The sequence below is a fragment of the Acinetobacter sp. CFCC 10889 genome, from assembly GCF_003268395.1.
Taxonomy (GTDB): Bacteria; Pseudomonadota; Gammaproteobacteria; order Pseudomonadales; family Moraxellaceae; genus Acinetobacter.
The window spans coordinates 1-57,671 of sequence record NZ_LQXQ01000009.1; the positions used below are offsets into that span (position 1 = coordinate 1).

Here is a 57,671-nt window from a genome sequence, read left to right on the forward strand (position 1 = left end):
GATAAAGGGCAGGAAGTCTTAGTCGTTGCGATGGATGTGTCAGGGAATAGTAGTCCTATTCAAATTGTAAAAGCACCTGATCTCACACCTATTATAGAATCTCGCTCTAGTTTCACAATAGATGGTTTAATGATTATAGGTACAGCAGAGGCAAATAGTACAATTAAGCTACTCGGGTCAGATGGAGAAGAATTAGGAAATGGTCAAGCAGATGCAAATGGTAATTTTAAAATAGATATAAAAGAAAAATACCTAGTTGGTGATACAGCTACAGTCATTAGAGAAGAGCAAAGTGGGATAAGCAAGGAAACTATCAAATATAATCCCTCTTTAGAAGTCACATGGGAGGCAAATGCTGATGGTCGAGAGCAAAGTCTTTTATTTATAGAAGGTATGGGGAGCTATCATCAACACATAATTGTTAAAGTTGATAATAAAGTAGTTTATGATTATTTTCAGGGTTTAGATCCAAGACCAAGGGTGAATGTATTGGATAAAGAATACAATAATGGTGAAAAGATCACAATTATTAGTATGAATGGAAATGATGAAAGTACAGCAGTTGAAAATATTATATATGCACGTAAAGACATTGATCAGTTGGCACCAGAAGAATTGACCTATGGATTTTCTTTAGGTGGAGAGGAGTTAAGCGGTGAAACAGAAAATGAGATGAATGAGAGAAGTTATAGTAAGCTTAATTATATGAGTGAAAGTGGCAGCGTTTTTGAACTACTAAATGAAATTGATATGAATAGAAATTTAGATAATATTAATTTAAATGTCGAGATAAATTTTTCTGACTTACTTGATGGTTCTACCAGCCAACACTTAGATTATATTGATGATAAATTTATATATTCTGAAAATTATAATTTGACACCTGATTTTTTTAAAAATTATTATATCATTTTTAACTCAAATAATAAATTAGAGGATTATCAGTTGCAGCCATTATTATTTATGATTTAATGAGGAAATTTTATGAAAATTCAGGAAAAATTTTAAAGATATAAATATATTGTTATTTGCCCAAAACTTCATCTGCCAAAGCTGAGACATTTCTGTATAATACGTTGACTTAACGTATAAGGAATCTCTCATGCACTTGGCGGCATTGCATACACCGAGCCAGATTCAACTCAATAAAGATGGAAACTTAAAACATTTCATCACCATCGAAGGTCTTTCCAAAGACACTCTCACCAAAATATTGGACACTGCGGCGTCCTTTTTTAATGACCAAAATCAGCTGATCACCAACAATTTACTTGAAGGTCGCACAGTGATGAATTTGTTCTTTGAAAATTCAACACGAACTCGTACTACTTTTGAAGCTGCTGCAAACGTTTATCAGCAAATGTTTTGAATATTGATATTGCTCGTTCAAGTACCTCTAAAGGTGAAACATTACGTGATACTTTGTGGAATCTTGAAGCAATGGCTGCGGATATTTTCGTAGTACGGCATTCATCTTCAGGGGCAGCACACTTTATTGCTAAAGATGTTTGTCCTCATGTTGCGATTATTAATGCAGGTGATGGTCGCCATGCACATCCAACTCAAGCGATGTTGGATATGCTCACCATTCGCCGTGAAACCAAGAAAAAATTTGAAGACATTTCCATTGCAATTATTGGTGATATTAAACATTCACGTGTTGCTCGTTCGGATATTGCGGCATTGCAAACTTTAGGTTGTAAAGATATTCGAGTAGTTGCACCGAATACCTTATTGCCACATGGTTTCGATCATTATGGCGAAGGTGTACGTTTATTTAACAAAATGGATGAAGGCATTAAAGATTGTGATGTGATCATTACTTTGCGTATTCAAAATGAACGGATTGATTCACCAGCATTATCGTCACAAGCTGAATTTTATAAAATGTACGGTTTGAATAAAGAACGTTTGGCTTTGGCAAAGCTGATTGCATCGTGATGCATCCGGGACCAATGAACCGTGGGGTTGAAATTGATTCAAGTATCGCAGATGGTGCGCAGTCGGTGATTTTGCATCAGGTGACCAATGGTATTGCTGTGAGAATGGCAGTGTTGGCATTGTCAATGCAAGGTCAGTTGCAAGAGCAAGCTTTGTTAGACGCAATTGCGGATTAAGGTAGAAGTCATGAATATTGTAAAAATTGAAAATGTCCGTGTCTTAGATCCAATCAAAAAAACAGACAGCGTAGACACTGTATTTATTGAAAATGGTAAATTACTCACGACTCGCCCAGACCAAAGTCAAATTACAGAAGTGATTGATGGACAAGGGAAATGGTTAATGCCAACCATGGTTGACTTATGTGCGCGTTTGCGTGAACCGGGTCAGCAGCAACATGGCACATTAAAATCTGAAGGTAAAGCTGCTCGTGAAAATGGTATTCTTCACGTATTTACGCCACCAGATTCAAAACCAATCGTGCAAGATAATGGCGCTTTGATTCATGGTTTAGTAGAAAAAGCCATGCTTGATGGTGGTATTTATTTACAAGTCATTGGTGCGCAAACCCAAGGTTTATTGGGTAAGCAACCTGCCAACATGGCAGGCTTGAAAAAAGGTGGATGTACAGCAGTTTCAAATGCTTATGCAATTTTTGAAGATGATGATGTGGTTATTCGCACTTTAGAATATGCCGCAGGTCTGGACATGACAGTCGTGTTCTATGCAGAAGAACATGAAATTGCTAAAGATGGTTGTGTGCATGAAGGTTTTATTGCATCTCGTCAAGGTTTACCAATGATTCCTGCTTTGGCAGAAACCATTGCGATTGCAAAATATCTGTTGATGATTGAAGCAACAGGGGTAAAAGCACACTTTGGCTTACTTTCAAGTGGTGCATCTGTTGAGTTGATTAAAAATGCCAAAGCCAAAGGTTTGCCTGTAACAGCAGATGTTGCAATGCACCAACTACATTTGACTGATGAACTCATTGATGGCTTTAACTCATTGGCACATGTACGCCCACCATTACGCTCAGAGCAAGACAAACAGTTGTTACGTCAAGGCGTGAAAGATGGTGTGATTGATGCGATTTGTACCCATCATGAGCCTTTAAGTGGTTCAGCAAAACTTGCACCTTTTGCAGAAACGCAACCGGGAATTACAGCCTTTGATAGTTATGTTTCTTTAGGCGTGCAATTGGTTGAAGAAGGCTTATTTACACCATTAGAATGGGTCGAAAAAGTGACACTTGCACCTGCTCAAGTGGCAAATATGACTGAAACTTGGCAGCAACAAGCAGGTTTAGTTTTACTTGATCCAGAACTTGAGTGGTTGATGAGTAAAGATAGCATTCTTTCACAAGGTAAAAATACCCCTTTAATTGATCAAACAATTAAAGGAAAAGTAATTCAAACCTTTATTGCTTAGTATCAATTGATTTGTTTCACAAGAGTTTTTAAATAAAGCTCTTGTGAAAATATACAATCTTTTCAATGATTTTAATTTTTAAGCTTTCATTCCTGCCACAATTAAATCAATAATCGAGTCAGCATAATTTTTTAAACCCATTTCATCCTCAGGTTGAGCTAAAAATCTTAAAGCACCTTGCGTAATCATGCCTACCAAGTTATGCCCTGTATTTTCACAGTCTAAATTTGCCCGAAAAATACCTAATTCTACACCGTGTTTTAAATAATCAGCAGTAACTACACCGCCCATATGCATGACACTGTGCACAAATTGTGTCATTTCCGCATCAATGGAGGTTGCTTCTAAAAGCAGTAATTTTAAGGTCAATGGATTTTCTTGAGCGAATTGCCGAAAGCGTTTAGAAATACGTTGGCACTGTTCACGATATTCTTCGATATTTACAAATGCTTGGGGTGCATTTTCATCTGTCAATAACGCCATGATTTTTTGAATGGTATCAGATATGACATGCTGTAAAATATCGCGTTTATTTTCAAAATGACGATAAAAAGTACCATGTCCGATGCCTAAGTGTTTGGCAATATCTGCAATCGCAGTTTGATGATAACCACGCTCAGAAAATTCTAAAAAAGCTGCTTCTAAAATATCCGCTTGTAATTGAAGACGTTGCCGTTCAGCACGACTTAAATTTACTGTTTCATTCATAGGCAAAAAATACCAAAAAATAAATTAAACTGTCCAACAATGGAAATTGACAAGTCATTCCGTTTTTGACATTGTATTCCTATTGTTTATATTCTAAGCGATTTCTATCATGGATCAATACAAAAATAACAGTGAAGCACAAAATTTTTATAAAATCATCATCGTAGGTGGTGGTTTTGCAGGCTTAGGCGCTGCGATTAAATTAAAAGAAGCGGGCGTTGAAGATTTTATTCTTTTAGAAAAAGCCGCAGAAATGGGCGGTGTATGGCGTGAAAATACATATCCAGGTTGTGCATGTGATGTGCCATCTGCGCTTTATTCCTATTCTTTTGAGCAAAATCCTTCATGGTCACGTGTGTTCGCTCCGCAAGCAGAAATTAAACAATATTTATTTGATGTAGTTGATAAATATCAAATCATGCCACATGTCAAATTAAACCATGAAGCCTTGCAAGCACAATGGTCGGATGAAGAGCAATGTTGGATTATTCAAACCAATCATGGTGAGTTGAGATCACAATTTGCTATTCTTGCTTGTGGTCCAATGCATGAACCTGTTTTACCGAATGTTAAAGGTATTCAAGATTTTAAAGGCGAAATTTTTCATTCATCGCAATGGCGACATGATCTTGATTTGACAGGAAAACGAGTTGCTGTGATTGGTACAGGGGCATCGGCATTACAATTTGTGCCGCAGATTCAACCTAAAGTGAAACAGCTCACCATATTTCAGCGTACTGCACAGTGGGTTTTGCCAAAATCTGATATGCCGCTGCTTGCACCTGTACGTGCCATGTTCAAATTATTGCCACTGACCCAACAGTTGATGCGTGGCTCAGTGTACGGAATTTTTGAAACGATTAATGGTGGGATTCAAAGTCCAGCAGCCATGAAACAGTTCCAAAAAACTTGCCAAATGGCATTTAAATTTCCAGATAAAAGATCCTATTTTACGTGAAAAATTAACCCCGAATTTTATCATTGGTTGTAAACGTATTTTGCAATCTAACAATTGGTATCCTGCATTGGCACAAAAAAATGTAGAAGTGATTGCGAGTGGATTAGCTGAAGTCAAAGGCAATACGTTGATTGCTGCAAATGGTGAGCAATGTGAAGCCGATGTGATTATTCTTGGAACAGGTTTTGAAATCGCTGAACCACCAATTGCCAATCGTGTTTATAACCGCTTCGGACAAAAAATGTCAGATGTATGGCAAGGTAGCCCAGAGGGATATATGGGAACAATGGTTGAAAATTGCCCGAATGGATTCTTAATGTTCGGTCCAAATGTTGCGGTGAGTTCATCAGCATTTATTATTATTGAAGCGCAACTTGATTATATTATGGATGCACTCAAACAAGCCATCCAATTGGGTATTCAAACGATTGAGCCGAACCCAGAAATTACACGAAAATTTAATGAAAAAGTTCAAGCCGCATTGCAATCTACTGTATGGAATAAAGGCGGATGCCAAAGTTACTTTATTGACCGTAATGGGCGTAATAGCACCGTTTGGCCATGGACGACATTTAAGCTACGTGAAAAGATGAAACAGTTTAATTTGACAGAATATTTGATTGATTATACCCCAGATACAGCAAAGCAAAAATCAGTAGAAACTGTATAAACCGAATGGGCATCGTAAAGTGCCCATTTTATTTTATCTCTGGAAAATATTCACAGAGCCAAAACTAAGGAAAGAAAATGTTAAAAAAACAAAAATTACAGCATAAGGTTATCGCTATTACAGGTGCAGCTCGCGGGATTGGCTTGGCAACAGCAGAGGCATTGATTGCACAAGGTGCAAAAGTCTGTATTGGTGATGTGGATTTGGAACTTGCTGAAAAAGAAGCTCAGCGTATTGGCGCCAAAGCATTTAAGGTGGATGTCCGTGATCGTGCATCATTTGCGCAGTTTATTCAAAATACCATTCAGCATTATGGCAGTCTGTACGCCTTGGTAAATAATGCAGGCATTATGCCAATGGGGGCTTTTTTGGATGAGGACCCTGATTTGGTCGATGCACAAATTGATATTAACTTCCGTGGTGTGATTATGGGGATGCAATTGGCATTGCCTGAATTATTGAAGCATGGTGAAGGACATATTGTGAATATTGCATCGCTTGCGGGGCGTTTTGCCTTGCCTGGTTCGGCTGTTTATTCGGGTACAAAGTCAGCAGTGATAGGGTTGACTGAAGCGATTGCAGGGGAATTTCGTGATTCCAATATTCAATTCACTGCGATTTTACCAAGTAAGGTACTCACAGAACTTACAGCAGGAACGGAGAAAGCAGCGCGCACAATTCCTTCTGTCACACCACAACAGGTTGCTAATGCAGTTGTCAGTACGTTGATCAAACCACGATTATTTATTGCAGTGCCAGATTATTTACAGTCTGTACATGGTGCATATGCCATGATGCCACAATGGTTACAAAAAGGTACCCGCCGTCTGATTGGTGATGATGGTATTTTGACGAAACTTGATCATTCAGCGCATGCGAGTTATGCAAAAAGAATTCATAAGTTAGCAAAATAACGATACGTCTTGTGTCTGTGCGATCGTATGGAATGGGATGTGTAACATAGAGATGGCTCAAAGATAGTTTTACTTTGAGCCATTTTTGTTGAGACTGAATTTAGCCTTCAGGATATTCCAATTGTTCATCTTTATTGTAACTGGCAAAACGTGGTTGATCTCGATTAAAAACAGGTGCAGGTGATTCCCATGGCCATTGCCCAAAATGAGTTTGGCGATAGCGGGCAAAAGCATGGTTGAGCTCGTCATCTGAATTTAATACAAATGGGCCACGCATTGCCACAGGTGCACCAATAGGTTCACCTTCTAGCCACATAATACGTCCAATCTCTGCACCATTTTTCAAGTGAATATCCACATCAGGTTTCAACTCAACCAAATGTTTAAATGGAATGGTTTCACCTTCAATCTGTAAAGTTGGGCCATTATAAAAATAGCAAAAACGATTTGATGTTGCAGTTGTGGCAGGAATCGTAAGTTCAGCATGTGGATCGAGCTGAATCATGAAAATATTGACTTTGTTTTCTTTGGCGTGTGCCCATGAGTTTTGTGGGCGTTCTAAAGCCTCCTGGGACTTAAATGAACCTGAGATCACACGAATATCAGCAGTTAAACCGTGTGGATCTGTTTCTGTCACATGTGGAATATGTTCACGCCACATCATTTTATAGGCAGGATCTTCAGTTTTTTCTTGTGGTGATGAATTAAACCAAATTTGAAATAATTCAAATGGATTTTCTTTGTCAGTGTGTAAGAGTGGAAACATTTCACAGTGTTCAATACCATTTCCTGTACTAAGCCATTGTACATCACCCGCACCATAGCGACCGCTATTGCCTAAAGAATCAAAATGATCAACAAAGCCACTTTCAACAAAGGTAATCGTTTCAAAACCTGTATGAGGATGCTCAGGGAAACCGGGTACACCCGTTTCGCTGTAGTACATACGATAGGGCTTGTCTTCGGTTGGTGGAGTGACAGGTTGCATTTGTGCATTGCCAACAGGGAAATGGTCAATATGATGTGCAGTAAAGAGGAAAGGGTCTTTGAGATCAAGTCGAAATTCAATAGCTTGCATAGAATAAATAATATTTGAATTCATGTGATGTGCCTTTATTTCTATATTTAGTGAGGAAGACATAGACTATTTATAGCGTATTTACATCATTAAATCGTGCATAGAATCATACGGAGGACATTTTTTTTACAAATTTACAATCTTTTTAGATGACTGAGAGGTTGGCACAAAATGAATGTTTTCGCGAGTTAAGTAATGATTTTGGAAGATTTTGTACTTTGGTGATGAAAAATTATACAGTAAATTCGAGAAGTAAAATAAAAATCTATCGAGGACGAAATATGTCGTTTAAAGGAAAAACTGTCTTTATTACAGGTGCAAGTCGAGGCATTGGTCGTGAAATTGCATTGCGTGTTGCACAAGAAGGCGCGAATGTCGTGATTGCTGCTAAGTCCACAGAAGAACATCCGAAACTTGGTGGTTCAATTTATACCGTTGCCAAAGAAGTAGAAGAAGCAGGTGGGCAGGCACTCGCAATTGCGTTGGACGTGCGTGATCAAGAAGCTGTTGCAATCGCGATGAAGCAAGCTGCTGAACATTTTGGTGGTATAGATGTTGTGATTAATAATGCAGGTGCGATCAAACTTTCAGGGGTAGAATTGCTTGATCCAAACCGTTTCGATTTGATGTATCAGATCAATACGCGTGCGGTTTTGGTCTGTAGCCAAGCGGCATTGCCATATTTAAAGAAAAGTGAAAATCCACATATTTTAAATCTTTCTCCACCTTTAAACTTGGATGAAAAATGGTTTGCAAGTTATGCACCATACACGATTACCAAATATGGCATGAGTATGTTGACGATTGGGATGAGTCAAGAATTTGCCAACTATGGGATCAGTGTCAATTCATTGTGGCCAAGAACCATTATTGCAACAGCTGCTGTTGAGTTTACCATTGGTGGAAAGCAGCTCTTTAATCAAGCACGTTTGCCGAATATCATGGCAGATGCAGCCTATGAAATCTTAACCAGTGAAAATCGTGTGGTTAGTGGGCGTTTGTTGATTGATGAAGAAATATTACGTGAAAAAGGCGTGACTGATTTTAGTAAATATCGCTATGCAGATACAGAAGATGAATTAATGGTCGATTTATTTGTTGAAAAATAATCTAAACGTTATAAAAATGACAGGTATGTTTAAGCAAAGCGTGTTTAGCAATCAATGCGCTTTGCTTTGGTATTTGTGTTTTGAAATAAAAATGAACAAATACACAAAAAAAGGATTATTCATTTAAATAAGGATAAATTTTGACATTGGAAAATAGTCAAAAAAGGTAGATCATATAGATATGTTGATGACAACATTGCGCTTAAAGTCAAAATAATAGGTGAGATTTAACTTCGTGTTTGAACTGGATTGTAAACTACTCAGCATTTTTTATCATATTTACAAGTTTAAAAGTGTGTCTTTGGCGGCAGATCATTTAGAAATGAGTCAGCCAACAGTGAGTAATATCCTCAATAAAATACGTGCTCATTATAATGATCCCTTATTCTTGCGCATTGGCAATGAAATGGTACCAACAGAATTGTCTAAACAGTTATTTCCATTGGTCAGTGAAGCATTGAGCAAAGTGGAAATTATTAATAATTTTACTGTGGATTTTGATCAAGAAGCTTCACATCAACAATTTACCATTGCGATGACAGATGTATCGCATTTGGTGTTATTACCGAAAATTTCGCAATATCTTAAAATTCATGCACCACATGTCAAACTTAATGTTCGTGCAATTACCACCGAAACTAGTTATCAAATGGCAAATGGTGAAATTGATCTGGCGATTGGCTTTTTACCGCATTTGGAAAATGGTTTTTATCAACAAAAATTATTTGAACAGTTTTATGTGGTGATCGCCTCCAAAGATCATCAGCGTTTGAGCAATCAAAGTATTTCTGCTGAACAATATTTAAATGAATCCCACATTGATATTGATGCAGGCATTGGACACTATCATATTGAAAATGAGTTACATAATTTAGGTTTAAAGCGTAATATTTTGATGCGTATTCCCAGTTATTTGGGCGTGGGTTTGGTGGTGCAAGATACCGACTCGATTGCAACAGTGCCATATTATTTAAGTCAGGTGTTATTATCTCGAGGGAATTTACAGATTTTACCTGCTCCAATTGCCTTTCCAACGTATTCAATCAAGCAGTATTGGCACATGTCTTGCCATCATAAAACCAGTCATCAATGGTTAAGACATATGTGTTATGAAATTTTTAGTCAGGTCAATTCGATGCCTTTGCCAAGTCAATTGTTGAATGTTGCAAGAGATTAAACGTTTAAAGTTAATCAGATTGTAGCTCTGATTCAGTTAATTTATCAGGTGTCATCAGTGCTTGATTGACATAGAGTTTAATCAGGCGTTCACGAGAGCCGATTGATTTTTGGTAATGCGTTGAATTTAAAAGTAATGATGCGCCATAAGTGACTGTCCAAATATAAGACAAATAGTCACGAATCGACATGATGCTATTTAATGACTTCAAATGCACCGCAAATAGGTCACGGATTTCTAAAATTCGTGCTTCACGGACTTGGTATAATTCTTCAAATAAGTCTTTGAGTTTACGTTCATTATTGGTTAAACGCTCTTCAATGACATGTAGTAAAATAGTACGGTTTGAGTTCAACATGTTATACAGCATGTACTGTGAAACATAAGTTTTAATGTCGTGATTGTGGTTTTTAGAAATATCTAATAAACGTTTTTCATTCAAAATAATCAGCTCTAAATACAACTGATTTTTGCTTTTAAAATGTTTATAAATCGTACCTTTGGCAATATCTAACTCGGCAGCTAATTCAGCAAGGGTAATATCTTGATTATTATCGAGTAGTAAGGTTTCAGCCATGGCTAAAATTTTCTCTTTTCTGAGTAGAAAATTTTGTTGGCGAACTGTACTCATTTGAATAGTTCCAAATTATGGATAAAGAACGAAAATTGATTATAACAGGTATTATTCTCATTGAATAAAACTATAGTCTAGTTTTAGTGATAATTTTTAATTTTAATAATAAAAATCACGTAAATATTCAATCTCATACTGTCTTGAATTATTTGTCAATCAAACTGAACCTATGAGGTCAATATTTTTGAATAAAATTCCATTTTCAAGCAATTTGATTTATTGTTTTTGTGCTTTTTAACACTTTCAAAAATTTGAAAGTGCGACAGCATGTGTTATGCAATTCGGGATTAAAAAACATATTGGCGATTATCTTTATTGACGTTTTTTCTAATGGGAAAGATGTTAATGCTGTGATTTTAAAGTTGATATTTCAACTAAATTAAAATATGCCGAGTGAATATTGAAATCACGATGATGATTTTCATCGATTTTATTACGTAAAAAGGCTTCTGATCACACAAGAAGTCTGCAAAAAGGAATGCGACATGCCTCTCTATAATGCACCGCTTAAAGACATGGAATTTATTTTAAATGATGTGTTTAAAGCGGAACAATTTTGGCAAAATAACGAAAATTTAGCCCATTTGGATATGGCAACTGCCAATGCAATTTTAGAAGAAATGGCGAAATTTTGAAGAATGTCATTTTGGATTTAAACCGTTCAGCGGATGAAGAGGGCGGTGCACAGTTCAATCAAGGTGTGGTGACTACACCCAAAGGTTTTAAAGAGGCTTTTCAGCAGTTTGCTGATGGTGGTTGGATTGGTTTAGGGGCAAATGAAGCTTTTGGCGGTCAGGGCATGCCAAAAATGCTGACTGTATTGGCAGATGAAATGATCTGGAGTACCAATCCATCATTTATGCTGTATCCACTTTTGACCGTGGGTGCAGGCATGGCGATTGATCAGGCAGCTTCAGAGGAACAAAAGGCAACGTATTTACCAAAATTTTATACAGGTGAATGGTCAGGAACAATGTGTCTGACAGAGCCACATTCGGGTACAGATTTAGGTATTATCAAAACCAAAGCTGAACCAAATGCAGATGGTTCTTATAACATCACGGGAACGAAGATTTTCATTACCAGTGGTGAGCATGATCTGTGTGAAAACATTATTCACCTCGTTTTAGCGAAAACCCCTGATGCACCTGCGGGTTCTCGTGGTATTTCACTGTTCATCGTACCGAAATTCTTAGTCAATGAAGATGGTTCTTTAGGTGAGCGTAATACATTAGGCGCAGGTTCGATTGAACATAAAATGGGCATCAAAGGTTCAGCAACTTGCGTAATGAATTTTGATGCAGCCAAAGGTTTCCTTGTGGGTAAGGAAAATCAAGGTCTGGCTGCGATGTTTATCATGATGAACTATGAACGTTTGTCGATGGGTATTCAGGGCATTGGCGCATCTGAATATGCGTACCAGAATGCAGCACAATATGCGACGGATCGCCTGCAAGGTCGTTCGGCAACAGGTGTGAAATCTCCTGAAAAGCCTGCGGATTCAATCTTGGTACATGGTGATGTGCGCCGTATGTTGTTGAATGTACGTGCTAATAATGAAGCATCCCGTGCATTTGCCGTCTATGTCGGTCAGCAACTGGATATTACTAAGTTCTCACGTGATGCTGAAGCAGTACGTAAAGCCAATGATCGTGTTGCGTTATTGACACCAATTGCCAAAGCTTATTTAACGGATAAAGCGTTGGATTCAGCTTTAGAAGCACAAATGTGTTTCGGTGGGCACGGTTATATTCGTGAATGGGGCATGGAACAGTGTATCCGTGACTTACGTATTTCACAGATTTACGAAGGTACCAATGGCGTTCAGGCGATTGATTTGATTGGTCGTAAAACCATTAAGTCGAATGGTGCATTCATCGCTGAATATATTGCTGAGATCCGTGAGTTTGCAGCGTCTATGAATGATGCTTTAAGTATTAAGGCTGCAACTTTGGATGTGTGTCATCAGGTTGAAGCATTGACGCAGTTTATTATTGAGCAAGCGAAGTCTAATCCTGATTTTTCGAATGCTGTGGCAGTGGATTATTTACACGCTGTTGGTTTGTTGAGCTTCACTTATATGTTTGCAAGTATTGCGCAGGCAGCTCAGGCGAAACCTGAAAGTTTCTATCAGAGTAAGTTAGTTTTGGCGCAGTATTATGTGGCGAAAGTGCTTCCTGATTTGGCTGCACGTGTTCAGCGTATTCAGGCGGGTGCGGAGTTGGTGATGCAGTTGCCTGAGGATTATTTTACAGCGCAGGCTTGATGAGTTTTTAGCTGTGAAGTATGAATTGGATGGATTGTAAAATTTGTAATGAGAGTTCCTTCTCTTGCGCCATATATGGCTCAGGGAGTAGGTTAGGATGAGGGGGATTTTACATAAATATACCTCTCCCTAGCCCTCTCCTGAAAGGAGAGGGAACATCATTACCAATGTAATGCATTCATCAGTGTTTACAGAAATTTATTCAAACATGATTCAAGATGAATTATGGACAGTTTTGAGTCAGTCCGCTGACTCAGAATTCACAACAAAATTGAAAATAGATGGAACAGGTAGATAACAATGATCGTAATCGTAGACGCAGTTCGTACCGCAATGGGCGGTTTTCAGGGTGCATTATCGGCATGTACAGCACCTGATCTGGGTGCAGTGGCAATTAAAGAAGTAGTTGCTCGTGCAGGTTTACAGCCGACAGATATTGATGAAGTAATTTTTGGTTGCGTACTGCCTGCGGGTTTAAAGCAAGGTCCTGCACGTCAGGCAATGCGTCAGGCGGGTTTGCCTGATACAACAGGTGCAACCACAATCAATAAAATCTGTGGTTCGGGTATGAAAGCAGTGATGCAGGCAGCCGATGCAATCAAAGCAGGTTCTGCAAATATCGTGGTTGCAGGCGGTATGGAGTCAATGTCCAATGCGCCGTATTTACTCGATAAAGCCCGTGCAGGCTACCGTATGGGACATGGCAAAGTCACAGATCACATGTTTCAGGAAGGTCTGGAAGATGCTGAAACAGGTTTGTCGATGGGCATTCTTGCTCAGGAAATGGCAGATAAAAAAGGCTATACCCGTGAACAACAGGATGCTTATGCAATCAGCTCTTTAAATAAAGCCGTTGAAGCAGTCAATAATGGTTATTTCAAAGCGGAGATCGTACCTGTCACCGTATCATCACGTAAAGGTGATGTGGTTATCGAGCAAGATGAACAACCTTTAAATGCTAAAGCAGACAAGATTCCAACTCTACGTCCTGCATTTAAAAAAGACGGCACAATCACCGCTGCCAATGCCAGTTCTATTTCAGATGGTGCATCAGCACTTGTTGTAACTTCAGAGGAAATTGCAGCAGAACGTGGCTTAAAACCACTTGCAAAAGTTGTGGCATACGCAACCAATTCACAGCATCCATCAGAGTTTACCATTGCACCCGTAGGCGCAATTGACAAAGTGTTGAAGCAAACAGGCTGGAAAGCTGAAGACGTTGATCTTTGGGAAGTGAATGAAGCCTTTGCTATGGTGGCGATGCTTGCAATTGACGGTTTTAATTTAGACCGTGAAAAAGTCAATATCAATGGTGGGGCATGTGCGCTCGGTCATCCACTTGGTTCATCTGGCTCTCGTATTATTGTGACGTTGATTCATGCTTTAAAACGCACAGGCGGTAAAAAAGGTATCGCATCATTGTGTATCGGTGGTGGTGAAGCGACTGCAATTGCTGTGGAACTGGTTTAATTTCTCAATCCCTTAAATTTTAAAATTTGATAACTCAAGATTGACCAACATCCTTGTACGCAAGGGTGTTGGATGGTTGCATGCTGTATTTTTATTTTTTAGCTATTTTAAGCTGTATTTTTGAGATTTTTTAAATGATTAACGGTTTAGAGCGTATTCGCTGTGCGGCTTTGCACGACAAAGTTATGTCTGTAGAAAAGGCAATTGAACTCATTCAAGACGGTGATGTCGTGGGAATGAGTGGTTTTGGTGGTGCAGGGGAAGCGAAAACTGTACCGCTGGCTTTGGCGGATTATGCACAGAATCATCCGATGAAAATTACTTTGGCAACAGGTGCGAGTCTGGGGAATCGCATTGATGGTCGTTTGAGTGATGCGCATGCTTTGACTCGTCGTTATCCTTATCAAGCCGATCCGACTTTACGTAAAGCCATTAACAATGGTGAGGTAATGTATATTGATCAGCATTTGTCAGAACTTGCTGATAATATTCGTCATAAAAATCTACCGAAAATTAATGTTGCCGTGATTGCTGCAACTGCAATTACAGAAGATGGGCAAATTATTCCGACAGGTTCATGTGGCAACTCTGCAAACTTTGTTGAAATGGCTGATCATGTGATCGTTGAAATCGACAATACCATCAGCCCTGTACTTGAAGGTGTGCATGATATTTATGTACCCAAAGCACGTCCGAACCGTGATCCGATTCCATTAACCGCAGTTGGTGATCGCATTGGGACAATTGGAATTAATGTTGATCCAAGTAAAATCTCTGCGATTGTGATCAATGATTTGCCTGATACTTCATTTAAAATGGATGAGGCAGATGATGAAACTTTAGCGATTGCCAAACATTTGGTTCACTTCTTTGAAAATGAAGTTGCTGTAGGGCGTTTGCCCGAAAATTTAGGACCACTTCAGTCAGGTGTAGGCTCGATTGCCAATGCTGTTTTTGCAGGTTTTGAACATTCTGATTTTCATGATCTGGAAATGTACTCAGAAGTGCTACAGGACTGTACTTTCCAATTGATTGATTCAGGGAAGATGAAGTTTGCTTCGGGCAGTTCAATGACCTTGTCGGATGATTGTGCCAAACGTGTAATGAATAATTTTGAGCAATACAAAGACAAAATCGTGATGCGTCCACAGGAACTGTCGAATAACCCTGAACTTATTCGTCGTTTAGGCATCATTGCCATTAACACGGCACTTGAGTTCGACATTTATGGCAATGTTAATTCCACCCATGTGACGGGTACGAAAATGATGAATGGTATTGGTGGTTCAGGTGACTTTACCCGTCATGCGCACTTAGCGATTTTCGTGACCAAATCCATTGCCAAAGGTGGCGCAATTTCTTCGGTTGTACCGATGGTAAGCCATTGTGATCATGCTGAACATGATATTGATATTTTAGTCACAGAGCAGGGCTTGGCAGATTTACGTGGACTTGCACCACGTGAGCGTGCTTTGAAAATTATCGAGAAATGTGCGCATCCAAGTTATAAAACTGATTTGTTGAGCTATTTCAATCGTGCATGTGCATTGGGTGGTCAAACGCCACATGTGTTACGTGAAGCTTTGTCCTGGCATGCACAATTTGAAGAAACGGGTAGTATGAAAAAAGTTGGTTAATCGACAGTTTTTCAAAGCTTTATACACAGATTGTCAATGGTGTATTTGGGCATGAATATTTCAACCGAGTTATTTTGATAGCTCGGTTTTTGTTTAAAGCGATAACTTCAACGAGCAAGTAAGTCAGTTAAAAAATCAACAATATGTTGCTCATGCGATGTCGAAAAATAAACAATATGTATTAGTTAAAATATAAGAAATTGAATTTAAAAGTTATTTTTTCTTGGCACGATAATTGAAATCTATCTGAATATTTTATTTGAAATTGATCATGTATCAGTTTTAAAAATTCAGGTAATTTTTTATGGCACAACATTCAACAGCGCATTTAATTGAACATTTGCTTCATCATGCGAAGTTAAATCCACAGGCGATTGCTATTCGACATAAATCATTGGGTTTGTGGCGAGAATATTCGTGGTCAACTTTACTGAATAAAAGTCAGCATTATGCAGCATTTTTACACGCACAACATTTTTCAAGGGTTGATCGTCTGCTGATTTTGAGTAGCCCTCATCCTGAGCAAGCGGCATTGTCTTTTGCAGTACAGGCATTGGGAGCTTCGATACAATTTTTTCATCAAGATTGGTTGGATGACTTGGTGGAAAATTTTCATGAAAAAGACAGTGTTTTAGCTGCAAGATTTATTGTTGTTGATCGCTTGGAACATGCTGAAAAATTAGCACCGAACTTTACTCAAGACACACAGATTTATTATATAGAGCCTGCACTAAAACAGCAGAATGATGATAAAAATCAAAAAAATGCCAGAATTATTGCGCTCGCTGATGTGTCACACGAAGCTCCGATTATTTTTGAACATTTAAGTTTTGATGATAGTTATGCTGCCTTTATTTTTGAAAAAAAAGAGCATGGTGTAAAACTGATTTCAGATTTGAGTCATCGTTATCTGATTCAAGAAGCACACAATATTATCAATGTAAATCATATAGATCATACAGAAGAAGCATTTATCTCTCGTAGTTTTAGCAGTGTTGGGCATATTCGTTATCTATGGTCAACGTGGCTTGTGGCAGGTTTTACCTTAAATATTCCTGAAAGTTTAGCAACACGTGACCAAGATCGTCAGATGATTGCACCGACTTTGGTGCTAGGAACAAAATTGAGCTATGAGCGTTTGTATGATCATATTTTGCTGAAATTACCTGAAAAAAATACCGTCTTTAGACAGGCTTTAGAGCGTTATATCGAACAACGACAAAAGGGTAATCTGCCTACTTTTAGTCAGAAAGCTATTTTTAAACTTTTCAAACACAGCATTTTGGCTGAATTGGGATTAAGTCAATTAAAAACTGCCTTGATCGTGGGTGAGGCATTGTCAGAGAAAAGCCAAGCTTTTTTTCAAATATTGGGTATTGAATTGCAATTTTGGGATGAGCGGACACGTTGGACTCGTCTAGCCGAAGACAACTTAGCTGCTCAACACTATGTTTTTCAATGATGGGGTGGAGCATGGGACAACAACACACATCGAATATTATCTTAGAACTTAAACATATCAATTTATCATTGCGCAAAGTCACGTATTAAAAGATTTAAATTTTCAAGTCCGTAAAGGCGAAATTTTTTCTTTAATTGGTCCAAATGGTGCAGGTAAAAGTACAGCAATAAATATTATTAATGGTATTTATCAAGCTCAAAGCGGTGAAATTTTTTATCAAGGTCAATTGCTTGAGCATTATCGTGCGAACCAGTCAGCACCCTTAGGGATTGCTCGAACTTTTCAAAATCTCGCGTTATTTAAGCAGATGTCTGTACTGGATAATATTTTAACAGGGCGAATTTTACATCAGCACAGTGCATGGTGGAGTACTTTTTTAAATTTACCGTCTTATCGTAAAGATGATGATTTTCAACGTTTAAAAGTAGAAGAAATCATCAAGCTGTTAAATTTACAAGCCTATCGTGAAACACAAGTCAGTACCTTGTCATATGGTATCCAAAAGCGGGTGGAGTTGGCACGAGCTTTGGCAGCAGAACCAAAGCTCTTGTTGTTAGACGAACCTATGGCAGGAATGAATTCACAAGAAAAACAACAAATTGCTCATTTTATCCAAAAAATTAATCAAAATTTAGGTATCACCATCATCATGATTGAACATGACATTGGCATTGTTTTAGAGATTTCTGATCATGTGGCAGTTTTGGATTATGGGAAAAAAATTGCTGATGGCACACCAGAAGGCATTAAAGCACATCCTGAAGTTTTAGATGCTTATCTGGGCACTTCAGTTCGAGCATTGGTTGAATAAAAAGTAAAAATAGAGAGGAATTTATGTCATTTTTTTTAGAAGTTTTGTTGGGTGGAACGCTGTCAGGTGTGATGTATTCCTTAGTCGCCATCGGCTTTGTATTGATCTACCGTGCTTCAGGTGTTTTTAACTTTGCACAAGGTGCGATGGTTCTATTTTCAGCTTTGACCTTTGTAAATTTAGTTGAACGTGGTGTGCCGTTTATTGTTGCATTTGCAGTTACTTTATTCATTATTTTTATCATGGTGTTATTGATTGATGCTTTGGTATTAAGGCATTTGGTGAATCGTTCCGTCATGACTTTGTTTATGGCGACGTTGGGTTTGAGTTATATCATTGAGGGTTTGGCACAAACTTTGTGGGGAACACAGGTTCATGGTTTGGATTTGGGAATCAGCGATAGCCCAATCAATTTTTATGGGATTTTGATCAGTAAGTTTGATTTATTTGCCACTTTGGTTGCAGGTAGTTTGGTGATCATCTTATCACTGCTATTTAGTAAAACTCGCTTTGGTTTGTCGTTAAGAGCAGTTGCAGATGATCCACTTGCAGCACAGTCAGTTGGGATTAAATTAAATACGATTTGGATTATGGTTTGGGCGGTGGCAGGTTTTGTGGCACTCGTGGCAGGTTTGTTATGGGGCGCACGTTTAGGGGTGCAGTTCTCTTTATCTTTGGTGGTGTTAAAAGCTTTACCTGTATTGATTATCGGTGGTTTTAGTTCGATTTCGGGTGCGATACTGGGTGGGTTGATCATTGGTGCTTCAGAAAAATTAGCAGAAATTTATTTAGGAGGCATTATTGGATCAGGGATCGAAAATTGGTTTCCCTATGTACTTGCAATTTTATTTTTGTTGTTCCGTCCACATGGTTTATTTGGACAGCAACAGGTTGCGAGGGTTTAGCCAATGTTTATTTTTGATCAAGCAAGACAATTTCCACAGCGTTATCAAGATGAAAAGCGTCTATTTAAAATAAAAGAGCATCGAATTATTTTTGCATTTTTATTGGCAATCCTATTTTTATTTGTGCCTTTTGTAGGTTCTGATTATGTTTTTAATGCCATTTTAGTGCCTTTTTTAGTTCTGGCTTTGGCAGGTTTAGGTTTAAATATTTTAACAGGTTATGCAGGGCAGTTGTCTTTAGGCTCAGCCGCATTTATGGCTGTAGGTGCTTTTGCAACCTACAACTTAGAGTTAAGAATCCCGCATTTACCTTTATTACTGAGTATCTTTTTAGGTGGGTTTATTTCTGCCATATTTGGAGTCATCGTTGGTTTACCTAGTCTTAGAATTAAAGGTTTTTACTTAATTGTTTCAACTTTGGCAGCACAATTTTTTGTGCCGTGGTTATTTACCCAATATGGCTGGTTTACCAACCACAATGCCTCAGGTGTGATTACAGCACCACCTTTGCATATTTTCGGAATCTCTTTAGACAGTGCAGTCGGGCATTATTTACTGACTTTAAGCATCGTGGTGGTTTTAACTGTACTGGCACGCAATTTTTTAAATAGCCAATTTGGTCGTGAGTTTTGTGCAGTAAGAGATATGGAAACCGCTGCAGTGAGTTTAGGGATCAATGTCGGTAAAACCAAGTTATTGGCATTTGCGATTAGTTCCTTTTATTTGGGGGTGGCTGGTGCGCTGTGGGCATTTGCATATTTGGGTACCATTGAAGCCAATGGTTTAGACCTGACACGATCATTTCAAATTCTTTTCATCATCATTATTGGTGGCTTAGGCAGTCTTGCAGGTAGCTTTATCGGGGCTGCATTTATTGTGCTGTTACCTATTTTACTCAGTGTGTCAGCGAGTCTTATTTTTGGTCAGGCAATTGATCAAGCATTATTACAAAATTTGCAAAAAATCATCTTTGGCGTGCTGATTATTTTCTTCCTCATTAAAGAACCTGAAGGTTTAATCCGCTTATTCAGCAATTTTGCGCAACGTTTGCGTAAGTGGCCGTTGCGCTATTAAGACTAAGACATTAAAAATTTATTTAAAACGAGAGCAATACATGAAATTAATAAAAAACTTGTGGTTTTGGCTGGTGTTGATCGCAATTGCACTCGCAGCAATTGTATTTTTCACGATTCAAAAAAAGCCAAATGTGAATACAGCAACATCTACGACAAATCAGACTTCTTCATCTGAAGCTAGTACATCTACAGTGCAGCTCTCAGACAGTAAGGCACAATATTTCCCACTACAAAGTTATCGTGTGGGTGCATATGCTGCCGCTGGAACAGGCTTTTTTGGTGGTTTTATTGATTATTTAAAATTGATCAATGCCAAAGGCGGCGTCAATGGGGTGAAATTGGTCTGGTCAGAATGTGAAACAGAATATGTGGTTGAAAAAGGTGTTGAATGTTATGAGCGTATGAAAAATGGCTTAAATGGTGCACCTGCTGCAGCAACCAATCCACTTTCTGTGGGGATTGCCTATGCAACTTTAGAGCGTTCAACAAAGGATAAATTACCATTGATCACCATTAATCATGGTCGTACAGACTCAACTGATGGACGTGTTTTTCCCTATGCTTTTCCATTACAACTCAATCCATATAGTGAAGTATCCGCGATTATTAACTATCTCGGACAGCAAAGTGGTGGCTTAGATCATCTGAAAGGTAAAAAAATCGCCGTGCTTTATCATGGATCGCCGTATGGCAAAGAAACCATTCCTGTTCTAGATATATTGGCTAAAAAATACAATTTTGAAGTGACGCATATTGAAGTACCTCATCCAGGCAACGAGCAACAATCACAATGGTTAAATATTCGTAGATTACAACCTGATTGGGTGATTTTACGTGGCTTTGGTGTGATGAATCCTGTGGCATTAAAAACCGCATAAAAAGTGGGTTATCCAGTGAATAAAATCATTGGGAATATTTGGAGTAATTCTGAGGAAGATGCGGCGCCAGCAGGTGATGCAGCCAAAGGTTATACCGCAATTACGACACACCCATCAGGTACGAATTTCCCAGTATTACAAGATATTAAAACCTATGTTGTTGATAAAGGTCAGTCAGATCTAAAAGATATTAATCGTTTTGGTACAGTGAATTATAACTTGGGTGTGGTGAATGGGATTTTAAATGTTGAGGCGGTTCGTGTGGCACAAGCTAAATTTGGTCAAAGACCTTTAACAGGAGAAGAGGTACGTTGGGGCTTTGAAAATTTAAATATTGATGATGTGCGTTTAAAAGCGTTAGGTGCAGTCGGTTTAGTGCAACCTTTAAAACTGTCTTGTTCAGATCATGAGGGTGGTGGTGCAGTACGTTTTCAGCAATGGGATGGACAAAAGTGGAATCTCATTAGTGATTGGGTACAAGCAGATCGTGCATTGCTGCGTCCAATTATTGAAGAGTCTTCACAAAAATATGCCAAAGAACAAAATATCAAAATCCGTGATTGTTCAACAGAAAGCTAGGAGTAGAGTCATGACAAATTTGCTTGATGTGCAAAATATTGAAGTGATTTATGATCAGAGCATTTTAGCACTCAAGCAAGTGAGTTTGGCTGTACCTCAAGGTGCAATCGTGGCTTTGCTTGGGGCGAATGGTGCAGGAAAAAGTACAACCTTAAAGGCGATTTCTCAGTTATTGGCGAGTGAGAATGGGGCTATTTTACAAGGAAATATTTTCTATCAAGGGCAATCTATTTTACAGTCGAATCCAAGCCAATTGGTGCAGGATGGTTTAGTTCAAGTGCTTGAAGGACGGCATTGTTTTGCTAGCCTTACAGTGGAGGAAAATCTAAAAACGGGCGCTTTTGTACGGCATCTTTCCAACGCCAAATTAAAAACTGCATTGGAAAAAATCTATCATTATTTTCCAAGATTGGCGGATAAAAAAGCCACATTTGCAGGCTATACCTCTGGTGGTGAACAGCAAATGTTGGCAATAGGGCGGGCTTTGATGACACAGCCTAAACTGGTGTTGTTGGATGAGCCATCGATGGGTTTAGCACCCAAGATTAGTTCTGAAATTTTTACGTTAATTCAGCATTTAAAACAACATGAAGGGATGAGTTTTTTAGTGGCAGAGCAAAATATTCGTTTGGCACAGGATTTCACCGATTTTGCATACTTGATCGAAAATGGTCATGTGCAGACTTCAGGTCATACCAAACAACTTTATGAAAGTGGTGTAATTCAACAAGTATATTTTGGACAAAAAGCTTCTTAAATCACTAAAGTCTAGATTTATTTAGAAACTCGCATTCTGATGCGAGTTTTTTATTGCTCATCAAAATGATGGGAAACTTAACTGTTTGAAAAGCAACAAATCGTTGGAAATATGCAAAGCTAGCATGTTTGAAAATAATCACATATAAATAAAAATATTAAAAATCAATAATTTAATATTTGGCATAAAGATTGCGTTACTACAGAGGTGAATTTTATACACGCTTTATTGATACGATTATTTTCGAGGAATCTTTTGATGAACAATCAAATAAAAATATTAACAACGGCACTTTTAACATTACTGGCTGTGCAGGCAAAAGCTGTAGATGTGGATGCAGGGGATTATGATGTTGCACCTGCAGGAACGAGTTTGGCACTGTTATATTTACAACATGCCACACGTGATTCTAGTTATGTTGGCAGCGATAAACAGGCTGGTCATCCCAAATTAGAATCCAATATTGGCATCGCACGATTTGTACACTATACCGATATTGCAGGTTTTCGTGTTGCCCCCCAAGTGCTGATTCCTTTTGGAAAACTAGAAGGAAAGGGGGATATTTCAAGCTTAGGTGATGCAAGTAGCTTAGGCGATATCATTGTTGCTGCACCTGTATGGTTACTCAATGATGCTGAAAGTAAAAGTTATTTTGGAATCACGCCTTATTTATATTTACCAACAGGGGATTATTCAAAAAATGATGCATTAAATATTGGTGAAAATCGTTATAAATTAGATGTTCAAGCCGAATACAGTACACGAATTACTCCCAAAATCGCATGGGATGTCGCTGCTGATGTTATTTTTTATGGTGCAAATGATGATATTGCAGGTGGTGGTAAATTAAAACAAGATGTGGGTTATCAGTTACAAACTAACACTCGCTATTTTTTAAATGATCAATGGGATTTACGAGCAGGATTATCTTATCTTGATGCAGGGGATACCAAGCTGAGAGGTCAAACGACGGACAGCTATAAACAAAGCAAATTTTGGGTAGGTACAGCATATTCTCCAACCAGTACGACCAATGTGATTTTAAATTATGGTCGTGATTTTGATGTGGAAAATGGGTTTAAAGAGGATAATCGAGTTAATCTTCGTTTGTTAAAAGTATTCTAATGAAGTGATGCCAATGCGAGTTGATCGCAAGGGTATTTTATAAAATAGATAGATAAGCAAAAGGATTTTGCTTTATCTTTTAAAAGTATTTTTGATTTGAATGGATGAAAATGTTGAGATTAGTGATAAATGAAATTCAACATCTTGTTTTTTAAATTTTAAAATAATTTATATAATAAATTCTCATTTTATGTATAAGAAAATAATGAATATTGAAGCATGATATTTATATAAAGTAGTGAATAAAGCTGTACTATGCTTAAACCAACGTAAAAATTCAAAAAAATAGGTTGGTTTCAATGAATATAAAATCTTCAGAGCGTGTATTTACATTTGAGCGTGAGCACCCTCAAGTGTCGAGTGTACGTGCCAAAGCATTTGTATTTCATGATCCAATCTCTAAACATCTATTAAAAATAATTGAACGACTTGCACCAAGTGAAGCGCCGATTTTGATTTACGGTGAAACAGGCACAGGTAAAGAATTGGTTGCACGACATATTCATGCTTTGAGTGGTCGTAAAGGGGCTTTTGTATCTGTCAATTGTGGTGCGATCAATGAGCAATTGGCAGAAAGTGAATTGTTTGGGCATGAAGCGGGTTCATTTACTGGGGCAGTTGGACAGCGTAAAGGTTGGTTTGAGGTTGCAGATGGTGGAACTTTATTTTTAGATGAAATTGGGGATTTACCTTTAAATTTACAAGTAAAATTACTAAGAGTTTTGCAAGAAAAAGAAGTGACACGTGTTGGTGCGCGTCATCCGATTCCAATTAATGTTAGAATTATTTCAGCCACCAATATTGATTTAAATCAGGCTGTACAAGTTTCAAATTTTAGACAAGATTTATTATTTAGAATAAATATTGCCACAATTGATTTAAAACCATTAAGAGAACGAAAAGGCGATATTTTACCTTTGGTAAAGCACTTTATAACAGTGTATCAACATAAATATAAGATCGAACATCATTTTGATATTGAACCCATCGCACTTGCTGCATTATTGGAATATAAGTGGCATGGTAATATTCGAGAATTAGAAAATGTGATTCATTACGCTGTGTTAATGTCCGATGATGGCATGATTCAAGTAGAACATTTAAAGTTAAAGACACAAAACATTACCCACGATTCTGAGATAATGCTTTCTCAAAGTAAATTTTCTCAAGTTGCTCAGAAGCCTCATTCACCTAATGATCATCAACAATTTAATCAAAATGAATTAAGTGCAACACCTTCTTCTTTAGAAATAATCGCTTTGGCATTGTCTAAAATTTTTAAAGATGAGCAATTGCAACAGGATGTTTGGGAACATATTGAGCGTTTAACCATTACTTCAGCTTATTCTGCGACATATTATAATCAAGTAAAAACGGCGGAAAAACTCGGTATTTCTCGTAATATGGTGCGTACATTATTAAAACGCCATCATTTAATTGTGGATGGAAAGTAAAATATCAGTATTTATAAATGGCACATATTCATATTATTTTTATTCGGAATATATTTAAAATAAAAACCTGATCTCATGAGATCAGGTTTTTTACAGCAAAGCTTTAATACTTAATCCGCACGACGCCAAATTGTCCCTTGACGGGTATCTTCCAACACCACACCTTGATCAAGCAAAGACTGACGAATACCATCCGCTTTAGCAAAATCTTTGGCTTTCTTTGCATCAACACGTTGTTGAATTAAATCCTCGATATCGCTTTCAGACAGACCGAGTGCTTCCTGACCAATATCAGACTTTAAGAAGTCATCGACATTGTGTTGACCTAAACCCAAAATATGAGTGAGGTAACGTAAAGTCGAATAGTAAACCGCAGCTTGATCTGCATTTTCTTCTTTGACGGCACGATTGAGTTCTTTAATCACTTCAAATAACACAGCAAGTGCTTCTGAGGTATTGAAATCATCTCGCATCGCTGTATTGAAACGCTCAACTAAAGTTTCATCTACAGTTTCAGTGCTTTGATTACCATAGACTTGTTCATAGGCTTTAAAGGCATGATAGAAACGAGTGAGTGCATTTTTCGCTTCTTTCAATGCAAAGTCAGAGAAGTTTACAGGGCTACGATAGTGTGAAGATACAATGAAATAGCGAATCACTTCAGGATGGAATTTTTCCATCACATCACGGATGGTAAAGAAATTGCCTAGAGACTTCGACATTTTCTCACCATCGACATTGATGAAACCGACATGCATCCAATAATTCACATATTGTTCGTCTGTAGACGCTTCTGATTGTGCAATTTCATTTTCATGATGCGGGAAAGTTAAATCTGAACCACCACCATGAATATCGAAATGATTACCCAAGCAGCACGTTGACATCGCAGAACATTCAATATGCCACCCCGGACGACCATTGCCCCAAGGTGACGCCCAAGATGGTTCATTTTCTTTGGCATGTTTCCATAGCACAAAGTCAAATGGATGTTTTTTCTCAACTTCGACATCAACACGTTCAGATGCGCCTGCCTGCATATCTTCAAGTTTACGACCTGAAAGGCGACCATATTTGGCAAATTTTTCAACTTCAAAATACACATCGCCATTACTTGAAGGATACGCTGTGCCTTTATTGACCAAGTTGCCAATCATGTTTTGCATTTGGTCGATGTAATCTGTTGCACGTGGTGCTTCATCAGGTTCAGCACAGCCCAAACGTGCAGCATCATCATTCATGGCTTTAATGAAGCGATCAGTCAATGCTGTAATCGTTTCACCATTTTCATTGGCACGAGCAATGATTTTGTCATCAATATCCGTGATATTACGCACATATTTAACATTCCAACCTTGACTACGCAAAAAGCGAATAATGTAGTCAAATGCAACCATGACACGCGCATGTCCAATATGACAGTAATCGTAAACCGTCATACCACATACATACATGTCGATATGTCCTTCTTTACGTGGAACAAATTCAACTTTTTTACGTTGCTCAGAGTTGTAAAGAACAAAAGGTTGCATAGGTTTTCTAAATGCTTCATGAAAATGGTGAGTCATCTTAACCTATGCATTTTTTTTCATAAAGTTAAAATCAAAAGAAACAAGGTTTTTTTGCTTGCATTTTAAGGCGAATACTTTTAAATAATGGATGTTTAAGCCTAAGAACAAATTTTGAATAACCACAAACGTGCGATCATTGGGACAATACAATGAATAAAAAGAGTGGTTTTGGTGCAGGAAAATTAGTACATAGAAAGGTTTGGTAGCAATTCCCATAATTTGTTAAACCATAATGAAATTATCAATAAAGTGAGAAAATAGAATGAATTTCGTGTATAAATATGTAAAAAAAGATGATGCTGACTATCAAAAAATTATTGATTTAGATCAGCGATATATGGAAGAAACACCTAAGGAAATCTTAGAGACGCATAATTACGCATATGCTCACTTAGGAGATAAGCGTTATAGAGAGATTTGTTCTATTGGTTCTCGTGGCGCATATATAGTCAGTGATGATGAAAGAAAAATAGTTTTATTAATGATACATGAATGCGATGGTGATTATAATTACTGTCAAACACCTGATGCATGGGTTTTATTTTTTGAGCATTATATGATTTTGATCAATTTTTATGATGATTATGATCAAGGACTATTAGATAATGGTAACACATGGTATCAGCGTACATATTTAGTAGAACCTTTAGTACTACCTGAATTGATACAGAATCGAGAAGAAGAAATAAAGCAGTATATTTTGGAAGCTTTAACAACTTATTCGGACAGTGATCATTATGGAAGAATATACCGTAAACTTACAAAACGTGATGCCAAAATAGTTTTTGATCAGCCCTATGAATTTAGAGGTTATAACACTTAACTTTTAGATCTATCCTGATATACAGCATTGAAATATCAAGATACTGATTCTGCACAAGGATTGCGTTTAATTGCTAAGCGTTGGGGTGATAACTCATTATTTAATTCAAAAATGGATATAGCAACAGTATATAATTTTGAAGTTGAAGATGATCATACCTACTTTGTAGGTGAACAAGGTTTGTGGGTGCATCAATAAAAATCGTAAATTCTGCCACTCTACATAAATTATGCACATTCTTTGCTAAGAAAATGAAATTTATACATTTAGAAAATACCTTAGCTGCATAGCTATGATAAAATTGCCAAAATTATTTTTTGCTTGCAGAGAGTGATCCTCTCGCAAAGATCAGGTAAATCGACTTTGAATCCTCCAAATATACCGAATCAGATTGATTTTCAAAAAGTTGCACTCGAAACCCTCAGTATCGAAGAGCATGCTTTAGAAGTCCTAGCATCTCAAATTGATGAACGCTTTAGCCAAGCTTGTGAAATCATTTTACAGTGCAAAGGGCGTTTAGTGATCACAGGCATGGGTAAGTCAGGTCATATCGGACGTAAAATGGCGGCAACCTTTGCATCAACTGGTACGCCATCATTCTTTATGCATCCAGGGGAAGCAGGGCATGGCGACTTGGGTATGTTGGTCAAAGGCGATGTTTTAATTGCGATTTCCTATTCGGGCAAAAGCGATGAAATCATGATGTTGATGCCATTGATCAAGCATGTAGGTGTGCCTTTAATTACTATTAGTGGTCATGACAAAGGACCTATGCCGCAAATGCCGATGTGGCATTAACTTTGGGTGATATTCAAGAAGCGTGTCCGCTCGGTCTTGCGCCAACTTCAAGCACGACTGCGACTTTGGCATTGGGTGATGCGCTTGCCGTTGCCTTGTTGGAAGCACGTGGTTTTACCTCAGATGATTTTGCCCGTTCGCATCCTGCGGGTGCATTGGGTAAACGCCTGTTATTGCATGTCAAACATTTAATGCATACAGGTGAGGAGCTACCAAAAGTATCACCTGATACCCCAATGAATAAAGTATTGTATGAAATTTCCAATAAACGCTTAGGTTTAACCACCATCGTGGATGAAAATGACACATTATTGGGTATTTTTACTGATGGTGATTTACGCCGTTTGATTGATAAACAACAAGGCTTTGATGTGAATTTGCCAGTATCTGATGTGATGATTCAACATCCTTCCACGATTTCGCAAGAGGCACGTGCAGTAGAAGCCTTAGAAAAAATGAATGAAAAGAAAATTAGTCAATTTATCGTGGTGGATGATGCCAATAAAGTGATTGGTGTGATTAGTATGCACGATTTAATTCAAGCAGGAGTAAACTAAACCATGGCTTCTTATGTTTTATTGGAACAAGCACGTCATATTGAAGCGTTGGTTTTGGATGTAGATGGTATTTTAAGTGATGGTTTTGTCACCTTGACTAATTCAGGCGATGAAATCAAATCTTTTGATATTCGTGATGGTTTAGGTATGAAATTGGTGCAGCAAGCAGGCATCAAAGTTATCATTATCACAGGTCGAAAAAGTAATATCGTTGAAAAACGTATGTCTGACTTAGGTGTAGACTTAGTGTATCAAGGGCGTGAAGACAAAGGTGTAGCTTTACGTGAAGCTTGTGCACAGCTCGCCATCGACCCAGAAGATTGCCTCTATATGGGGGATGATTGGCCTGATCTATCTGCATTTGCTATTGCGGGGATGAAAGTCACTGTACCAAATGGTCATGTTGAGGTACGCCGCCGTGCAGACCTTGTAACACAAGCAATGGGTGGGCGTGGAGCAGTGCGTGAAGTGTGTGATATGTTATTGATGTCAAAAGGCGTTTACCAAGAACTCCTTGAAAAATTCACTTCAATCCCACATTAATAATGCAGTCCTGTATTTAAATTCAGTATGTTGATGAGTCTTTATGGATACTAAAGCGTTGTATGTCACCGCAGTGCTGATTGCAGCAATCAGTGGTGGTTATTACTATTACAGTGGAAAAGGTAAAAAGTTGGATGCAGATGCTGCACAAAACATGACCTATTCTGCTGAGGGTATTCATGTCGTACAAACTGATGAAAATGGCAATTTACATGTGCGTGCAACGGTTGATCATTTAGAGCAAGATTTGAAACAAGAAACGTCAAAATTTGCTAATTTAAATGCTTCGATGTATGAAAATAATCAGGTAAATTCCACATTTTATGCCAAACAAGCCAATGGTTATGAAGATAACCAAAAAGTCATTTTGACAGGTGAAGTGAAAGCGACAAAACTAGGTGAACAAGGGCAGTTGGTATTTTTAACTGATCAACTCACAGTTTATCCAAAAACTCATTTGTTAGAAACCAATGAACAGGTGACTGTTACCGCACCTAATGCATCATTTATCAGCCAAGGTTTAAACGCAAATTTAACCACAGGTGAATACGAATTTTCACATATTCGAGGAAAGTATGTACCTAACTAAATTTTTATCCCAACCACAAACTTTCCTAAAACAATCTTTGTGGTTTGCAGGTTTATGTTGTGTTTCAGCGGCATCATTTGCATTACCTTCTGACCGTAATCAAGCAATTTCATTGGTTGCAGATAAAGCAACATACAATGAACGTACAGGTGTGACCACCTATACAGGCAATGTTGTGATTGAGCAAGGTACCATGAAGTTACAAGCAGCATCAATCGTGGCTCAGCTCAATAAAGACAAACAAATCAGTACCATCACTGCCAATGGTTCACCTGCAAAATTCGAACAACAAGTGGATACAGCAAAAGGTATTGCACGTGGTCAAGCCCAAAAAATCGTGTATAACGCTGAAACAGGGATCATTAACTTGATTGGTAATGCGTATTTAAATCAAAACGGTGCAAGCATTCGTAGTGGTACTTTAAAATACAGCATGAATAAAGGTGATATTGAGGCGAATGGCAGTGCTGGAACTTCAGGCACAAGCAATGGTCGTGTACAAATCATTATTCCACCGAATGCAAGTAAATCTTTCCCAGGGGCACGTGATTAATGACTGAAGCATCAAACCAACCGCAAACCTTATGTATCAAACACTTGGCAAAAGTGTATAGCAAACGTTGGGTGGTAAAAGACGTTTCATTTAGTATGCAGAGTGGTCAGATTGTGGGACTACTTGGACCAAATGGTGCGGGGAAAACCACAAGTTTCTATATGGTGGTCGGTTTGGTGCGTATGGACAAAGGTGAAATTCATTTAGACAATGAAGACATCTCAGACCTTGCTATGCACCAGCGGGCAAGAAAAGGCATTGGTTATTTACCACAAGAAGCGTCTATTTTTAGAAAATTGACCATTGCTGAAAATATCATGGCGATCTTGGAAACCCGTAAAGATTTAAATAAGCAGCAACGTCAACAACGCCTAAAAGAATTATTGGAAGATTTTAAAATCACTCATATTAAAGATTCTTTGGGTATGAGTGTGTCGGGTGGTGAGCGCGCCGTGCGGAAATTGCCCGTGCTTTGGCAGCAGATCCAAAATTTATGTTGCTTGATGAACCTTTCGCTGGGGTCGATCCAATTTCTGTCGGAGATATTAAAGATATTATTCGTCAGCTCAAAGGTCGTGGCATTGGTGTGTTGATTACCGACCATAACGTGCGTGAAACGTTGGCGATTTGTGAACATGCCTATATTGTCAGTGAAGGTGCAGTGATTGCTGAAGGTACTCCAGAAGCTGTGTTGGCAAATGAAACAGTGCGTGAAGTTTATCTTGGTGATGATTTTACAGTGTAAGTACTTTACATTGTATCGAATGATGAAAGAGAGCTAGATGCTCTCTTTTTTATTTTTTTATTCAAACTCTTACAAATAAAACAGATTACAGCATTCAAAATAAAATAGGTTATACTGCTGATTGATTGACGATTTCATCTATTAAATTTATGCCATTTACGCTTGCTACTGAAGTTTTTTTTGAAGAAGACATTAAAAAAAGTCGTTTTCAAGCCATTGCTGCTCCTGTTGAAAATGAGCAAGCAGTGAAAGACTTTTTAGAAAAACATTTAGATGTATCAACAACACATCAATGTTGGGCATGGAAAATAGGTCATAACGTTCGATTTAATGATGATGGTGAGCCATCAGGTACAGCAGGTCGACCGATTTTAGCTACTATCGAAGGCAATGAACTGACCAATACTATTGTGTTGGTAAATCGTTGGTATGGTGGCATTAAGCTGGGTACAGGTGGTTTGGTACGTGCCTATGGTGGCTCGGCAGGACAATGTTTACTTTTGGCGGAAAAAATTGAACTGATAGAAAAAAAAGATGTACATTTTCAATGTTTGTTTAATGAATGGTCAATCTTTCAATATGAATTAAATCAACAAGGCATTGAGTTTACTGAACAATATCATGCTGATGGTGTTGAGGTTGTTGCACGTTTGCAAGTACATCAAATCATACCTTTAGCTGAAAAAATCCAACATGTCACACGTGGACGAGAAAATTTAAAAGTCATGGATGATGAAAATGACTGAAGAGCGTTTATTAAAATATCGTGAGCAACATAAGCATCGTTTAAATTATATGCCGTGGTTGTACTATTCACTTAAGCCCAAAAATCGTGTTTGGGCAGAGCAATGGCAACAGGAATATCAGCAATATTTAATGGATATGGAAACTGTTGAAATTGGTGAAAACTGTTTTATTTCACCTTTAGCACATATTTTTGCTGAGCCTGGACGCACGATCAAGATCGGTGATAATACTTTTATCGCAGCAGATTGCACTTTGCATGGTCCGTTAGAGATTGGCAATGAAGTGGCGATTAATCATCATTGTATTTTGGATGGTGGGCGTGTTGGGATCAAACTACATGATCAGGTACGTATCGCAGCGTATTGTCATTTATATGCTTTTGATCATGGTATGGATTTAAATCAGCCTATTTATCAACAAGCTGTGACTTCAAAAGGCATTGAAATCGGCAAAGATGTTTGGTTGGGTGCACATGTTGGGATCAAAGATGGCATTTCAATTGGTGCTCATGCAGTAGTCGGAATGAATAGTATGGTGACTAAAAATATTGCTGAAAGAGAAATAGTTGTCGGAAATCCTGCACGTTTTATTCGATACCGTGACTAGATTATCATTTTGTACAAATTCGCTATATTTTAATGAAATTAATTACATGATCATGCCCAAAGCATAAAAAAGTTATGTTACTTTTATAGATAAGAAAGAGACCTAGGGCTGTCATGCCAGAGAGAGGCGACTATGAAACGTGTAATAGCATGTATTGATTCTTCACCTTGCATTAATGCATTGGCAGAGGCTGCGGCATGGATTGCCCAAAAAACTCAACGAGAATTAGTGCTTTTACAAGTGCTTGACTATTATCCTGCGAGTTATCACTTAGGCGAAATCAGTGGTGTCATTGGTTTTGAAAGTAATGCGATGTTACTGAAAGAACTTGCTGAGCTAGAGCAGAAACAAAGTGAATTGGCACTGGATTATAGTAATAATCTCTTAAAACATATTTCTGAAATGATTCAACAAAAATATGCTATCACTCCTACACAGATCCAAGAAAAAGGTGATTTTCTTGAACAAGGCTTTAGTGTCCTACGTGAAGATGACTTTGTGGTGATTGGTCGAGTTGGTGAACGTTCTGCAGAAAAAAATAAAGCCATGGGCAGTAATGTCGAAAACTTTATTCGTGGTGCAAAATGTACTGTGCTAACAGTTGGTGCCAACTTTAAAGCACCAACACGCTTTATTTTTGCTTATGAATATTCAGAAACCTGTCAGAAAATGCTCGAACGTGTGGCGAAAAGTGATTTACTACGTCAATTACAATGCCATTTACTTTATGTTGGAGACCATCCAGAGATCTTAAATGAACCTGCAAATCGTTTAAAAGAAGCAGGTTTAGATGTAGTGATTGAGTATCGTTATGGTGATGTGGCTGAAAATATTTTAGACTATCAAAATCAACATCAGATTCAATTGATTGTTTTAGGTGCATTTAGTCACAGTAAAATTCATCAGTTTTTCTTAGGCAGTGTCACCACAACCATTTTTCGTAATGCCAATGTACCGCTTTTGGTGGTGAAATAAACACTTACTGCCTTAGACTTAAAAGATGGCATAATTGAAAAAAACCATGTCATCTTTGATCTGAAAATCTCAGAAATAAGATGAATTGACTTGATTTTGTAATAAAACTTAAAAATATTTTAGGTTGGGGTTTTATTGTTTAAAAAATAAACTTTAAATAAAAGTTATTTAAATTCAGTGATTTGTTGTGTTTTAAATAAGTTATCCACAGAACTACAAACAGCTTTAGTGGATAACTTATTTTAAACTTTGATACAAAATTTAAGGTTTTATCCTGATTTTGTATGGTGAAGAGATTAATTAGAAAAATGTATTTATTAAGATGAAAAAACGATTACTTGACAATTGCAATCGCAAAACCATCATGTCCTTTGCTACCGACAGTTTGTAGCGCAGTACATGATAAAATTTTTGGATGATTTTGCATGGCACGATATATTTCACGAATGCCTTCAATGCTTGGTTTGACATTTTCAGGATCTAAAATATCGCCTGCACGGATCACATTGTCCAAAACAATGATCGTTCCCGAATGTGATAAATTTAAACTTAACTCTAAATATTCAGGATAGCTTTGTTTGTCTGCATCGACAAAAATAAAGTCAAAGGCTTCGGTATCAGCAGGTAAGGCTTTTAAAATATCAGCTGCACGACCAACTCTGAGATCAATTGTTTGAGGTAGTTTTGCATTGTCAATATTTTCCTGTCCCAAAGCGGCATGAGTATCTCGACCTTCGATCGTTAAGATGTAGCCATCCTTAGGTAGGGCACGTGCTAACCACATGGTGCTATATGCTGCAAAAGTGCCTAACTCTAAAACCCGTTTGCATTTATTCATTTGAATTAGCATTTGCAGCAGCATACCTTGATTTGGCGCCACTGCCAAATGATCAGGAAAGCCACGTTCATCTGTATGCTTGAGCGTTTGAGTGAGAATAGGATCTTCTGGAATTAAATGTGATTCGATATAAGTATCGATGTCTGACCACATTTGTTGCATATTATTTCACCTGAATAAGATTGGCAATTTTGAACTAGCTGCATTTTAAACTTTTGAGCGTAGAGTGCAATTCTAGTTGATCTTTTTCAGTAGGGAATTAGCTTTTTCAAGATGTAAATATCAAAAAAGAGGTCTGTTGACCTCTTGATTGTTTCGTTAAATTTAGAAATTACACATTGAACTGTTACGACTGTGATCAGGTCCCCAAGTACGATAACCTTGTGTATCAATATGAATTTGACCTGTTGCATATAAGCCTAAGCCCATATTAAAGTTTTGACCATACTGTGACCAAAACTGACACAGTTTAAATTTGGTATTTTCAATATAAGCATAATCTTGTGCTTGTGGGTAAGCTGGTCCAATTCGGAAGTCGATGGCAGAGTTAAACAAATGGCGAGATGAACCTGCACCACCCGCACATTGATTTAGGGGTAAATCGCGATAAACTGAAGTGACTTCAAAGTCGGTTAAGACCTTAGATGCGACTAGGTATTTAAATACACGTAGGGTAGGGACTTGGTTTGCCCAAACTTCGCGACTGGGAATCATATATTCAGAACGACCACATTTTTGCCAATCACGTGCAGTTTTAAATAACTCAAAACTTGGGATGATATTGCCCACATTATTCTGTTCTAAATAACGTTCATATTCACGTGCACGGGCTTGGTTATCACCTTGCATTAGCCAATAGCGATAAGATGCAGGCATGACTTTTTGTGGCACAGTATGTTGCACAACTACTTTTTCTTGTGGAATATAAATACGTTGGCTTTGTGTAGGTGTTCCGATGGTCTGACCTTTTTGAGGGGTGGATGTACATCCGATCATCATCATTGGAACTATGCTGATGGCTAAAAAGCCCTTCAAAATATCTTTCATTCTATATGTGTACTTGTGAATTAACACACTATTTTATTCTAATTTTTAGGAGAGAATCTGTATAAATTGCAAACAAATGTACAAATACAGTTGAGCGTATAAAAAAAGATCAGCTAGGCTGATCTTTTTATGCATTATTTTTCTAAATATTGCAGTTTGTCTGGTTTACCGTTCCAGTCTTCACGGTCTTCAGGCTGATCACCAATTTGTGTGATATTCGGCCATTTTTCAGCAAGTTCTGCATTGAGTTCAATAAAGACTTCTTGACCTTCTGGTAACTCATCTTCTGAGAAGATTGCATTTGCTGGGCATTCTGGTTCACATAATGCACAGTCAATACATTCATCTGGATTGATGACGAGGAAGTTTGGTCCTTCATAGAAGCAGTCTACAGGGCATACTTCTACGCAGTCTTGGTATTTACACTTAATACAATTTTCAGTGACAACAAAGGTCATGGCGTCAGCTACCTAAAAATATGGTTCTAATTAATAATGGTCTATTTTAGGCAAAAAAGGGTGCAAGTAACAATTGCTTTTATTGATATTTGTTATATAAATGGCTGCTAAATTAACTATAAAACCAATAAGCTGTATTTTTTTTACTCAAAAATGTAAAGTTTGTGGCTAAAATGACTTTAATAGCAATAATTCAGCATTGTTTAGCTGAATTTATTGGAAGTGGTTTAACTCGATTTACAATGTTCGAATATGAGATTGATAGAAAAAATCAGCGATAGTTAAAATGTAGTTACTTTTTGATAAATTGTTAAAAATATTTCAAATTAAAAAAAGAGATTCGTATGAAAATACAAATATATAGTACTTTATTTACAAGTATCTTGTGCTGTATGCAAGTCAGTGCAGCATCTATATGTAATACACCAAAATCGACTTTATCTGCTTTAGATCGTGTGTATAAATCCAATCAATTTAGAATTTATTATTCCTCTCAGGTTGATAATGAGCATTATATTCCAGATCAGACTGATTTAAACCATAACCAAATTCCTGATTATGTTGAAAATATTGCGATACAGGCAAATGCAACTACAGATGCATTAACTGTTTTAGGTTTTAAACATCCTTTACAAAGTGCACGTTATAAAAATGTTGCACATTATATTGATATTCATGTGTTGAAAATGTCTGGGAATGGCGTTGCATATGAACTTCCAAGTCATTGGATAAATAAAGCGTCAAAAGAAAATAAATGTGCGTTGCTATTGGTTATTCGACATAATTTAGAGGGTTTTCCTCGTAATAATTGGACTACAGTAACACATGAGATTTTTCATCTTTACCAATATGGTTATAGCCAGTTTAAAGGTGGATGGTATTTGGAGGGGATGACTAATTTAATGGAAAGGCTGTTAAAACAAGGAACACAGGGTGGAAATGGTTTAACTCCTTTGCCAAGCATATCAAGTGAATTGGAGCAAAAAGTTTATAATGTGCCCTATAATCATCTTTGGCATCGTTTGGCAGTATTGTCGGATCAAACTGATGGGCAATTAAGTTTGCCGAAAAGTTTGTTGAACCGTACTTATCTCGATGGAAGTAAAGTGTTTAAAGATGACAAATTAAAAGGGCATGCATTTATTAAAACCTTATTAGAAAATATGGATACGATGAGTCACCAACTTTCAAAAGAAAATAATTGGGATCAATATAACTGGGCAGAAACAGCGCAACAAGCACCAAGTAATCGTGCTTATATGCTGAATATGATCCAAAAAACGATGCATCAGTTTGAAATGAATCAAACATTAGAACAACAAAATTTTTTAAAATTAAAATAGGGTTATTGACATTTGTTGGCTAAAAAATAGCAAGATAGTAAAATGGCGGATTTGACTAGCAAGTGCCATAGTATAAAACCCAATCATACTTTCTTGAGTTCATATATTTGCATGGATTCGATGATTTTTATCATAGAGCAATAGACCCTTATTAAAAAATGTACATATTTTGAATAAATTCTATAAATTTGTTGCGATATTGTATTAAATGTTAATACAATTAATAATGATTATTATTTACTTGGTGTCTGTGTGTTTTACACAAAGAAAAAACTCCCTCTAATGATGCTCTCTACAGGGTTCCTTTTTGTTTCATCAACAACAAAAGCGAATTTAGAGATAAATCAAGACTTAACTTATGCAACTCTTCCAACGATTGTGATGCAGGCAATGGCAGAAGGTGATCCAGTTAAAACATATGTGGATTATAAACAAGCAACTGTGACTCGGAATGGTTTAGATAAAAAGGATATCCCTCAAACAATTGATACGATTGATGTATCAAAATATAAACTTTATGGTGCAAATGATTTAAGCGTCATGTTGCAAGGAACACCAGGTGTATCTACATCTTATGACATGCGTGGTGATGGGATCATGCTTCGTGGGTTTAGTGCAGATTCTGGTGATATTTATCGAGATGGTATTCGTGAAAGTGGTCAAGTAAGACGTAGCACTGCTAATGTTGAACGCATTGAGATTTTAAAAGGTCCAGCCTCTGTATTATATGGACGTAGTGGTGGTGGTGGCGTTATCAATATGGTGACTAAATTTGCAAACTTTGAATCCCCTAGTACGATTGGAGTATATGCAGGCTCTTATGAAAATGTAGGGGGAGCTGTTGATATTAATAAAGTTTTAAATGATAACTGGGCTGTAAGATTGGTTGGTGAAAAATCTGATACAAATAGCTTCCGTGAAAGTATTGGTACAAAAGAAGAAATGATATCACCAAGTTTTACTTATCGTAGTGATGATGAAAAGTTATTATGGACAACAGAATTTACTTATGATGACTTAAACCGTATTCCAGACCGTGGTCCTTCTTATGATAATTTACCTGAAGGAACTTCGACTAAAATGGGTTTTGCACAGTCTGGAGATTTTGTTGAAGATATTTTAAAAACAGCAAGAACAGATGTTAAATATGAATTTGCACCAGATTGGAAGTTCCATTGGGCTTTAAGTCATCGTGAAGCAGAACAAAATTTTGACCATTTTTATGCTGGGTCAATGTGTAAGACGGATAAGACACCAACTGCGACAGATAAAGGATGTTATAAGGGGTATATTAATCAAATTTATTATTGGCAACAAACCACAAATAAAACGACTTCAAATACGTGGGATATTACTGGTGAATTTAACACGGGACCAATTAAACACAATATTTTAATGGGTACAGATTGGACGTATGAGCAACGTGAACCGTTACTATCAAATAAGAACCAAGACGGATCACTCATTTATGGTTTTGCAAACCCATTAACTGGTGATCGATTTAGTAATCGTGGCAATGGACATATTATTACTTCTCATAATTATAATGAGGGAACAAATTATGGGGTTTTTCTGCAAGATCTTATTAGTTTAAATGATCAAGTTAAAATCATGCTTGGCGGCAGATACGACTACTATGAAGCAAAAACAACAAACAAACTTGAAAGTTCATCTACTTATGGGCAAGCCAGAACTGTAGAGCATGAAACTTTTAGTCCAAATATTGGTTTTGTATGGCAACCTGTTACTGCACATAGCTTATATGCTTCATATAGTAAAAGTTTTGCTCCTTTCGGTGGAAGTATGGGGGTGAGTGCTGTATCTGCAACAGCAGACTTAGCTGCATTTGATTATGAACCACAATATAATGATCAATACGAAGTTGGGATCAAAAGTGATTGGCTGAATAAACGACTGAATACACAGTTATCAGCTTTCCATATTAAAAAGCATAACATACGTGATCATGAAGACCCTGATGATGACAACTCGCCTTATATTGTGGTTGGTGAACATGGGTCTAAAGGGGCAGAATTCAGTTTCATTGGAAGATTGATCAATAGTGTTTATATTCGTGGTGGTTATGGTTATACAGATGCCAAAATTAAAGAAGACAAAGTAGAGCCAGAACTTACTGGAAATGATTTACGCAATGTTTCTAAACATACTGGAAATCTTTTTATTCGTTATTTACCAACCAAAAAAATCTATGGTGAAATTGGTGCAACTTATATGGGGTCCTATTATACTTCTGATGAAAACACGACAAAAATGTCAGATTGGACTCGTGTAGATGCTGCATTAGGCTATAAAGACAAATCATGGGGAGCAACCGTTGCTGTCAATAATTTAACAGATAAAGAATATTGGCGTTCAGCTTCGATGCCTGGCACACCAAGAAATTATTTATTTAAATTGAATTATTATTTTTAAGTGAAAGGGTAAATGGGTCTTTGATCATATTATTTTAAACTGACAATATTTTAAAGTATTGTCATGATGATAATAGGATTTCTATACTTTTATTGTTGAGGGCTTGAAATGACAGATTCTTTTTTAGAAAGAATATTTAGGTAAAGTATTTAAAAGTAAAAGCTGCTTTTGGCAGCTTTTACTTTATAGGTATGATGGTAAAACAGTAATTTTATATAGATAAATAAACATTTTAGGCGAAAATAAGTATAGTAACCAATATCTTATTAGTATTTATAATAGAAGAAATGGTTGAATCAAAATATTTGTATAAAATAAAAATGTGATGAAGTTTGCATTTTTATGAAATTAAGTTAGTATTTCGCGCGGATGATATGCGATTAAATGATCAGCATATTCAGAATTAACACATGAACGTGGATAACAGATTCGCATGAAAAAACTTCTTATTGCAGTATTGGCAACTTATAGTACTTATAGTTTTGCTGATTTAGGTCCTACTCGTACTGATACAGGAAAAGTTGAGGTGAAAGAAGGTAAGCCTTATCGTTTTGAGGGGGATTTAAGCTATTTATTGAATAGTACCAAATCAGATGGTGAAAGTAATAGCAAAGAGAATCTGGCTGCGAATTTATTATTTCAACGTCAAGTGGGTGTATGGGGACAAGAACTTCGTGCTGAAGCAGTGAGTGCCAATGATGATGGCGATTCTGGAAGTAATGTAGAGCGTTATATGCTGGCTGGAAAAGTATTGCACCGTAGTACAGATACGATTTACCAATTTGCAAAACTACAAGGTGACAAAGATTTGTCGAGTAATTTCGATTACCAAGTCAGCTTAACGGGTGGAATCGGCATGGATCTTCTCAAAGATGACCAGCAAACATTAACAGCTGAAGCAGGCGTAGGTTATCGTTATAGTAAAGAACGCTCTGCACCTTATGATGATTTTAATGAAGTGATCGGTACAGTTGCTGCCTATTATGAATATAAATTCAATGATAAAGTGAAATTTAATCAGGATTTAAGCTATGAGTTTGGTGATAAATCACAGATTTTACGTTCTCGAAGCAGTGTAGGGGCAAACTTAACTGATACGGTTTCAGGTTTGGTGAGCTATCAAATTAAAGATACACAAGCAGATATTGGAAATGCGAGAGATTCATTATTATCTGTGGGTTTGAAGTATATCTATTAAAATCATTATGTTAATTAGAGATTTGTCAATGTTAAAATAATGATAAATTGGCAAAAAATAGAGCAAATACTTTTTTTTATGTTTTGTAGCTTAGCAACGAGCATAAGATGAGTTGATTGAACGACATGGAAGTCGTTTTTATTTGATTTAAAGATCACAATTAAAAATTTGAAAAACATGAACCCGATAGACTAATTTTTTATTTAAAAATGAGAAATCGTGATCTTGATTAAAAATACAACAATGATAAATTCAGTAAGGGACTGAATAATTTTTCTTTTTGTTCAAAAAAAGGAACATTAGTTCCTATTTTCAATGATTTAAAAAATTAAGACCAATAACGCTAAAACTGCAAAGGATTTGCAATATGATTCAAAATGACATTCAACGTGCCCGCCGTATGCATATTGCGGATATTCCAACACGTAGTGCACAACGCTTTGGCAATAAAATCGCCCTTGTTGATCAAGCACAACAGATAAGTTTTAAAGAATTTCATCAGCGTGTCGAACAGATTGCAATGCATTTGCATCAGCAAGGTTTAGACAAAGGCGATAAAGTGATGATTTTTTCGCATAATTGTTGGCAATTTCCTGCAATATTATATGCGACAGCCAAACTCGGTGTGATCAGTGTGCCGATTAACTTTATGTTGAATGCAGCAGAAGTGAATTATTTATTGCAACATGCACAACCGAAAATGCTGGTAGTTGAAGATGATTTATGTACTGTGATGGAGCAGGCTTTAGCTAAAATTGATTTTACGCCACCACAGCAAGTGGTGATTGATTTGAATCAATCGAATGTTGCAGCACAATGGCAAAATTTTGATACGCTTTTACAGCATACAGAGATTGCGTTGCCTGAGGTGGAACTACATGCACATGAGCCGATTCGTATGATGTATACCAGTGGTACAGAGTCGCTGCCGAAAGGTGTGTTATTAAATAGTGAAGCTTTAATGGCGCAATATACCAGTTGTATGGTAGAAGGGCAGATGAGCTCAAATGATCGAGAAATTCATGCCTTTCCGATGTATCACTGTGCACAATTAGATGCTTTTTTAAATGTCGATTTGATTTTGGGAACAACCAGTTATATTTTCAGACGTTTTGATCCAGAAGCGGTATTGGATACCATTGCTAAAGAAAAAATTACCAAATTATTTTGTCCACCTACAGCTTGGATCGCTTTGCTCAACTCTGAAAAATTTAATCCAGCAGAATTGGGTTCATTGAGCAAAGCATATTATGGTGCATCTGCCATGCCTAAAGCCGTGATTGAGGAATTACTGCAAAAATTACCTCATATTCGATTTTGGCAATTTTATGGGCAAACTGAAATGGCACCTGTAGCGACTGTTCTACATCCTGAAGATCATTTTGAATATGCCAATTCAGTGGGTAGACCTGCATTTAATGTGGAAACTCAAATTATGGCGGAAGATGGTCAAATCTTGCCACAAGGTGAGGTGGGTGAAATCGTGCATCGCAGTGTGCATTTGACACAAGGCTATGATCAGAATGATGAAAAGAATGCCGAAAGTTTTAAATATGGTTGGTTCCATAGTGGCGATCTTGGTTATTTTAATGAGCACGGTTATCTTTTTGTGGTTGATCGTATTAAAGATATGGTTAAATCAGGCGGTGAAAATGTCTCAACACGTGAAGTAGAAGAAGTTATTTATCGTATGGATGCGGTAAAAGAAGTTGCTGTGTTTGGTACGCCACATCCACGTTGGATCGAAGCCGTTACAGCTGTTGTGATTTTACATCCTGAGCAGCCTTTGGATGAAAAAGCAATTATTGAATTTTGTGCGCAGCATTTATCTGCCTATAAAATGCCGAAAATGGTGCATTTTGCAGAAACTTTACCGAAAAATGCCAGTGGGAAAATTTTAAAACGAGAATTAAAACAGCACTATCAACAAAATGAAGCCAAAGTAAGTTAAAAGCATGTGTTAAATGAAAATCATCAACAGACCTATCCGCTATAGGTCTGTTGATTTAAATTAAAATCCATTAACTTTTTAATAAATCCTTAAGTTGATATAACTGCGCTAGTGCTTCACGTGGTGTTAAATTATCGACATCTAATACCGATAAGGCATCTAAGGCAGGTGAAGATTTTTCAACTTCTATCACAGTTTCAATCACTTCAGATGCATTTTCAATTTCGGTAAATAAATCATTTGCACAGTGTGATTAAGTTGTTGCTGCTGCTGTTTTTCCAAAATTTTCAAACGTTTTTGTGCATCTTTAATGACACTTTCAGGAATACCTGCAAGCTTGGCAACTTGTAAACCATGGCTTTGGCTGGCAGGACCTTTTTGTACTTTGTGCAATAAAATCAAATTGCCATTGAGTTCTTTAGCCGTCACATGATAATTATCAATGGCATTTTCTTTGGCAAGTTCAGTCAGCTCAAAATAATGTGTGGCAAATAAACATAAACATTTGATCCGTTTAGTTAAATCAAGCACACATGCCCAAGCTAAAGATAAACCATCGTAAGTGCTTGTACCACGACCAACTTCATCCATCAGCACCAAAGATTGATTAGTGGCATGGTGCAAAATTTGCGAAGTTTCGGTCATTTCTACCATAAAGGTTGATTTACCAGAAGATAAATCATCGGCTGAACCAATACGTGTGAAAATACGATCAATTGGTCCAAGCTGTGCTGATTTTGCAGGGACGAAACTGCCACAATAGGCAAGCAAACTGATCAAAGCGGTTTGGCGCATAAAGGTGGATTTACCGCCCATGTTTGGACCTGTGATAATCGCCATACGATGATTAAAATCAAGCTGGGTATCATTTGGGGTAAATGGTGTTTTACTTAAAGATTCCACCACAGGATGACGACCTGCAATGATATTTACCCCAACTTCAGGCAAATATTCAGGGCGATTCCAATTGTTTAATCGTGCTTGATGGGCAAAATTTGCCAATAAATCAATCTGTGCAATCGCACTGCTCATCATTTGTAAATTGCCAATATCTGCGCGTAATTCTTCAAGCAGCATCTCAAACAGCATTTTCTCACGGGCTAAGGCACGAGACTCACTGGATAAGACTTTGTCTTCAAAAGATTTGAGCTCAGGTGTGATATAGCGTTCTGCATTTTTTAAAGTTTGACGGCGAATATAATGTTCAGGCGCTTGCTCAGCTTGGGCACGAGTCAGTTCAATATAATAGCCACTGACACGGTTATAGCCGATTTTTAAGGTATTAATGCCTGTATTTTCACGTTCTTGGATTTCTAAATCAATGAGAAATTGACCCGCATGGTCTCGAATTTTGCGTAGCTCATCTAGTTCGCTATCAAAACCTTCTGCAATGACATTACCATCACGTAATAAAACAGGTGGATTTTCTACAATGGCAGCCATTAAACGAGCATGTAAGCCATTAAAATCACCAAGTTCTAGGTTTAATTCGTTGAGTAAAATACTGGCATTTTGCTGGGTTAAAATTGGTTGCAATGCATGTCTAAGGAATGGAATTTGTGCACATGCTTGACGCAATTGCACCAAATCACGTGGTCGAGCACTGCCTAGCGCAACACGACTTAGCACACGTTCAATGTCACTGATTTCTTTTAAGACCAAGCGAATAGGTGACTCATGATAACCTTTGAGTAAAATTTCAATTGCATCTAAACGTGCATCCAAAATTGCGCTATCACGCAGCGGTTGCATCAAGGTACGACTGAGTAAACGCCCACCCATCGCTGTTTCAGTATCATTAATCAGTGAAAACAAGGATGTACCATGCTCAAACAAGGGTTCAATAATTTCTAAATTACGCCGTGTCACAGGATCAAGTGCGATAAAATCACTGCTTTGCTCAAGTTTGATCGAACGAATATGTGGTAAAGCCGTTTTTTGGGTTTCTTTGGCATAGTGAATCAAGGATGCCGCCGCTGCTTTGGCTAAAGGTAAATGGTCAATACCAAAGCCTGATAACGTTGAAACTGCAAATTGATCACATAAGGTTTTTTGTGCATTGTTGATATTAAAATCAACATTTGGGCGTTTGGTAATTGGACAATCTATGAGCTTTTTAATTGATTCAATAATATGAGTATCAACCAAATCCTCATCAATCAAAATTTCACTTGGCATCAAACGAGCCAATTCTAGAGGTAAATTTTCAGGCTTATATTCTTGTTGTTGAACTTTGAAAATACCTGCACTTAAGTCGAGTAGTGCAATCCCCATTTGGTTTTGTTGGATACACAGTGCAAGTAGATTTGAGCTTTGATGTGCAGTTAATAGTGCATCGTCAGTCAGTGTACCTGGTGTGATGATACGGACAACCGCACGTTCTACAGGACCTTTACCTGTGACCTCCCCAACTTGTTCACAGATCACCACGGTTTCGCCTTTTTTGACTAAACGTGCGAGATAACCTTCGGCAGCATGATAGGGCACACCTGCCATGGGAATCGGTTCACCATTGGCTTTACCACGATGGGTCAGTGTGATGCCAAGCAGTTTGGTGGCTTTTTTTGCATCTTCAAAAAATAGTTCGTAGAAATCACCCATTCGATAGAACATCAGTGAATGGGGATGTTGTCTTTTAACGGTGAGATACTGCTGCATCATAGGTGTGAGAGTAGATAGGTCAGCCGTTAGTTCTACGCTATTCATGTTTATTAAAAACCTTAAAATTGAATAATAAATATGTTTAATATGCAAGTTTGGCTGTTAAACCATTTCAAACATTGTATGTTGATTTAAATACAGGCATAGCCTACATTTTGCACTTCACCTTGAATGGAAATGAGGGAAAGAGCCACCTGATTTATTTCGTGGTTCATCTTAACAAATTCAGGTCGAATCACAAAAATGATTTCTCATATACTTGTGGAAATAAGCACCGAAAAGGAAATGCATTATCTTTTGATGGTTATATGGATTTGCTCGCCATAAGGAATCAATAAAAATATTATGAGGTTAAGAACAAAATTATGAAAAATCATTTTAATTTTCAGATAGAAATGTGTGAAAAATATGCTTCAAAATTTGAACCTATTGAGTTTCATAGAATGATCGGAATCTAAAATTTTTCTATATATGCTATAATTTATTTTTATATTTTGTTTATTTTCATCCTTTGGATGCTACTCCTATGTCCCATTTGTCACAATATCTGGCACAAAATCAATTTTGTGTACTGATTGAATATTTGACATCGAGTCAGAAAATATTTTCAGTGCCAAACCAACTGGCAGGTTTTCCTGTCTGTATGACCTTGGCAGATCGCGTGCATTCAGATACAGATTTATCACCTTTAGATGCTGCCGCACTTTATCCAAAAGATATTGAAAAAGTTCTGCATTTTGCAGGAAAAGGGCGGGATATTGCAGATTTTGAACGTTTTTTATTAGATGCGAAAAATAGCAAGCAGCATAACTTATTGTTGCTTACAGGGGATAAATTAAAAAATCATCATTTTGGTGATGATCAACAGCCAAGAACACGTTATTTAGAATCTGTTAATGCGGTAATAGCAGCCAAGCAACATGGCAATTTTTATATTGGCGTGGCATTTAATCCTTTTAAATATGTTGAAGCGGAGCAGGATGCACAATATTTTAAATTGTGTAAAAAGTTAAAGGCAGGTGCAGATTTTATTATTACGCAATTAGGTTATGACATTGTCGCTTTACAACAAGTAAAAAACTTTTTAACTGAGCAAGCTGCAACACAAAAAATTTTAGCCTGCGTGATGCCTTTAACTTTGGCACGTGCCAATTTTATGCTGAAACATCAAGTGGCAGGTATTGTCATCACACCGCACATGTTACAAGTATTGCAAGACGAAAAAGCTGCTGGCTTAACTGAGCAAGTATATGCTCGTTGTGCTTTGCAAATTTTGCTTTGTAAGCATTTGGGTTTTGCAGGTGTACATTTATCTGCATGCCATCAAACAGAAGAACAAACACGTTTGCAACATTATATTGAAGAATATAAAGCGCTTGATTTTGCTGCATGTTTATCACTGTGGAATCATCTGTGGCAGGTACAAACAGGACAAGAGTTTTATCCAAAATTAGTACAGTATTCACGTCCTGTGAGTTCAAAGCAGATTTTAAAATATCAACATTTATCTTTTATGCATGATGCTTTTTTTGCATCGAAAATGGCAAAAAGTTTTGGGCATTTTATTTTTAAATCCAGTTTTTGGGATAAAACAACAACATCCCAAGCCTTATTAAAAAGTGAATTTGTGAGTAAGCATCGTATTGTGGGATGTGAAAGTTGCGGGCAATGCCGTCTGGGGAAAACCTTGTATATTTGCCCTGAAACTTGCCCCAAAGGTTTGGCAAATGGACCCTGTGGTGGTACGACTTTAGATCGTTGTGAGTTTGGCGATCGTGAATGTATTCATTCAGTGAAAGCACGTTTAGCTAAAGCAGTTCAACAAACTGAAATATTAAAAACAGAGTTGATTCCAACAGTACCTTTTGAAATACGGGGCAGTAGTTCATGGAAAAATTGGTTTAGAGATGAGGCAGATTGGGGGTAAGTAAATATTTGAATTGTGCTATTTTAATAATTGAAATATAACATAAAAATATAAAAACAACGTGTGTTAAAAAATAATCAGAAAGACTTAAAAATGATGCAAGGTATAAAGATATACCTAAAAAGTTATGGAAAATTACATTTAAAAGTGTAAATAATATTCAGTAATGGATCAAGTTATTCACAATGAAAGTTAAATTTTACATTATTTAAAAATCATTTATTTCATTGTTATTAATTGAAATAATTGGGATTTTAAAATAGAAATTTTGTTTCGAATATTAGCTTTTACATTGTGTTTTGCTTAAGGATAACGCAAAACGATGAATGGAAGTAATCGTTTCATAGGATGAAACTAGATGAGTAATCTAAATGTTCATAGGGAAGAGCAGAAAAATAAATCGGGTGCGTATGCATGGTATGTGGTTTTACTGTGTATGTTGGCATATATCTTTTCGTTTATTGATCGGCAAATTTTGGCGTTGATGATTGAGCCGATCAAAGCCGATTTAAATTTAACAGATACACAATTTAGTTTGTTGCACGGTTTGGCTTTTTCTTTGTTTTATGCCTTTATGGGTTTGCCTTTGGCATACTTGGCTGACCGTTTTTCACGTCCAAAAATTATTGCGGTGGGCATTATTTTCTGGAGTATTGCAACAGCACTTTGTGGTTTAAGTAAGAACTTTATTCAGCTTTTTTTAAGTCGTATGGGGGTTGGTGTCGGAGAAGCAGCTTTATCTCCTGCGGCATATTCAATGTTTAGTGATCTGTTTAGTAAGGATAAATTAGGACGAGCTGTTGCAGTTTATTCGATTGGTTCTTTTGTCGGTGGTGGTATCGCTTTCTTGGTCGGTGGCTATGTGATTGGTCTACTAAAAGATGTGAGCTTAATTCAAATTCCGCTGTTAGGTGCAATCAAGTCATGGCAAGCGGCATTCATTATTGTCGGTTTACCTGGTGTTTTTATTGGTCTATTGTTTATTTTAACTGTTCGTGATCCACAGCGCAAAGGGCAAAAAATCAATGCGAATGGTCAAGTAGAAAAAGTGACATTTCAAGCTTCGTTTAAGTTTTTGAAAAAGCATAAGACAACTTTTACGTGTCATTATTTAGGTTTTACTTTTTATGCTATGGCATTGTATTGCTTGATTAGTTGGGCACCTGCATTTTTTATGCGTAAATTTGCATTAACTCCAACAGAAACAGGCTATATGTTAGGTACGGTATTGTTGGTGGCAAACACCTTGGGTGTGTTTTGTGCAGGTTGGTTAAATGATTGGTTTATTCAAAAAGGGCGTAAAGATGCACCGATGATCACAGGTGTGATCGGGATCGTTGGTTTGGTTTTACCTTTGATTGCTTTTACACTAGTATCTCAATTATGGTTGGCAGTCACTATCTTAGCACCTGCAATGTTCTTTGCTTCTTTCCCGATGCCGATTTCAACTACTGCGATGCAAATGCTTGCACCGAACCAATTACGTGCACAAATTTCAGCAATTTTCTTGTTAATTAGTAACTTGGTTGCAGTAGGTATAGGTACAACTTTGGTGGCTTTGGTCACAGATAAAGTTTTTGAAAATCCTTTAATGGTGGGCACATCATTGTCAATCGTTGGTGGGATCGCCTGTGTTTTATCCTTTGTGTTATTAAAACGAGGTTGCAAGGCTTTTGCTGATAGTATGCAAAAGGAACATGCTCATTCTTAAATGTTTTAGTCGAATTTGTATGAAAATCATTTAATTGTGAAATGCTCATCTTCAATAGATGGGCTTTTGCACTTTAAAAAGAACGATGCCCCTAATGGAGTGCAGTGATGAGTCAATTACTTAATTTTAATCATTTGCATTATTTAGATGAATTTTTACTCTTTAATTCAGATGATTATCAAACGATTAAAGATCAAATTAGTCATTATTTATGCCCACATCAATTTGATGTGGATGCAATTTCGAGTTTAAATACTCGGCTAAATGGTTTTAGCTTTGGTCAATCTGCATTGTATGATTTGAAATATAGTGCACCTGTGGCAATTACCATTGATGAAACATCCGCAAATTATTTGTTTCGTATTACTTTAGAGGGGCAATGTAAAGTCGAGCATGCACAGCATGCAGTATTGCAATCAGTCGGGATTATGACAGTTACACATCCTAATAGTAAAAATCGTATTATCACCAATCAGCGTTGTCGCAATATTATTTTAAAACTGACACAACAAGATGTAGAAACGCAACTATTTAAAATGTTGGGCTATAGTAGTGCAGAGCCTGTGATTTTTGATAGTGGTATGTCGTGTACAGATGAGGGTTTAAGTTCAATTATCGAAACACTCAATTATTTATGTCATGCCTACTATAATATTCAAAATTGGAGTTTTATTTCAGCCAGTTTTACCCAGTATTTGATTGAACTTATTTTATTAAAAGTCCCCAATAATTATAGCCAGCAGCTCAATGAACAACGACAACGTGTGCTGCCTAGTTATATGAAAAAAGCACAGCAATATATTCAACAACATATCAAAGATAATGTTGCTTTAACAGATTTAAGTGTATTTTGTGGTGTTTCTGGACGAACTTTACAAAAAGGTTTTAACCAATATTTTCAGCAAACACCTGTTGAGTATATCCGTGATTTACGTTTGGAATGGTGCATCAGGCATTATTGAATAGCGTTAGAAATCAAACCGTCACCGATATTTTATTGCAACATGGTATTCAAAGTTTTGGGCATTTTTCCAATAGCTACAAAAAGCGTTATGGGTGCTTGCCTTCACAAACATTGAAAATGCATGCAGCCTAAATGCGATTTTAGTACACATTTTATTTTGTAAATGGATTCGTAAATGGAATAGTCGATTCGCATATGGGGAAGTATAAAGCGATGTAATTTTCTATGATCAACTGAGTTAATCAGGAGGATTCAACATGAAAATTACAGTATTAGGTGGCGGTCACGGTTGTTATGCAGCAGCATTTGAAATGGCAGAAAAAGGACATGATGTCGTTTTGTGGCGCCGTGATGCGAATGCTTTGAATGCGTTGGCAGCAACGGGTCAACTTTTGATTAAAGATTTTCAAGGTGAGCGAGCAATAAGTGTAGGTTTTGAAAATAGCCAAATCAATTTACAACATAATTTACAACTGGCAATAGAACACGCAGAACTGATTATTATTCCATTGCCTGCGACAACACATTTAAATTTAGCAGAACAGGCAGCAGCTTATTTTACAGATGGACAAGTGGTGTATTTACCACCTGGAACTTTTGGCAGTTTTGTATTTGCCAAAGCCATGAAACAGGCAGGAAATCATGCCAAAGTTGCTTTTGCTGAAACTGGCACATTGCCTTATTTGGTACGTAAGCATGGTGTGAATCAAATCGTTGTCAGTGGCTATGCAACACGCTTACCAACAGGTGTATTTCCAAGTTATTTATCTGAACATGCATTTAAGATTTTAAAACAAGCTTATCCGAGTGTAGAACCGATTGAAGATGGTTTAAGTGGTGCGCTAATGAATGCGGGTCCGATTATCCATCCACCATTAATTATGATGAATGCGGGACCTTTGGAACATTTTGAGGCATGGGATATTCATAATGAAGGAACGCAGCCTTCGATTCGCCGTGTGACCAATCAATTAGATGCAGAGCGTATGCGTGTACGTGAAGCCTTAGGTTATCTTGCACCACATTTTCCTTTGGCAGATCATTATAACAAAGCAGGTGAAGGCGATGAATGGATGTATGGTCGTGGAGCACATGGCAAACTGACTGATAGTGGGGATTGGCGAGAGGATATTGACCTTGAAACCCATCGCTATATGCTCGAAGATACTCGTTTGGGATTATCTTTGATTGTATCGGTTGGGCGTTGGGCAGGTGTGGCAACGCCTGTAGCAGAGGGTCTATTGAATATTGCTTCGGCTGTAACAGGGCGTGATTTGTATGCCGAAGGGCGAACTTTAGAAAATTTAGGCTTAGCGGATAAATCTAAACAAGAGCTGCAAACTGTGCTGCAACAAGGAGTGTAATATGTCTAAAATTCAGCATATTGCGGTACTTGGTGCAGGGAGAATGGGTAAGGCGATAGCAATTGCTTTTGCCTATGCAGGACTGCAAGTGAAATTGATCGATGCCAAAGTGCGTGCTGAGCAGGAATTTATAGCGTATCAACAACAGATTGAGCAGGATTTGCGACAAGAATTAATTTTGTTGAGTCAGATTAAATTTATACCCACTGAGCATATTGCAGCCATTCAAAACAATATCCAAGTGATTGCAAAATCTGCTGCTACGGAATTTCTCAAACAATGTGACTTGGTGATGGAGGGCGTTCCTGAGCAAGTACAGGCAAAGCAGGAGATTTTTGCATGGTTAGATCGCTATATTTCAGCAGAATGTATTGTGGCTTCTACAACATCGACCTTTTTAGTGACAGACATTGCTCAAATGTTGTCTCATCCAGAACGTGTGGTGAATGCACATTGGTTAAATCCAGCGTATTTAATTCCTTTGGTTGAGCTAAGTCGTTCCGAACAAACAGCAGATGAAACGGTTGAACGCCTTAAATCCTTTTTAGCACACATCGGTAAAGTCCCCGTGGTATGCAATGCCAAAGCGGGGTATATCGTGCCACGTATCCAAGCCTTAGCTATGAATGAAGCCGCACGTATGGTTGAAGAAGGTGTCGCATCGGCTGAGGATATTGATATTGCGATTCGGACAGGCTTTGGTTTACGTTTTTCTGTGTTGGGTTTGCTTGAATTTATTGATTGGGGTGGTGGTGATATTTTGTATTATGCCTCAAAATACCTACAACAAGAATTGGGTGAGCGTTATCAGACGCCGCAGATTATTACTGAAAATATGCAAAATCAGCGCAATGGCTTACGTGAAAAACAAGGCTTTTATAACTATGAACATGTAGACATAGCAGCCTATAAATTACAGGTTTTAAGTACTTTTGCAGAGCGCATTGACAAGGCAAATTTAAAACCAAAATTTAATTGCATGTAAATATTTTTAGATTATTCAGAAATGATCAATCATAAAAACGCAGCACGAGATCAAAGCGCTGCGTTTTTTATATCAAATGATTCATCATTTTTCAGAATTTTAAAAATTTAACTGACTTTATTGTTATAGATTGAATTTAAAATACCAAATTCACCAACCAAATAATCTCGCCATTGTTGCTCCAAAAGCGAGGTCTCATCATTTCTTGGATTAAAATCACGACTCAGAAACTCAGGAGAACTGCGCAGTACAGGTTGAATAAATTCCCAAACCAATTGAATGCCTTCCAGTGTTAATGGAAGATTTTTAAAACAATCATCTTTATACGCCACAATGAGCCATGCAATAAAACCTGCAGGTAAAATCAATAAATGTACTGCTGAGAAACTGATGAGCCGTTGGATCAGACCATGTGCATTGGTCTGTTGATATAAATCAAAACTGACATTTTTATGCTCAAGCTCTTCAAGTGCATGCCATTGCCAAATATTCATTGTTTCTTGATCACTCAGAGTTTTAAGCTTTTCATAGGTGAGCCATTGAATCGCAAGTTTGGCAGTGATGTGTTCCATCGCCACCGTACAACCAAGCTGTTGTGTTTTAGACAGTTTTCGTAACAGACCTAAAGAAAAATTAACTAAGCGGGTCGGAGTATCAACATCAAAACCCAAAGTTTTCAGTGTTTGATTAAAGCGATCATGTTCACGTCCATGCATGGCTTCCTGACCGATAAAACCTCGGATTTGCTGTTTAAGTTGTTCATCATGGGTTTGGTCACGTAAATTTCTCAGTGAGTCAACAAAAAAGCGTTCACCTGTCGGAAATACACCTGATAGAACAACAAAAAACGCCGTTGCAATTGGATTGTCAAAAGCAAAATATTTGGGTGTAGTTTTGGGAAATTTGAACTCAATATGACGCACTTGAATTTGATTTTCCGTATGTAGAGTATGCATTGACTTCATTTTTATATCCTCGATCCAATCAGGATGTGGCACTTTATATAAAGAGGTGCTTGTTATTTGTACAGCCTTGTGATTAAGTATAATCCGATATAAATGTCGGATAAAAATCGGAAAAATATGGTACGTATTCCAAAACAAAAAAGATCAATAAATACAGTAAATTCCATTATAGAAGCGGCATTTATTTGCGTGGGAACACATGGCATACATGACACGACGATTCAAAAAATATCGGAAATTTCAGGTGTCAGTATGGGTTCAATTTATGAATATTTTGAAAATAAACATGATATTTTTGCCATGATGCGTACGCATTTTATGCGAGATGTCATGCAGATTATGCAACCTGCTTTGCATGGAATGGAGGATAAGTCGATCCGAGAGTTGGTTAGCCATATTGTGTATAGCGTAAAAGACTTTCTCGAGCTGAGAAATGGGGTCTATATGCGTTGGTTTAAAGAAACAGTAGATGTCGATGGTTCATTACAATCACAACAAGAGTTGGATAAAGTTCGGGTATTTTTGACACAAATTATTTTAAATTATGCCGTTAGTCGACCTGAAATCATTAGTGCTTTAGGTAAAAACTTAAATGTGATGATTTATATTTTTATTAATTCGGGAATTTTCACTATTGGGCGTTATTTGACTGAACAAAATAGCCAAAGTTTTGTTTTTGATGAGTTGGTTGATGGTTTATGCGACTTGATTGAGGGCTATTTACAATTTCAGATTTTGCAACAAAAAGAATGATGGAGAACCCAATATATATTCTGATTTATTGTGCAATCAAGATTTTAACATGGCTGCTTTGCGTGACAGCCATGAGATTTGTGTCGGTAATTCGTATTTTGAATGCTTAGCTAGACGGCAACAGGTCAAACATTTTCTTTAATTGTGCATTGAACTGTTTCAGCTCATCATCATCAAAAGCATTTAAAATGCCTGACAATGTTACTTGGCTGATTTGATTAATCTTTTCAACCAAGCTTAAGCCTTTATCTGTCAGTTTAACCATCGAAATACGTTCATCTTGTTCTGAAGAAAATACTTCAACAATACCATCTTCAACAAGACGATAAACTGCTTTGGTTGCAGTGGTTAATTTTAATGTTGATAAGTTTGCAACTTCGGTAATGCTGGCTTGCCCAAGTGCATGTGTGCTTAGAATGATTTTACGGCGAGTATTATCAATGCCTAGTTTTTTAATCGATTTTTCAATGAGTTGAATGTATTTCCCGTTGACTTGTGATACCCAAAAAAATGGATAATTTTGTAAGCTATTGGGTTCATTGTTAGGAAGAAATTGTTCTAAATTTTTAAGCATGGCTAAGCTGTGACTTAGTAAAAAAATAATATATGCAATTATACAAAGATTTGAAAAAAAAACCTGAGTTTTAGTGAGAAATAATACTTGACAATTACATTACTTTTTCTATTATTGTAGTTATATATAAAAATACATGGAAAAGTGAATGAATATTGTTGCAAAGGAAATGCAATTAGGATCTGGAAAATTTACCGTGATGGTAAAAGATTCTATCGATATTAAAGGTTTTCAGACACTTGCAGGTAGTCGTGCCTTAGAAAAAAGTGAGCCTGCACAGGATAATGCCGCAGTGGTTGATTTATTGTTAGCGAACGGTTGTCAGATCATTGCAAAAACCAATTTACATGAGTTGGCTTTTGGTATTACAGGCATTAATCATGTTTTTGGTACACCCATTAATCCTAAATATCCTGATTTCATTCCAGGTGGATCATCAAGTGGTTCAGCAGCAGCAGTGGCAGCAAAGCTTGCTGACTTTACTTTAGGCACGGATACAGGTGGTTCGATCCGTATGCCTGCGGCATGTTGTGGTGTTTATGGTTTAAAACCAACGTTTGGTCGTGTCAGTCGTCAAGGTGTACATCCTGCGCAAAGTTCTTTGGATTGTGTTGGTCCTTTTGCAAATTCAGTTGAGATGATTGAAAGCGCTATGCAGATCATTGATCCAACATTTCAAACAGTCGAAACATTGGATTATTTACCAAAAATTGCTTATTTAAATGTTGATGCTAATCGTGAAATTCATGAAAGTATTGAGAATTTTTTACAAAAATCGAATCTGTCGGTCACACATGTCGATGTGCCATCTTTTCAAGCTGCTTTTCATGCAGGGATGCAAATAATTAATTATGAAAATTGGCAGGCTTATGCTGATTTTACTAAAACAGGGTTGGTTGGTGCAGATGTGCAAGGGCGCTTGTTGAAAGCTGCAGAAACTACATTGGAACAAGTACAACAGGCAGAGCAAGTCAAAGCGCAATTTACTCAAGAAATCGATGCTTTGCTTGAGCAGTATGATGTTTTAGTTTTACCGACTTTACCGCAGTTTCCACCCAAAGTCGCTGATGCTGAAAATACTGTCGCATTTTTAAATTTAACTGCTTTGGTGCGTCCATTTAATTTGTCAGGGCATCCAGCAATTTCAGTGCCATTAGAAACAGCGCAAGCTTTGCCTGTGGGTTTGCAAATCGTGGCGAAACATCATGCAGATGCACGGTTGTGTGCAATTACAAAATTTGTCGTGAAGGCAGCGCAATAGCTTACAAGGAGTAAGGGAATGAATGATTTATCGAAAGGATTTAATGCTGATTTTGCAGCAACATCTATTGATTTAGAACAGCTTTGTCAGGAAATTCGCCAACGTGCTGTCACAGGTGAGTTTGACCAACAAGCTTATGTAAGCCAAGACATTATCGACAAATTAAAACAATTGGGTGTGTATCGAGCATTGGTACCCAAACGCTTTGGTGGTTTGGAAGTTTCTCCACATGCATTTTGTGAATTGATTGAACGATTATCTATGGCGGATGGTTCTGTGGGCTGGGTGGCAAGCTTTGGCATGAGCCCTGCATATTTGGGAAGTTTGCCTGAAGATACCTTAAAAATTTTATACCAAGATTCTCCTGATATTGTTTTTGCTGCAGGCATTTTCCCCCCACAACCTGCGGAAGTCACAGATGAAGGTGTTGTGGTCAAAGGACGTTGGAAGTTTTCGAGTGGGTGTATGGGCGCAGATATTTTGGGGGTTGGTATTGCACCTCGTAAAGACAATGAAGCGCAAGGTTTACCACGTTTGGCGATCATGCCTGCGCATCAAGCCAAGATTGAAATGACATGGGACACTGTGGGACTAAAAGGTACTGGTAGTCATGATTTGCTGGTTGATGATGTACTTGTTGCTAAAGAATGGACGTTTGTCCGTGGTGAACCCTCTAAATTGCCTGAGCCATTTTTTAAATATCCGTCTTTGTCTTTGGCAACTCAAGTGTTGACTGTGGTGGGGATTGGTGTGGCAGCAGCAGCATTGCAAGAATTTAAATTGCTTGCACCAGGCAAAGCCTCAATTACAGGTGGTTCAGAAATTGCCAATCGTCCTGTAACTCAATATGAGTTTGCTCAAGCAGAAGCTGAGTTTAAAGCAGCACGTACATGGTTTTATGAAACGATGGATGTGGTTTGGCGTGAAGTGCTTGCAGGAAATAAGCCGACAGATGAGCAAGTCAGTGATATGCGTTTGTCTTGTACCCATGCTGCCCGTGTTTCTGCACAAGTTGCTCGCAAAATGCAAATGTTGGCAGGTATGACCGCGATTTATACCCATAATGTATTTAGTCGTTTCGTCAATGATACCAATGTGGTGACACAGCATGCTTTTATGGGCGATGCCACCTTGCAAAATGCAGCCTCTATTAGTTTTGGTCTTAAACCAACACCAGGTTATTTATAAAGAGAATGAAAAGATGAATGCACAAATGGATTTGACAGCCATCTTAGAACGCTTAGCCAAGCTTGAAGCTGAAACGGCGATTCGCAATTGTATCAACCGTTATATGGAAATCTGTGATGCTTTGGATGCACACACGGATTTGAATGAATTGATGAGTTTATTTGCTGCTGATTGTATTTGGGAAGGGATTGGCGAGAAATATGCAAAATCATTTGGGCGCTATGACTCGTGGCAAGCGGTATATGACATGTTTAAAAGTTATACCCAGCAACAATCGCATTTTGTTATGAATGCGCATTTTGTGAGTTCAGAGCAAATTTATGTGCAAGCGCAACAGGCGAATGCATCTTGGCTGATGTTACAAAGTTCGACTTTTCGAGATGGTCGTAGTCATTTAAATGCAGCCAAGCTCACAGTGCGTTTTCAGCAACAAACAGATGGCACATGGAAAATTCAGCATTTCCAAACAGAAAATATTTTTAGTCGCCCTATATCACATTGGA

45 protein-coding genes and 7 pseudogenes (1 of these 52 running past the window's edge) are annotated in these 57,671 nt (G+C 37.4%); 42 read left to right on the plus strand and 10 right to left on the minus strand.

Features of this window, described 5'->3' with window-relative positions; translation table 11 throughout:
- From AVJ19_RS04645 to AVJ19_RS04655, 3 genes and pseudogenes are all read left to right on the plus strand, one after another.
- On the plus strand, positions 1–972 hold a 972-nt coding region (locus AVJ19_RS04645), incomplete at its 5' end, for an Ig-like domain-containing protein (protein WP_162626537.1).
- Positions 973–1,102: 130 nt separating this feature from the next.
- A pseudogene (locus tag AVJ19_RS04650) lies at positions 1,103–2,117 on the plus strand (aspartate carbamoyltransferase catalytic subunit).
- A 10-nt stretch (positions 2,118–2,127) separates the two neighbouring features.
- Positions 2,128–3,372, plus strand: a complete 1,245-nt coding sequence (locus AVJ19_RS04655; RefSeq protein ID WP_111858626.1) for a dihydroorotase — start codon at positions 2,128–2,130, stop codon at positions 3,370–3,372.
- Positions 3,373–3,450: 78 nt separating this feature from the next.
- Here the strand turns inward: AVJ19_RS04655 and AVJ19_RS04660 are convergent, their stop codons facing one another.
- Complete coding sequence (locus AVJ19_RS04660; RefSeq protein ID WP_111858627.1) at positions 3,451–4,080, minus strand: TetR/AcrR family transcriptional regulator; 630 nt, start codon at positions 4,078–4,080, stop codon at positions 3,451–3,453.
- Between the two features lie 109 nt (positions 4,081–4,189).
- On the opposite strand from AVJ19_RS04660, the pseudogene AVJ19_RS04665 reads away from it, so the two are divergent.
- A pseudogene (locus AVJ19_RS04665) lies at positions 4,190–5,708 on the plus strand (flavin-containing monooxygenase).
- 77 nt (positions 5,709–5,785) lie between these two features.
- Positions 5,786–6,622 carry an SDR family oxidoreductase gene (locus tag AVJ19_RS04670; protein ID WP_111858628.1) on the plus strand — a complete coding sequence of 279 codons (837 nt, stop codon included), beginning with the start codon at positions 5,786–5,788 and terminating at the stop codon, positions 6,620–6,622.
- Between the two features lie 100 nt (positions 6,623–6,722).
- Here AVJ19_RS04670 and AVJ19_RS04675 read toward each other — a convergent pair whose 3' ends face one another.
- A complete protein-coding gene (locus AVJ19_RS04675; protein ID WP_111858629.1) occupies positions 6,723–7,724 on the minus strand; it encodes a pirin family protein in 1,002 nt (333 codons plus the stop codon).
- 257 nt (positions 7,725–7,981) lie between these two features.
- On the opposite strand from AVJ19_RS04675, the gene AVJ19_RS04680 reads away from it, so the two are divergent.
- Together AVJ19_RS04680 and AVJ19_RS04685 are read left to right on the plus strand one after the other, a co-directional pair.
- Positions 7,982–8,809, plus strand: a complete 828-nt coding sequence (locus AVJ19_RS04680; protein ID WP_111858630.1) for an SDR family oxidoreductase — start codon at positions 7,982–7,984, stop codon at positions 8,807–8,809.
- Between the two features lie 235 nt (positions 8,810–9,044).
- On the plus strand, positions 9,045–9,986 hold the full coding sequence (locus AVJ19_RS04685) for a LysR substrate-binding domain-containing protein (protein WP_111858631.1): 942 nt from the start codon (positions 9,045–9,047) through the stop codon (positions 9,984–9,986).
- A gap of 10 nt (positions 9,987–9,996) precedes the next feature.
- Here the strand turns inward: AVJ19_RS04685 and AVJ19_RS04690 are convergent, their stop codons facing one another.
- Complete coding sequence (locus tag AVJ19_RS04690; protein ID WP_111858632.1) at positions 9,997–10,617, minus strand: TetR/AcrR family transcriptional regulator; 621 nt, start codon at positions 10,615–10,617, stop codon at positions 9,997–9,999.
- 488 nt (positions 10,618–11,105) lie between these two features.
- On the opposite strand from AVJ19_RS04690, the pseudogene AVJ19_RS04695 reads away from it, so the two are divergent.
- From AVJ19_RS04695 to AVJ19_RS04745, 12 genes and pseudogenes are all read left to right on the plus strand, one after another.
- Positions 11,106–12,886, plus strand: a pseudogene (locus AVJ19_RS04695) (acyl-CoA dehydrogenase C-terminal domain-containing protein).
- A gap of 294 nt (positions 12,887–13,180) precedes the next feature.
- Positions 13,181–14,356: a thiolase family protein gene (locus AVJ19_RS04700; RefSeq protein ID WP_171334160.1), complete on the plus strand. Its 1,176-nt coding sequence runs from the start codon at positions 13,181–13,183 to the stop codon at positions 14,354–14,356.
- A 134-nt stretch (positions 14,357–14,490) separates the two neighbouring features.
- Positions 14,491–15,993 carry a succinate CoA transferase gene (locus AVJ19_RS04705; RefSeq protein WP_111858634.1) on the plus strand — a complete coding sequence of 501 codons (1,503 nt, stop codon included), beginning with the start codon at positions 14,491–14,493 and terminating at the stop codon, positions 15,991–15,993.
- Between the two features lie 304 nt (positions 15,994–16,297).
- Complete coding sequence (locus AVJ19_RS04710; protein WP_111858635.1) at positions 16,298–17,455, plus strand: AMP-binding protein; 1,158 nt, start codon at positions 16,298–16,300, stop codon at positions 17,453–17,455.
- Positions 17,456–17,588: 133 nt separating this feature from the next.
- Entirely contained in the window at positions 17,589–18,266 is a 678-nt protein-coding gene (locus tag AVJ19_RS04715; RefSeq protein WP_265736080.1) for an ABC transporter ATP-binding protein, read from the plus strand.
- A gap of 23 nt (positions 18,267–18,289) precedes the next feature.
- On the plus strand, positions 18,290–19,171 hold the full coding sequence (locus AVJ19_RS04720) for a branched-chain amino acid ABC transporter permease (RefSeq protein ID WP_111858636.1): 882 nt from the start codon (positions 18,290–18,292) through the stop codon (positions 19,169–19,171).
- 3 nt (positions 19,172–19,174) lie between these two features.
- Positions 19,175–20,245 (plus strand): branched-chain amino acid ABC transporter permease, encoded by a 1,071-nt coding sequence (locus AVJ19_RS04725; RefSeq protein WP_111858637.1) that lies wholly within the window; start codon positions 19,175–19,177, stop codon positions 20,243–20,245.
- 40 nt (positions 20,246–20,285) lie between these two features.
- Positions 20,286–21,125: an ABC transporter substrate-binding protein gene (locus AVJ19_RS22830; RefSeq protein ID WP_323580422.1), complete on the plus strand. Its 840-nt coding sequence runs from the start codon at positions 20,286–20,288 to the stop codon at positions 21,123–21,125.
- Between the two features lie 15 nt (positions 21,126–21,140).
- Positions 21,141–21,704 carry a hypothetical protein gene (locus AVJ19_RS22835; RefSeq protein WP_323580423.1) on the plus strand — a complete coding sequence of 188 codons (564 nt, stop codon included), beginning with the start codon at positions 21,141–21,143 and terminating at the stop codon, positions 21,702–21,704.
- A 10-nt stretch (positions 21,705–21,714) separates the two neighbouring features.
- Positions 21,715–22,461, plus strand: coding sequence for an ABC transporter ATP-binding protein (locus AVJ19_RS04735; protein ID WP_111858638.1), 747 nt, complete (start codon positions 21,715–21,717; stop codon positions 22,459–22,461).
- Positions 22,462–22,719: 258 nt separating this feature from the next.
- Positions 22,720–23,586 carry a transporter gene (locus tag AVJ19_RS04740; protein WP_111858639.1) on the plus strand — a complete coding sequence of 289 codons (867 nt, stop codon included), beginning with the start codon at positions 22,720–22,722 and terminating at the stop codon, positions 23,584–23,586.
- 299 nt (positions 23,587–23,885) lie between these two features.
- Entirely contained in the window at positions 23,886–25,040 is a 1,155-nt protein-coding gene (locus AVJ19_RS04745) for a sigma-54 interaction domain-containing protein (RefSeq protein ID WP_111858640.1), read from the plus strand.
- A 110-nt stretch (positions 25,041–25,150) separates the two neighbouring features.
- Here the strand turns inward: AVJ19_RS04745 and cysS are convergent, their stop codons facing one another.
- On the minus strand, positions 25,151–26,572 hold the full coding sequence (gene cysS / locus AVJ19_RS04750; RefSeq protein WP_111858702.1) for a cysteine--tRNA ligase: 1,422 nt from the start codon (positions 26,570–26,572) through the stop codon (positions 25,151–25,153).
- Between the two features lie 310 nt (positions 26,573–26,882).
- On the opposite strand from cysS, the gene AVJ19_RS04760 reads away from it, so the two are divergent.
- The 10 genes and pseudogenes from AVJ19_RS04760 (at position 26,883) to AVJ19_RS04805 (ending at position 33,547) form a co-directional block, all read left to right on the plus strand.
- The gene (locus AVJ19_RS04760) at positions 26,883–27,434 is read left to right on the plus strand and encodes a hypothetical protein (RefSeq protein WP_162626538.1); all 552 of its coding nucleotides are present in this window, start codon (positions 26,883–26,885) and stop codon (positions 27,432–27,434) included.
- A 27-nt stretch (positions 27,435–27,461) separates the two neighbouring features.
- Positions 27,462–27,632, plus strand: coding sequence for an HINT domain-containing protein (locus AVJ19_RS22455; protein ID WP_228203289.1), 171 nt, complete (start codon positions 27,462–27,464; stop codon positions 27,630–27,632).
- Positions 27,633–27,812: 180 nt separating this feature from the next.
- Positions 27,813–28,789, plus strand: a pseudogene (locus AVJ19_RS04770) (KpsF/GutQ family sugar-phosphate isomerase).
- A gap of 3 nt (positions 28,790–28,792) precedes the next feature.
- A complete protein-coding gene (locus AVJ19_RS04775) occupies positions 28,793–29,332 on the plus strand; it encodes a KdsC family phosphatase (protein WP_111858643.1) in 540 nt (179 codons plus the stop codon).
- Positions 29,333–29,375: 43 nt separating this feature from the next.
- The gene (lptC, locus tag AVJ19_RS04780) at positions 29,376–29,921 is read left to right on the plus strand and encodes an LPS export ABC transporter periplasmic protein LptC (protein ID WP_111858644.1); all 546 of its coding nucleotides are present in this window, start codon (positions 29,376–29,378) and stop codon (positions 29,919–29,921) included.
- The gene (gene lptA / locus AVJ19_RS04785; RefSeq protein WP_111858645.1) at positions 29,908–30,474 is read left to right on the plus strand and encodes a lipopolysaccharide transport periplasmic protein LptA; all 567 of its coding nucleotides are present in this window, start codon (positions 29,908–29,910) and stop codon (positions 30,472–30,474) included. The genes lptC and lptA overlap by 14 nt, the downstream gene beginning before the upstream one ends.
- A pseudogene (gene lptB / locus AVJ19_RS04790) lies at positions 30,474–31,219 on the plus strand (LPS export ABC transporter ATP-binding protein). Before lptA ends, lptB begins: the two are co-directional and overlap by 1 nt.
- 149 nt (positions 31,220–31,368) lie before the next feature.
- On the plus strand, positions 31,369–31,965 hold the full coding sequence (locus AVJ19_RS04795; protein WP_111858646.1) for an IMPACT family protein: 597 nt from the start codon (positions 31,369–31,371) through the stop codon (positions 31,963–31,965).
- A complete protein-coding gene (locus tag AVJ19_RS04800) occupies positions 31,958–32,572 on the plus strand; it encodes an acyltransferase (protein ID WP_111858647.1) in 615 nt (204 codons plus the stop codon). The genes AVJ19_RS04795 and AVJ19_RS04800 overlap by 8 nt, the downstream gene beginning before the upstream one ends.
- Positions 32,573–32,704: 132 nt before the next feature.
- On the plus strand, positions 32,705–33,547 hold the full coding sequence (locus AVJ19_RS04805) for a universal stress protein (protein ID WP_111858648.1): 843 nt from the start codon (positions 32,705–32,707) through the stop codon (positions 33,545–33,547).
- 334 nt (positions 33,548–33,881) lie between these two features.
- Here the strand turns inward: AVJ19_RS04805 and AVJ19_RS04810 are convergent, their stop codons facing one another.
- From AVJ19_RS04810 to fdxA, 3 genes are all read right to left on the minus strand, one after another.
- Positions 33,882–34,547 (minus strand): O-methyltransferase, encoded by a 666-nt coding sequence (locus AVJ19_RS04810; RefSeq protein WP_111858649.1) that lies wholly within the window; start codon positions 34,545–34,547, stop codon positions 33,882–33,884.
- Positions 34,548–34,709: 162 nt separating this feature from the next.
- Complete coding sequence (locus tag AVJ19_RS04815; protein WP_111858650.1) at positions 34,710–35,432, minus strand: D-Ala-D-Ala carboxypeptidase family metallohydrolase; 723 nt, start codon at positions 35,430–35,432, stop codon at positions 34,710–34,712.
- A gap of 134 nt (positions 35,433–35,566) precedes the next feature.
- On the minus strand, positions 35,567–35,890 hold the full coding sequence (fdxA, locus tag AVJ19_RS04820) for a ferredoxin FdxA (protein ID WP_111858651.1): 324 nt from the start codon (positions 35,888–35,890) through the stop codon (positions 35,567–35,569).
- A gap of 344 nt (positions 35,891–36,234) precedes the next feature.
- Here fdxA and AVJ19_RS04825 point away from each other — a divergent pair, with 344 nt between their 5' ends.
- From AVJ19_RS04825 to AVJ19_RS04840, 4 genes are all read left to right on the plus strand, one after another.
- The gene (locus tag AVJ19_RS04825) at positions 36,235–37,233 is read left to right on the plus strand and encodes a hypothetical protein (RefSeq protein ID WP_228203290.1); all 999 of its coding nucleotides are present in this window, start codon (positions 36,235–36,237) and stop codon (positions 37,231–37,233) included.
- A 282-nt stretch (positions 37,234–37,515) separates the two neighbouring features.
- Positions 37,516–39,666, plus strand: coding sequence for a TonB-dependent receptor (locus AVJ19_RS04830; RefSeq protein ID WP_111858653.1), 2,151 nt, complete (start codon positions 37,516–37,518; stop codon positions 39,664–39,666).
- A gap of 433 nt (positions 39,667–40,099) precedes the next feature.
- Entirely contained in the window at positions 40,100–40,864 is a 765-nt protein-coding gene (locus tag AVJ19_RS04835) for a DUF481 domain-containing protein (protein WP_111858654.1), read from the plus strand.
- 367 nt (positions 40,865–41,231) lie between these two features.
- Positions 41,232–42,815, plus strand: a complete 1,584-nt coding sequence (locus AVJ19_RS04840; RefSeq protein WP_111858655.1) for a fatty acyl-CoA synthetase — start codon at positions 41,232–41,234, stop codon at positions 42,813–42,815.
- 70 nt (positions 42,816–42,885) lie between these two features.
- Here the strand turns inward: AVJ19_RS04840 and mutS are convergent.
- Positions 42,886–45,521 (minus strand): annotated as a pseudogene (gene mutS / locus AVJ19_RS04845) (DNA mismatch repair protein MutS).
- Between the two features lie 481 nt (positions 45,522–46,002).
- On the opposite strand from mutS, the gene AVJ19_RS04850 reads away from it, so the two are divergent.
- The 5 genes and pseudogenes from AVJ19_RS04850 to AVJ19_RS04870 all read left to right on the plus strand — a co-directional run bounded on the left by AVJ19_RS04850 (position 46,003) and on the right by AVJ19_RS04870 (position 52,427).
- The gene (locus AVJ19_RS04850) at positions 46,003–47,403 is read left to right on the plus strand and encodes a methylenetetrahydrofolate reductase C-terminal domain-containing protein (RefSeq protein WP_111858656.1); all 1,401 of its coding nucleotides are present in this window, start codon (positions 46,003–46,005) and stop codon (positions 47,401–47,403) included.
- A 358-nt stretch (positions 47,404–47,761) separates the two neighbouring features.
- A complete protein-coding gene (locus tag AVJ19_RS04855; RefSeq protein ID WP_111858657.1) occupies positions 47,762–49,114 on the plus strand; it encodes a spinster family MFS transporter in 1,353 nt (450 codons plus the stop codon).
- A 107-nt stretch (positions 49,115–49,221) separates the two neighbouring features.
- A pseudogene (locus AVJ19_RS04860) lies at positions 49,222–50,210 on the plus strand (AraC family transcriptional regulator).
- A 125-nt stretch (positions 50,211–50,335) separates the two neighbouring features.
- Entirely contained in the window at positions 50,336–51,442 is a 1,107-nt protein-coding gene (locus AVJ19_RS04865; RefSeq protein WP_111858658.1) for an NAD/NADP-dependent octopine/nopaline dehydrogenase family protein, read from the plus strand.
- Position 51,443: 1 nt separating this feature from the next.
- Positions 51,444–52,427, plus strand: coding sequence for a 3-hydroxybutyryl-CoA dehydrogenase (locus AVJ19_RS04870; protein WP_111858659.1), 984 nt, complete (start codon positions 51,444–51,446; stop codon positions 52,425–52,427).
- A gap of 107 nt (positions 52,428–52,534) precedes the next feature.
- Here the strand turns inward: AVJ19_RS04870 and AVJ19_RS04875 are convergent, their stop codons facing one another.
- Complete coding sequence (locus AVJ19_RS04875; protein ID WP_111858660.1) at positions 52,535–53,392, minus strand: metal-dependent hydrolase; 858 nt, start codon at positions 53,390–53,392, stop codon at positions 52,535–52,537.
- Positions 53,393–53,485: 93 nt separating this feature from the next.
- Between AVJ19_RS04875 and AVJ19_RS04880 the strand changes: the two genes are divergently transcribed.
- A complete protein-coding gene (locus AVJ19_RS04880) occupies positions 53,486–54,145 on the plus strand; it encodes a TetR/AcrR family transcriptional regulator (RefSeq protein ID WP_111858661.1) in 660 nt (219 codons plus the stop codon).
- 106 nt (positions 54,146–54,251) lie between these two features.
- On the opposite strand, the gene AVJ19_RS04885 is transcribed toward AVJ19_RS04880, so the two are convergent.
- Positions 54,252–54,719 (minus strand): MarR family winged helix-turn-helix transcriptional regulator, encoded by a 468-nt coding sequence (locus AVJ19_RS04885; RefSeq protein ID WP_111858662.1) that lies wholly within the window; start codon positions 54,717–54,719, stop codon positions 54,252–54,254.
- A gap of 148 nt (positions 54,720–54,867) precedes the next feature.
- Between AVJ19_RS04885 and AVJ19_RS04890 the strand changes: the two genes are divergently transcribed.
- The 3 genes in view from AVJ19_RS04890 to AVJ19_RS04900 are tightly spaced (at most 18 nt apart) and all read left to right on the plus strand, a layout consistent with a single transcriptional unit that may run on beyond the window.
- A complete protein-coding gene (locus AVJ19_RS04890; protein WP_111858663.1) occupies positions 54,868–55,980 on the plus strand; it encodes an amidase in 1,113 nt (370 codons plus the stop codon).
- Between the two features lie 18 nt (positions 55,981–55,998).
- Positions 55,999–57,168 carry an acyl-CoA dehydrogenase family protein gene (locus tag AVJ19_RS04895; protein WP_111858664.1) on the plus strand — a complete coding sequence of 390 codons (1,170 nt, stop codon included), beginning with the start codon at positions 55,999–56,001 and terminating at the stop codon, positions 57,166–57,168.
- A 13-nt stretch (positions 57,169–57,181) separates the two neighbouring features.
- Positions 57,182–57,671 carry the 5' portion of a nuclear transport factor 2 family protein gene (locus AVJ19_RS04900; protein ID WP_111858665.1) on the plus strand. The gene runs 38 nt beyond the window's last position, so 490 of the gene's 528 nt are visible here — the first part of the coding sequence; the start codon lies at positions 57,182–57,184; the stop codon falls past the right edge of the window.

What these genes read in the sequence shown, in the direction of transcription:
- AVJ19_RS04740 (WP_111858639.1), top strand. Translation starts at nt 22,720, where the DNA reads ATGAACAATCAAATAAAAATATTAACAACGGCACTTTTAACATTACTG.
- AVJ19_RS04865 (WP_111858658.1), top strand. Translation starts at nt 50,336, where the DNA reads ATGAAAATTACAGTATTAGGTGGCGGTCACGGTTGTTATGCAGCAGCA.
- AVJ19_RS04735 (WP_111858638.1), top strand. Translation starts at nt 21,715, where the DNA reads ATGACAAATTTGCTTGATGTGCAAAATATTGAAGTGATTTATGATCAG.
- AVJ19_RS04800 (WP_111858647.1), top strand. Translation starts at nt 31,958, where the DNA reads ATGACTGAAGAGCGTTTATTAAAATATCGTGAGCAACATAAGCATCGT.
- AVJ19_RS04875 (WP_111858660.1), bottom strand. Translation starts at nt 53,392, where the DNA reads ATGAAGTCAATGCATACTCTACATACGGAAAATCAAATTCAAGTGCGT.
- AVJ19_RS04850 (WP_111858656.1), top strand. Translation starts at nt 46,003, where the DNA reads ATGTCCCATTTGTCACAATATCTGGCACAAAATCAATTTTGTGTACTG.
- AVJ19_RS04705 (WP_111858634.1), top strand. Translation starts at nt 14,491, where the DNA reads ATGATTAACGGTTTAGAGCGTATTCGCTGTGCGGCTTTGCACGACAAA.
- AVJ19_RS04775 (WP_111858643.1), top strand. Translation starts at nt 28,793, where the DNA reads ATGGCTTCTTATGTTTTATTGGAACAAGCACGTCATATTGAAGCGTTG.
- AVJ19_RS04835 (WP_111858654.1), top strand. Translation starts at nt 40,100, where the DNA reads ATGAAAAAACTTCTTATTGCAGTATTGGCAACTTATAGTACTTATAGT.
- AVJ19_RS04725 (WP_111858637.1), top strand. Translation starts at nt 19,175, where the DNA reads ATGTTTATTTTTGATCAAGCAAGACAATTTCCACAGCGTTATCAAGAT.
- AVJ19_RS04660 (WP_111858627.1), bottom strand. Translation starts at nt 4,080, where the DNA reads ATGAATGAAACAGTAAATTTAAGTCGTGCTGAACGGCAACGTCTTCAA.
- lptC (WP_111858644.1), top strand. Translation starts at nt 29,376, where the DNA reads ATGGATACTAAAGCGTTGTATGTCACCGCAGTGCTGATTGCAGCAATC.
- AVJ19_RS04840 (WP_111858655.1), top strand. Translation starts at nt 41,232, where the DNA reads ATGATTCAAAATGACATTCAACGTGCCCGCCGTATGCATATTGCGGAT.
- AVJ19_RS04805 (WP_111858648.1), top strand. Translation starts at nt 32,705, where the DNA reads ATGAAACGTGTAATAGCATGTATTGATTCTTCACCTTGCATTAATGCA.
- AVJ19_RS04830 (WP_111858653.1), top strand. Translation starts at nt 37,516, where the DNA reads ATGATGCTCTCTACAGGGTTCCTTTTTGTTTCATCAACAACAAAAGCG.
- AVJ19_RS04880 (WP_111858661.1), top strand. Translation starts at nt 53,486, where the DNA reads ATGTCGGATAAAAATCGGAAAAATATGGTACGTATTCCAAAACAAAAA.
- AVJ19_RS04745 (WP_111858640.1), top strand. Translation starts at nt 23,886, where the DNA reads ATGAATATAAAATCTTCAGAGCGTGTATTTACATTTGAGCGTGAGCAC.
- AVJ19_RS04815 (WP_111858650.1), bottom strand. Translation starts at nt 35,432, where the DNA reads ATGAAAGATATTTTGAAGGGCTTTTTAGCCATCAGCATAGTTCCAATG.
- AVJ19_RS04655 (WP_111858626.1), top strand. Translation starts at nt 2,128, where the DNA reads ATGAATATTGTAAAAATTGAAAATGTCCGTGTCTTAGATCCAATCAAA.
- lptA (WP_111858645.1), top strand. Translation starts at nt 29,908, where the DNA reads ATGTACCTAACTAAATTTTTATCCCAACCACAAACTTTCCTAAAACAA.
- AVJ19_RS04710 (WP_111858635.1), top strand. Translation starts at nt 16,298, where the DNA reads ATGGCACAACATTCAACAGCGCATTTAATTGAACATTTGCTTCATCAT.
- AVJ19_RS04825 (WP_228203290.1), top strand. Translation starts at nt 36,235, where the DNA reads ATGAAAATACAAATATATAGTACTTTATTTACAAGTATCTTGTGCTGT.
- AVJ19_RS04675 (WP_111858629.1), bottom strand. Translation starts at nt 7,724, where the DNA reads ATGAATTCAAATATTATTTATTCTATGCAAGCTATTGAATTTCGACTT.
- AVJ19_RS04720 (WP_111858636.1), top strand. Translation starts at nt 18,290, where the DNA reads ATGTCATTTTTTTTAGAAGTTTTGTTGGGTGGAACGCTGTCAGGTGTG.
- AVJ19_RS04670 (WP_111858628.1), top strand. Translation starts at nt 5,786, where the DNA reads ATGTTAAAAAAACAAAAATTACAGCATAAGGTTATCGCTATTACAGGT.
- AVJ19_RS04895 (WP_111858664.1), top strand. Translation starts at nt 55,999, where the DNA reads ATGAATGATTTATCGAAAGGATTTAATGCTGATTTTGCAGCAACATCT.
- fdxA (WP_111858651.1), bottom strand. Translation starts at nt 35,890, where the DNA reads ATGACCTTTGTTGTCACTGAAAATTGTATTAAGTGTAAATACCAAGAC.
- AVJ19_RS04810 (WP_111858649.1), bottom strand. Translation starts at nt 34,547, where the DNA reads ATGCAACAAATGTGGTCAGACATCGATACTTATATCGAATCACATTTA.
- AVJ19_RS22830 (WP_323580422.1), top strand. Translation starts at nt 20,286, where the DNA reads ATGAAATTAATAAAAAACTTGTGGTTTTGGCTGGTGTTGATCGCAATT.
- AVJ19_RS04795 (WP_111858646.1), top strand. Translation starts at nt 31,369, where the DNA reads ATGCCATTTACGCTTGCTACTGAAGTTTTTTTTGAAGAAGACATTAAA.
- AVJ19_RS04890 (WP_111858663.1), top strand. Translation starts at nt 54,868, where the DNA reads ATGAATATTGTTGCAAAGGAAATGCAATTAGGATCTGGAAAATTTACC.
- cysS (WP_111858702.1), bottom strand. Translation starts at nt 26,572, where the DNA reads ATGCAACCTTTTGTTCTTTACAACTCTGAGCAACGTAAAAAAGTTGAA.
- AVJ19_RS04690 (WP_111858632.1), bottom strand. Translation starts at nt 10,617, where the DNA reads ATGAGTACAGTTCGCCAACAAAATTTTCTACTCAGAAAAGAGAAAATT.
- AVJ19_RS04680 (WP_111858630.1), top strand. Translation starts at nt 7,982, where the DNA reads ATGTCGTTTAAAGGAAAAACTGTCTTTATTACAGGTGCAAGTCGAGGC.
- AVJ19_RS04885 (WP_111858662.1), bottom strand. Translation starts at nt 54,719, where the DNA reads ATGCTTAAAAATTTAGAACAATTTCTTCCTAACAATGAACCCAATAGC.
- AVJ19_RS04870 (WP_111858659.1), top strand. Translation starts at nt 51,444, where the DNA reads ATGTCTAAAATTCAGCATATTGCGGTACTTGGTGCAGGGAGAATGGGT.
- AVJ19_RS04855 (WP_111858657.1), top strand. Translation starts at nt 47,762, where the DNA reads ATGAGTAATCTAAATGTTCATAGGGAAGAGCAGAAAAATAAATCGGGT.